General features: G+C 46.4%; 50 protein-coding genes (1 of these 50 running past the window's edge). 23 read left to right on the forward strand and 27 right to left on the reverse strand.

Annotation, left to right across the window (positions count from 1 at the left end; translation table 11 throughout):
• Positions 1–448: 448 nt before the first annotated feature.
• The 8 genes from hpsP to hisH all read right to left on the reverse strand — a co-directional run bounded on the left by hpsP (position 449) and on the right by hisH (position 8,132).
• A complete protein-coding gene (gene hpsP, locus Q5691_RS02340; protein ID WP_333343845.1) occupies positions 449–1,663 on the reverse strand; it encodes a hormogonium polysaccharide biosynthesis glycosyltransferase HpsP in 1,215 nt (404 codons plus the stop codon).
• A 47-nt stretch (positions 1,664–1,710) separates the two neighbouring features.
• Complete coding sequence (locus Q5691_RS02345; RefSeq protein ID WP_333343846.1) at positions 1,711–1,890, reverse strand: hypothetical protein; 180 nt, start codon at positions 1,888–1,890, stop codon at positions 1,711–1,713.
• Positions 1,887–2,234, reverse strand: a complete 348-nt coding sequence (locus Q5691_RS02350) for a hypothetical protein (RefSeq protein ID WP_333056849.1) — start codon at positions 2,232–2,234, stop codon at positions 1,887–1,889. Before Q5691_RS02350 ends, Q5691_RS02345 begins: the two co-directional genes overlap by 4 nt.
• Before the next feature lie 41 nt (positions 2,235–2,275).
• Positions 2,276–3,445, reverse strand: coding sequence for a hormogonium polysaccharide biosynthesis glycosyltransferase HpsO (gene hpsO / locus Q5691_RS02355; RefSeq protein WP_333274243.1), 1,170 nt, complete (start codon positions 3,443–3,445; stop codon positions 2,276–2,278).
• Between the two features lie 175 nt (positions 3,446–3,620).
• A complete protein-coding gene (hpsN, locus tag Q5691_RS02360) occupies positions 3,621–4,607 on the reverse strand; it encodes a hormogonium polysaccharide biosynthesis glycosyltransferase HpsN (protein ID WP_333056847.1) in 987 nt (328 codons plus the stop codon).
• A gap of 196 nt (positions 4,608–4,803) precedes the next feature.
• The gene (glmM, locus tag Q5691_RS02365) at positions 4,804–6,264 is read right to left on the reverse strand and encodes a phosphoglucosamine mutase (protein ID WP_333056904.1); all 1,461 of its coding nucleotides are present in this window, start codon (positions 6,262–6,264) and stop codon (positions 4,804–4,806) included.
• 526 nt (positions 6,265–6,790) lie between these two features.
• A complete protein-coding gene (gene rsmD, locus Q5691_RS02370; RefSeq protein ID WP_333233887.1) occupies positions 6,791–7,333 on the reverse strand; it encodes a 16S rRNA (guanine(966)-N(2))-methyltransferase RsmD in 543 nt (180 codons plus the stop codon).
• Between the two features lie 163 nt (positions 7,334–7,496).
• Positions 7,497–8,132, reverse strand: coding sequence for an imidazole glycerol phosphate synthase subunit HisH (hisH, locus tag Q5691_RS02375; RefSeq protein WP_333215344.1), 636 nt, complete (start codon positions 8,130–8,132; stop codon positions 7,497–7,499).
• On the opposite strand from hisH, the gene Q5691_RS02380 reads away from it, so the two are divergent.
• Positions 8,122–8,685 carry a pyroglutamyl-peptidase I family protein gene (locus Q5691_RS02380; RefSeq protein ID WP_445304869.1) on the forward strand — a complete coding sequence of 188 codons (564 nt, stop codon included), beginning with the start codon at positions 8,122–8,124 and terminating at the stop codon, positions 8,683–8,685. The genes hisH and Q5691_RS02380 overlap by 11 nt on opposite strands.
• A gap of 91 nt (positions 8,686–8,776) precedes the next feature.
• On the opposite strand, the gene Q5691_RS02385 is transcribed toward Q5691_RS02380, so the two are convergent.
• The 4 genes from Q5691_RS02385 to lgt form a co-directional block, all read right to left on the reverse strand.
• The gene (locus tag Q5691_RS02385; RefSeq protein WP_333084418.1) at positions 8,777–9,259 is read right to left on the reverse strand and encodes a flavin reductase family protein; all 483 of its coding nucleotides are present in this window, start codon (positions 9,257–9,259) and stop codon (positions 8,777–8,779) included.
• Positions 9,260–9,411: 152 nt separating this feature from the next.
• Positions 9,412–10,353: a dienelactone hydrolase family protein gene (locus Q5691_RS02390; RefSeq protein WP_333343847.1), complete on the reverse strand. Its 942-nt coding sequence runs from the start codon at positions 10,351–10,353 to the stop codon at positions 9,412–9,414.
• A gap of 65 nt (positions 10,354–10,418) precedes the next feature.
• The gene (gene cobM / locus Q5691_RS02395) at positions 10,419–11,198 is read right to left on the reverse strand and encodes a precorrin-4 C(11)-methyltransferase (RefSeq protein ID WP_333215348.1); all 780 of its coding nucleotides are present in this window, start codon (positions 11,196–11,198) and stop codon (positions 10,419–10,421) included.
• Positions 11,199–11,318: 120 nt separating this feature from the next.
• On the reverse strand, positions 11,319–12,212 hold the full coding sequence (gene lgt, locus Q5691_RS02400; protein ID WP_333215350.1) for a prolipoprotein diacylglyceryl transferase: 894 nt from the start codon (positions 12,210–12,212) through the stop codon (positions 11,319–11,321).
• A 300-nt stretch (positions 12,213–12,512) separates the two neighbouring features.
• Here lgt and rlmN point away from each other — a divergent pair, with 300 nt between their 5' ends.
• A complete protein-coding gene (gene rlmN / locus Q5691_RS02405; protein ID WP_333215352.1) occupies positions 12,513–13,622 on the forward strand; it encodes a 23S rRNA (adenine(2503)-C(2))-methyltransferase RlmN in 1,110 nt (369 codons plus the stop codon).
• A 194-nt stretch (positions 13,623–13,816) separates the two neighbouring features.
• Here the strand turns inward: rlmN and Q5691_RS02410 are convergent, their stop codons facing one another.
• The 3 genes from Q5691_RS02410 to Q5691_RS02420 all read right to left on the reverse strand — a co-directional run bounded on the left by Q5691_RS02410 (position 13,817) and on the right by Q5691_RS02420 (position 16,468).
• Complete coding sequence (locus Q5691_RS02410; RefSeq protein ID WP_333309554.1) at positions 13,817–14,926, reverse strand: class I SAM-dependent methyltransferase; 1,110 nt, start codon at positions 14,924–14,926, stop codon at positions 13,817–13,819.
• Positions 14,919–15,632 carry a phosphoribosylglycinamide formyltransferase gene (gene purN / locus Q5691_RS02415; RefSeq protein ID WP_333215356.1) on the reverse strand — a complete coding sequence of 238 codons (714 nt, stop codon included), beginning with the start codon at positions 15,630–15,632 and terminating at the stop codon, positions 14,919–14,921. Before purN ends, Q5691_RS02410 begins: the two co-directional genes overlap by 8 nt.
• Before the next feature lie 260 nt (positions 15,633–15,892).
• Entirely contained in the window at positions 15,893–16,468 is a 576-nt protein-coding gene (locus Q5691_RS02420; RefSeq protein ID WP_333215358.1) for a GNAT family protein, read from the reverse strand.
• 59 nt (positions 16,469–16,527) lie between these two features.
• Here Q5691_RS02420 and Q5691_RS02425 point away from each other — a divergent pair, with 59 nt between their 5' ends.
• The gene (locus Q5691_RS02425) at positions 16,528–17,418 is read left to right on the forward strand and encodes a sugar ABC transporter permease (RefSeq protein WP_333215359.1); all 891 of its coding nucleotides are present in this window, start codon (positions 16,528–16,530) and stop codon (positions 17,416–17,418) included.
• Positions 17,419–17,550: 132 nt separating this feature from the next.
• Here Q5691_RS02425 and Q5691_RS02430 read toward each other — a convergent pair whose 3' ends face one another.
• Positions 17,551–18,141: a DJ-1/PfpI family protein gene (locus tag Q5691_RS02430; RefSeq protein WP_333309545.1), complete on the reverse strand. Its 591-nt coding sequence runs from the start codon at positions 18,139–18,141 to the stop codon at positions 17,551–17,553.
• A gap of 78 nt (positions 18,142–18,219) precedes the next feature.
• On the opposite strand from Q5691_RS02430, the gene Q5691_RS02435 reads away from it, so the two are divergent.
• Positions 18,220–18,585: a hypothetical protein gene (locus Q5691_RS02435; RefSeq protein ID WP_333215363.1), complete on the forward strand. Its 366-nt coding sequence runs from the start codon at positions 18,220–18,222 to the stop codon at positions 18,583–18,585.
• Positions 18,586–18,934: 349 nt separating this feature from the next.
• Here Q5691_RS02435 and Q5691_RS02440 read toward each other — a convergent pair whose 3' ends face one another.
• The gene (locus Q5691_RS02440) at positions 18,935–19,081 is read right to left on the reverse strand and encodes a photosystem I protein PsaX (RefSeq protein WP_332954628.1); all 147 of its coding nucleotides are present in this window, start codon (positions 19,079–19,081) and stop codon (positions 18,935–18,937) included.
• A gap of 126 nt (positions 19,082–19,207) precedes the next feature.
• Positions 19,208–20,182, reverse strand: a complete 975-nt coding sequence (locus tag Q5691_RS02445) for a lipoyl synthase (protein WP_333215365.1) — start codon at positions 20,180–20,182, stop codon at positions 19,208–19,210.
• A gap of 198 nt (positions 20,183–20,380) precedes the next feature.
• On the opposite strand from Q5691_RS02445, the gene Q5691_RS02450 reads away from it, so the two are divergent.
• Positions 20,381–20,932 (forward strand): response regulator, encoded by a 552-nt coding sequence (locus Q5691_RS02450; RefSeq protein WP_333215366.1) that lies wholly within the window; start codon positions 20,381–20,383, stop codon positions 20,930–20,932.
• A gap of 286 nt (positions 20,933–21,218) precedes the next feature.
• Positions 21,219–22,310 carry a PfkB family carbohydrate kinase gene (locus Q5691_RS02455; protein WP_333215368.1) on the forward strand — a complete coding sequence of 364 codons (1,092 nt, stop codon included), beginning with the start codon at positions 21,219–21,221 and terminating at the stop codon, positions 22,308–22,310.
• A gap of 100 nt (positions 22,311–22,410) precedes the next feature.
• Here Q5691_RS02455 and Q5691_RS02460 read toward each other — a convergent pair whose 3' ends face one another.
• Positions 22,411–24,153 carry a CapA family protein gene (locus Q5691_RS02460; RefSeq protein ID WP_333215370.1) on the reverse strand — a complete coding sequence of 581 codons (1,743 nt, stop codon included), beginning with the start codon at positions 24,151–24,153 and terminating at the stop codon, positions 22,411–22,413.
• 915 nt (positions 24,154–25,068) lie between these two features.
• On the opposite strand from Q5691_RS02460, the gene Q5691_RS02465 reads away from it, so the two are divergent.
• The 5 genes from Q5691_RS02465 (at position 25,069) to Q5691_RS02485 (ending at position 30,546) form a co-directional block, all read left to right on the forward strand.
• Positions 25,069–26,268 carry a HEAT repeat domain-containing protein gene (locus Q5691_RS02465; RefSeq protein WP_333343848.1) on the forward strand — a complete coding sequence of 400 codons (1,200 nt, stop codon included), beginning with the start codon at positions 25,069–25,071 and terminating at the stop codon, positions 26,266–26,268.
• 105 nt (positions 26,269–26,373) lie between these two features.
• Positions 26,374–27,459 carry a glycosyltransferase family 4 protein gene (locus Q5691_RS02470; protein ID WP_333343849.1) on the forward strand — a complete coding sequence of 362 codons (1,086 nt, stop codon included), beginning with the start codon at positions 26,374–26,376 and terminating at the stop codon, positions 27,457–27,459.
• A gap of 136 nt (positions 27,460–27,595) precedes the next feature.
• Positions 27,596–28,357, forward strand: coding sequence for a type I methionyl aminopeptidase (map, locus tag Q5691_RS02475; RefSeq protein WP_333216499.1), 762 nt, complete (start codon positions 27,596–27,598; stop codon positions 28,355–28,357).
• Positions 28,358–28,668: 311 nt separating this feature from the next.
• On the forward strand, positions 28,669–29,598 hold the full coding sequence (locus Q5691_RS02480) for an LD-carboxypeptidase (protein WP_333309537.1): 930 nt from the start codon (positions 28,669–28,671) through the stop codon (positions 29,596–29,598).
• Positions 29,599–29,763: 165 nt separating this feature from the next.
• Positions 29,764–30,546 (forward strand): hypothetical protein, encoded by a 783-nt coding sequence (locus tag Q5691_RS02485; RefSeq protein WP_333216495.1) that lies wholly within the window; start codon positions 29,764–29,766, stop codon positions 30,544–30,546.
• Positions 30,547–30,657: 111 nt separating this feature from the next.
• Here the strand turns inward: Q5691_RS02485 and Q5691_RS02490 are convergent, their stop codons facing one another.
• Positions 30,658–31,161, reverse strand: coding sequence for a YetF domain-containing protein (locus Q5691_RS02490; RefSeq protein WP_333216494.1), 504 nt, complete (start codon positions 31,159–31,161; stop codon positions 30,658–30,660).
• 317 nt (positions 31,162–31,478) lie between these two features.
• On the opposite strand from Q5691_RS02490, the gene hemE reads away from it, so the two are divergent.
• The 5 genes from hemE (at position 31,479) to Q5691_RS02515 (ending at position 37,754) form a co-directional block, all read left to right on the forward strand.
• A complete protein-coding gene (gene hemE / locus Q5691_RS02495) occupies positions 31,479–32,543 on the forward strand; it encodes a uroporphyrinogen decarboxylase (RefSeq protein ID WP_333185260.1) in 1,065 nt (354 codons plus the stop codon).
• A gap of 623 nt (positions 32,544–33,166) precedes the next feature.
• The gene (locus tag Q5691_RS02500) at positions 33,167–34,132 is read left to right on the forward strand and encodes an NAD(P)-dependent oxidoreductase (protein WP_333216492.1); all 966 of its coding nucleotides are present in this window, start codon (positions 33,167–33,169) and stop codon (positions 34,130–34,132) included.
• A 430-nt stretch (positions 34,133–34,562) separates the two neighbouring features.
• A complete protein-coding gene (locus Q5691_RS02505) occupies positions 34,563–36,155 on the forward strand; it encodes a B12-binding domain-containing radical SAM protein (protein WP_333216490.1) in 1,593 nt (530 codons plus the stop codon).
• Between the two features lie 304 nt (positions 36,156–36,459).
• A complete protein-coding gene (locus tag Q5691_RS02510; RefSeq protein WP_333216366.1) occupies positions 36,460–37,356 on the forward strand; it encodes a M48 family metalloprotease in 897 nt (298 codons plus the stop codon).
• Positions 37,357–37,598: 242 nt separating this feature from the next.
• Positions 37,599–37,754 carry a hypothetical protein gene (locus Q5691_RS02515; protein ID WP_333309533.1) on the forward strand — a complete coding sequence of 52 codons (156 nt, stop codon included), beginning with the start codon at positions 37,599–37,601 and terminating at the stop codon, positions 37,752–37,754.
• A 135-nt stretch (positions 37,755–37,889) separates the two neighbouring features.
• On the opposite strand, the gene ftsH4 is transcribed toward Q5691_RS02515, so the two are convergent.
• From ftsH4 to Q5691_RS02530, 3 genes are all read right to left on the reverse strand, one after another.
• A complete protein-coding gene (gene ftsH4, locus Q5691_RS02520) occupies positions 37,890–39,764 on the reverse strand; it encodes an ATP-dependent zinc metalloprotease FtsH4 (RefSeq protein ID WP_333309530.1) in 1,875 nt (624 codons plus the stop codon).
• Positions 39,765–39,990: 226 nt separating this feature from the next.
• The gene (locus tag Q5691_RS02525; RefSeq protein WP_333343850.1) at positions 39,991–40,464 is read right to left on the reverse strand and encodes a TspO/MBR family protein; all 474 of its coding nucleotides are present in this window, start codon (positions 40,462–40,464) and stop codon (positions 39,991–39,993) included.
• 112 nt (positions 40,465–40,576) lie between these two features.
• A complete protein-coding gene (locus Q5691_RS02530) occupies positions 40,577–41,422 on the reverse strand; it encodes a M48 family metallopeptidase (protein ID WP_333216360.1) in 846 nt (281 codons plus the stop codon).
• A 248-nt stretch (positions 41,423–41,670) separates the two neighbouring features.
• Here Q5691_RS02530 and Q5691_RS02535 point away from each other — a divergent pair, with 248 nt between their 5' ends.
• Positions 41,671–43,035 carry an ATP-binding protein gene (locus tag Q5691_RS02535; protein ID WP_333343851.1) on the forward strand — a complete coding sequence of 455 codons (1,365 nt, stop codon included), beginning with the start codon at positions 41,671–41,673 and terminating at the stop codon, positions 43,033–43,035.
• Between the two features lie 173 nt (positions 43,036–43,208).
• Complete coding sequence (locus Q5691_RS02540; RefSeq protein WP_333216359.1) at positions 43,209–43,775, forward strand: hypothetical protein; 567 nt, start codon at positions 43,209–43,211, stop codon at positions 43,773–43,775.
• A 349-nt stretch (positions 43,776–44,124) separates the two neighbouring features.
• Here Q5691_RS02540 and Q5691_RS02545 read toward each other — a convergent pair whose 3' ends face one another.
• Together Q5691_RS02545 and Q5691_RS02550 are read right to left on the reverse strand one after the other, a co-directional pair.
• Positions 44,125–45,321: a GNAT family N-acetyltransferase gene (locus tag Q5691_RS02545; protein WP_333230689.1), complete on the reverse strand. Its 1,197-nt coding sequence runs from the start codon at positions 45,319–45,321 to the stop codon at positions 44,125–44,127.
• Between the two features lie 105 nt (positions 45,322–45,426).
• The gene (locus tag Q5691_RS02550; protein ID WP_333343852.1) at positions 45,427–46,206 is read right to left on the reverse strand and encodes a dihydrofolate reductase family protein; all 780 of its coding nucleotides are present in this window, start codon (positions 46,204–46,206) and stop codon (positions 45,427–45,429) included.
• A gap of 287 nt (positions 46,207–46,493) precedes the next feature.
• On the opposite strand from Q5691_RS02550, the gene Q5691_RS02555 reads away from it, so the two are divergent.
• The 4 genes from Q5691_RS02555 (at position 46,494) to mdh (ending at position 49,280) form a co-directional block, all read left to right on the forward strand.
• Positions 46,494–46,871: a photosystem I reaction center subunit IV gene (locus tag Q5691_RS02555; RefSeq protein ID WP_333216354.1), complete on the forward strand. Its 378-nt coding sequence runs from the start codon at positions 46,494–46,496 to the stop codon at positions 46,869–46,871.
• A gap of 2 nt (positions 46,872–46,873) precedes the next feature.
• The gene (locus tag Q5691_RS02560; RefSeq protein ID WP_333343853.1) at positions 46,874–47,806 is read left to right on the forward strand and encodes a DNA-formamidopyrimidine glycosylase; all 933 of its coding nucleotides are present in this window, start codon (positions 46,874–46,876) and stop codon (positions 47,804–47,806) included.
• A gap of 189 nt (positions 47,807–47,995) precedes the next feature.
• Positions 47,996–48,211: an NAD(P)H-quinone oxidoreductase subunit O gene (locus tag Q5691_RS02565; RefSeq protein ID WP_333216349.1), complete on the forward strand. Its 216-nt coding sequence runs from the start codon at positions 47,996–47,998 to the stop codon at positions 48,209–48,211.
• Positions 48,212–48,326: 115 nt separating this feature from the next.
• On the forward strand, positions 48,327–49,280 hold the full coding sequence (gene mdh / locus Q5691_RS02570; protein ID WP_333343854.1) for a malate dehydrogenase: 954 nt from the start codon (positions 48,327–48,329) through the stop codon (positions 49,278–49,280).
• 739 nt (positions 49,281–50,019) lie between these two features.
• Here mdh and Q5691_RS02575 read toward each other — a convergent pair.
• A complete protein-coding gene (locus Q5691_RS02575; protein ID WP_333311659.1) occupies positions 50,020–50,178 on the reverse strand; it encodes a hypothetical protein in 159 nt (52 codons plus the stop codon).
• Between the two features lie 319 nt (positions 50,179–50,497).
• Between Q5691_RS02575 and Q5691_RS02580 the strand changes: the two genes are divergently transcribed.
• The gene (locus Q5691_RS02580; protein ID WP_333216249.1) at positions 50,498–55,057 is read left to right on the forward strand and encodes a PAS domain S-box protein; all 4,560 of its coding nucleotides are present in this window, start codon (positions 50,498–50,500) and stop codon (positions 55,055–55,057) included.
• A 534-nt stretch (positions 55,058–55,591) separates the two neighbouring features.
• Here the strand turns inward: Q5691_RS02580 and Q5691_RS02585 are convergent.
• Positions 55,592–57,671, reverse strand: the 3' portion of a protein-coding gene (locus Q5691_RS02585; protein WP_333343855.1) for an EAL domain-containing protein. Its footprint extends 2,051 nt past the window's final position; only the last 2,080 of its 4,131 coding nucleotides appear in the window; its start codon lies beyond the right edge, outside the window; its stop codon occupies positions 55,592–55,594.

Genomic DNA, 57,671 nt, shown 5'->3' on the forward strand with positions numbered 1-57,671 from the left:
TTTAGTTACCTCAGTAGATATATTCTCTTTGTTTACTTATCTTAACATAGTTCGGTTTTTTTGCGCCGACCTACTTATTCGCTGTATGTTGGGAACAAAATCGCAAGCCGTATCAGATTTTAAACAAGCTGGAGAACTTTTCTCAAAGCAGGGAGACGGCAAGAATTACCAATTAGCACAAAGTTTTATTAATGATTGTCAAGAACCGATTGCAGAGGCTGCAATCTGCGATTATCGAAGGAACATAGATTCCTTCGGCAGACCCTGCGGTCGATCTGTTAATGTTCCGATTATAATTAGAAGAAAATCCGCGACTGCTACCTCAAACTCTGAGTCTACTGCTGTTAAAAGCAATAGCAGCGTTGAAAAAATCTCGCCTGCAAATTCTGATAGCAGCAGTACAAGAACTCGCAGCAAGAGAAGAAGTAAAAGGTAAGTGGCTGTTGCATTAGTTAAGAGATGACAAAATCTGCTGATAAGCATCGATGGTTTGCTGGGCGATCGCCTCCCAGTTATAATGCTTTTTGGCATACTCTTGGCCGTTCAATCCCCGCCGTTGGCGCTCCTGTGGATTCAGAAGTGCTAATTTGATTGAATTGGCGATCGCCCCTACTTCCAAAGGTTCTACCCAACCAGCTTCTGCTTGCTGTATGTCTTCCGCAATATGTATGCGATCGGAAATGGCGACAGGTACACCGGCGGCCATCGCTTCTGCTACAGCAATACCAAAGTTTTCGTAATAAGAAGGCAATACAAATAAGTCGGCTTTTGTCAACAGTTCAACTTTTAAATCACCGCTCACAAAGCCAGTTATTCTTGTGTATTTTGCTAAGCTTGAATTCTGAATTTGTACTTTAATTTGTGTTTCATAATCAGCATCTTGGGGATTTGAACCAGCTAAAATAAAGTGAAATTCTATGCCCGCTGCCAAAATACTTTCTAATGCTGGAATTAACAAATCAAGCCCTTTTTTAGGTTCAATTCGCGACATAAATAAGATGATTGGCACTTCTGATTCCCGCAATCTCTTAGGAAACAAACCTGCTGTCACCCCCAATGGAATCACCAAATCCCGTGGCACAGGCATCTTGCCTGTGCAGTCCAAATCCCGTGGCCCAGGCATCTTGCCTGTGCTACCCCAACCAAATCTTTCTGAGATTTTAGCCTCTTCTTTACTTGTGAAATGAATTGCGGCAGCGCCTGCTAAATTAGGGCCTTCTAAAAGCGTGGCATAAATCTGTTTCAAGCGCTTTTTTTTCTGCAAATCAGCGGGATCAAGCATACCGCAGGGACGCATAATATATGGCAACTTGTGATATCTAGCAATTGTGGCGGCAAAGGTAGTTACTGGTGAGAAAAGAGCGTGAATATGAGCCAGGTCAAATTGTCGCGCGTTTTCATTTAACCACTGCAATAACGAGAGTGAAAATTTATATCTGCGCCAGGGATAACAGCGGAAATAAATAATCTGATAACCGTTTTGTTGTATTGGTTGATTTAGAGGAACATCTAAAGGAAGTTGACCGATATCTCCGTTAGAATCTGTGGTGATAATGGTGACATCAATGTTTTTTGCTGCGAGGGCCGCAGAAAGTCCGAGTACCATTTGACTTGGCCCGCCGTATACCAAGGAAATTGAGGGGATAATTTGGAGAATCCGCATCAGGGATAGTTATTTAAATCCACATACCAACATCTCCCATTACAAATTTAATTATCTGCAAAAGGCTTCCCATCTAGCTGTTCAGCTTCCTCTCTCTTTGTTGCTGTAATTTGGGTATTGTGAGCCATTGCCTTGGAAAATTCATACATTTCACTGGCTTTGGCTTCCGCAGCTTTCACAATTTCCAGGATTTCCTGGAGTAGGCTTTCATCTGGTAATTGTTTCATGGCAATGCTTCTAATCTCTCCACTACTTTGTCAATCATAATTCTCGATTCGGGAGCCATCTTTAGCAAGGCTGCTAAATAATCTCCTGCTTTTTGAACATCTTCATCGGGCACACCAGCCATCAATACATTGCCCACAATGTGCTCTGCTTGTAAGCGAGTACCTGCTACGTTGAATTGAAAATTGGTGATGGAAGAAAAGTATTGCATCAGTATTTCATTCTGGGGAAAAAGAGACATGGCTCTTCTAAGTGCAAAAAGTCCCTGCGTTGCTTGGCGCTCGCTATCGTCTAATACCTGGTAGAGTTCGTTAATCAAAGAGCGTATGTCGGGAGGAATAGACATTTACTACAGTTTTTATTTAACACTTGCATTATAGCTAAAAGTTACAACAATTCTTTGTAGAATTCCAATAACTGCTCAGCTAAAGCTTGATTAGTATAATTGCTCATCGCTCTATGATAACCCCGATCGCCCAAATCGGCCGCCAAGTCCCGCCGCTCCATCAATTTCTGCAAACACTCTCGCAAAACCCCTGCATTTCCTTCTGGGAATAATAAGCCCGCATCGCCGATGACATGGGGAATTTCCCCGCAGTCGGAACCAATAACCGGAATGTGACAGGCCATCGCTTCAATTAAAACGTGACCGAATTGTTCTTTCCAGCCCACAGTGGTCAAAGTTTTGAATTTATAGCTGGTTTGCGAAGGCAATACCAAACAGTTCATTAAGTTAATGTAGGGGGGGATTTCTTCGTGGGAAACGCTTTCTACCCAAATTATTCTGTCGCTGATTCCCCATTCAATACATTTTTCGGCGAGGTGCGTCCGCAATTTTCCTTGTCCAACTAACAGCCACTTCCAAGAGCTTTTTTTCAACCCTGCCAAGGCTTCAGCTAAAGTCAACAATCCTTTTTCTTCGACAAATCGCCCTACAAATCCTACCACAAAATCGGTCGGTTTAATACCGAACCTGCGCGATAAATCAGCGTCTTTACCAGTGCGGCGAAACAAAGTTTCATCTACTCCGAGTTGTGGCATTACTTTTACCGCACCTTGATAGCCCCGCTGCCGCAAAATTTTAGCTCCATCTAGGTTGCCTGCAATAATTCCGTCGGTGTGCTGAAGATTGTAATTTTCTAAGACTGAAATCGGCCAATTCAATTGATAAGGCAAATTCCACCAAGTAAATAATATATTTTTGGCTTGCATTTTGAGCAGTTTGTTTAGTAGAATCAACTGAGCGCAAGCAATAGATTTTGAACCTTGTTCAACTTGAATTATCTGCGGTTTAATTTTCTGCAGAACTTCAATTAAATCTGTACCAAAAGTTAGCAAGCCTTGATTATTTTGACTAAAGTTGGAGACGGGGACTACTTTAAATGAGCCTTTTTGATAAAATTGCGTTTCTATAATTTTATTTTGTACGCCTCCCGGTTTCCAACGCTGCGGCACTACAACTGTTACTTCAATATCGGGTTCTAGGTTGGCTAATATCTTGAATTTTTCCCGATTAATGTCCACAATATAGGTGTGACTAGCCACGAGAATTCTCATTTATTGGGAAAGGCGAATGGAGAATAGGTAATTATTTCTACCAATTTTATATGAGGCTGCATAGAATCTGATCCCCCCTAACCCCCCTTAATAAGGGGGGGACAAGAGCTTGGTCAAAGTCAACCCCTACTCCCCTTATTAAGGGGGATTTAGGGGGCTCGAAATAGATGCAACTTCACATTAAATTGGTATTCTCGTTAATCTTGTCTTGATGGCTATAACTTTGTCCATCATTCCACAGAGATTGAATTAGTGTATTTATAGCACTGAGAAAACCCAGGATATAAAAAGCAAATCTAGTTATAATTTTAAGGGGCGAGGTGCTTTTATAACAAGGTGGATTTCCCAAAACGTGGCAGTCAAAGAGTTTGGCAAAAAATCGCAGGCATTGAAAGGCTGTTAAATTTTTCAATCCCATGAGGAAATGGTTGTGATAAAATGTGACTTGATACTCGATCGATCGCGTGCTGACATCGTGACAGCCCCCGATCTCTTCCCCCAAGTGAACTAAACAGGCATTGGGATCGTACCAAATTTTCATGCCAGTCGATCGCAATCTCAAACAAAAATCCGACTCCTCCCGCACCGCACTCCCTGCAAACCGCTCATCAAACCTCAGCCCCCATTCGGCAAAAACCTGCCGGCGAAATGACATATTACAGCCTCTAGCCGAGAGCACCTGCTGCGGTTTGACTGTATGCACCAAATCGATAAAATACCAGGCAATGCCCGCATCCATCGCTTCTGAGGGCAAATATTCGATCGCCAAATCGCCTCCAGAATTATCCAGTTTCATTCTGTCAAAAACCCTGCCCGCCACACATCCCACATCGGGTTTTTCTAAATAATTGTCAGCGTGAGCAGCCAAAAAACCATCTGGCAATTGTACATCATCATCAATAAATAAAATAATCTCTCCAACTGCGCGTCGCACTGCATAATTTCGAGCACCAGGCAAACTCGCCCAATCTACCCGAAACCAGCGAATTTTGCCAGCATTTGACAATTCCTCTAAATAAACTTGAGTTTCCAATTCGTGGGTGCGAGTTTGATCGATTACTAGCACTTCAAAATTTGGGTAATTTTGCCCAATCGCATCAGCCAATGTCTCTCGCAGAGGTTGCTCGCGGTTGTAGGTAGGTATAACAACAGAAATCATCATCAATCATCATCACACAATTGAGTGAAAATAAAGTTAAGGGTAGGCATCCTGCCTACCCCACTCGTTATTTTTGGAGAAGTTGATTAAAAATCGAAATTAATAGTTAGAAATTTTGATTTCTGAATTTTGAATTCAAAGATTTCAACTCAAAACTCAACACTCAAAATTCACAACTTTTAGCAAGTCCCCCTTTCCATCAGATAGCGATGTGTTGCTGAACGGCTAAAACTAAATTTTCAGTCCAGAAATTAGCCAATTCGGCGCTGGCAGCTTCCACCATAACTCGGATTAGCGGTTCAGTGCCAGAAGCGCGAACCAAAACCCGTCCCTGTTCGCCCATTGCTGTTGTAGCACGATCGATCGCCTTTTGCATTGCCTCGCACTCGTGCCATTTCAGGCGTTTTTCGCGATCGTCCACCCGAATATTTCGCAACAACTGCGGATAAGTTTGGAAACTGCCACTTACCAATTGTGCCAAAGATTCCCCGGACTGGCGCACCAGCGAAGCCAAATGCAAAGCCGTCAGCAAACCGTCGCCGCTGATACCGTAATGCGGACAAAGAATGTGTCCCGACTGTTCGCCGCCCAACATCGCACCAGTGCGCTGCATTTCAGCGTGAACGTACTGATCTCCGACGTTGGTTCTAGTTAGTTTGCCCCCCAATTCTTCCCAAGCTCGCTCGAAGCCGAGGTTAGCCATTACAGTAGAAATAATTAAATTGGATGGTAACTGTTGGGAGTCGCGCAACTGCCGGCCCCACAGATAAAGAATGTAATCGCCGTCAATCGTTCGACCTTTGTTGTCAACACCCAAAACTCGATCGGCATCGCCGTCAAAAGCAAAGCCCAAATCGGCATTGTGTTCCAAAACCGCCGCTTGCAAACTGTCGAGATGAGTAGAACCGCAGTTAACATTAATGCGAGATCCATCAGGAGAGTCGTGCAAACAGATCACATCCGCCCCCATTTGCGCGAACACCGCCGGCGCCAAACCCGCAGCGGCCCCCCAAGCCAAATCCAAAACTATCCGCATTCCCTCCAAATTCATCTGTTGCAGCGAATCACAGAGCGAAGTGGCATAATCTTTAACCAACTCAGACCGATGGTAGTGGTGTCCCCAACCCAAGCTAGAAATTGGAACCTTTGCCCCTCGGATTCCCGCTTCGATTTGTTCCTGCAACTGCTGCGACAGCTTCGATCCGTTTGAGCCGAAAAATTTAATGCCGTTGTCTTCTGGGGGATTGTGAGAAGCCGAAATCATCACTCCGCCGACCGACTCCGAAACGCTTGCCAGATAAGCAACGCAGGGAGTGGGACACAATCCCAAATTCCACACTTCCAAACCGGCGGCCGTCAAACCCGCTGACAGTGCCATTGCCAGCATATCGCTGGAATTCCTGCTGTCTTGTCCCAAAATCACAGGGCCCTGGTTGGGGGAATTTTGGCGTAGAACTTGTCCAGCCCAGAAGCCCACTTGCAGGGCTAGGGGTGCATTCAGCAATTCTCCAACTTTCCCGCGAATGCCGTCTGTGCCGAAGAGTTTGGTATTGGGCAGGGGGAGGCTATCTCCCAGCAGAATCGTATCGCGTTTGACTGGCTGTACCGAGTTAGCAGCCGGAAACTCGCTGCCACGAGGGCGCGAAGGTGTCTGAACCATATTCACTCCTTTAGGAATATTCACACTCACACTTTGGGTTCATGTTACAACTGAAAGTCTTTATTTTCAGCCTAAACTTCATTTATTTCGTCAATTGCTGAGGCAACTTGCTCTGACAACCTACGCACAAAGCTTAACTTCATCGGAAAAATTTGTATTGTATCCAAGGGAAAAACTTTTAGTCCTGGGGGCGCCCACGCCCGGAAACCCGGTTTCTTTCTGCCTCCAGGCGTGACCGCGAATTTCTCGATCTTATATCTTGCACCATTCTCAATAAGCTTTTATGAACAGGCTTTCCGGCCTGTTCCACAAGAAAATCGACTCTTTGTGCAACAGGCCGGAAAGCCTGTTCTTGAGAATGGTGCAAGATGTGAGTTGATGATACCCGCCACGTGATTTATCCGTGGAATCAATCCAAAATCTCAACTCGAAAATCCTCAACAAAGAGCATTTGTCTCGCGCAAGTCAATCTAAAATCTAAAATCTAAAATCTAAAATCGATTGACGCTGCTGCTGTTTGAGCCTGTCAGCCACTGCGGGTATAGAAGGTTAATGCTGTATTGCCGTATACTTTGTGGCGGCAAATTTCTAGGCCGGAAATCGCTTGTGTCGATCGCTCCGGGCTGTGTTCGATCGCGATTTCGCCGAGGAGTGCTAGCATTTCTTGGCTGGCGATCGCGTTTAACACCGGTTCGTACAAGTCGCTGGCGTAGGGCGGATCGAAGTAAATGCGATCGAACTGCTGCCCCGCTAGTGCCGCCAACTTCGCCGTCGCGTTTCCCCGCAATATTTGGAAGGTTTGGGATGAGTCTGCTACTTGCTCCCAGTTTTGGCGGATAATCGCACAAGCTTTCGCCGACTGTTCGATGCCAGTGACACTCGCGGCTTGCCGACACAAAGCTTCTGCACCCATCGAACCACTGCCGGTACAAATGTCAAGCCATCTGCAATCTGCGATCGTCCCTTGCCAAATATTAAATAAAGCTTCTCTGACTCGCGAAGGTGTAGGGCGAGTTGCGAGTCCCGGCAGGGTTTTTATTTGGCGATTGCCAGAGATTCTCAGACTCATACAATTTTAGATTTTAGATTTTAGATTTTAGATTTTAGATTGGGGATGACTGAATAAATATAAATTTGGTGCATACTTACAGTTGCATTCTTTATTGAAACTGCTATCATTTAAAACTATAAACACCCGGTTTATACCACAAACCGGGTTTTGCACAAATCGCCTAAACGGCAACTTTTGCCCTCACCTGACTGACAAAATTTGACAGCATTTGCAATCCCGTACTCGAAGACTTTTCCGGGTGAAATTGCACGGCCATCAGATTGTCTTTAGCTATAGCCGCCGTCACATTTTGACTGCCGTGAGTCACAATTGCCGATCGCACTTCCCCATCAACTGGATCGACATAATAAGAATGCACGAAATACACCCAAGGATCAGACGGTAAATTTCCCCACAGCGACAAATCCGGCTGAGTAAATTGCAATTGATTCCATCCCATGTGGGGAATGGTCAAACCCGGTTCCGAGCGAAATCGGCGCACTTTTCCCGCAATAACGCCCAATCCCGGTTCTACGCCTTCTTCGGAACTTTCAAACAGAATTTGCAAACCCAAACAAATGCCTAAAAAAGGTTTTCCCGATGCGATCGCCCTTTTTATCGGTTCTATCAAATTGCGCGATCGTAAATTCTGCATTGCCGGGTCAAACGAACCCACTCCCGGCAAAACCACCGCATCAGCCTGCTCGATCATAGCAGGAGAATCTGTAATTTTTGGCACTGCACCCACATTTTCCAAGCCTTTACAGACCGAGTGCAGATTGCCCATGTCATAGTCCACTACTGCAATGACAGACATTGACTTACTTGCCTTATATTATCAATATCAGTATTATTGCACAAATATGACGGCGAAAATCCTGCTCACCTCATTTGATACTTGGCTTCCCCATCAGAAATCTAATTCTTCGGACGACTTATTAGCTAAGATTTCCCAAATCAAATCTTTGCCTGATTCCCTGACTTTTTTGAGGAAACTGCCAGTAGATTTTCAGCTAGCACCTAATTTAGCGATCGCCCAAATCAACCAACTACAACCCGATACTATTATCTGCTGCGGTATGGCCGAAAGCAGGCAAAAGTTAACTATAGAATCTTGCGCTTGCTGCGATCGCGACATTCGGCAAACATCAGTTAATCTCGAACCGCTAGTCGCTGATTTAGCTGCAACAGAAATCAGTCACGAAGCCGGAAAATTTGTTTGCGAAGCCCTGTATTATGCAGTTTTAAAACACCTTGCAGATTCTCAACTTAGCACCAAATGTATTTTCGTACACGTACCAATTTTGACAGAAGAAAATGCCGACAAAATTGTCGCCGATTTTTTATTAATTTTAACTCGCCTCCCTTAACAACTAACAACTAACAACTGACAACTGCCAACTAACAACTAACAACTGACAACTGACAACTGACAACTGCCAGTTGCCAACTGCCAAGTCTTTAGCCTCCGTAATTCCAACCGGTGCTTTCTAGCAGCAACGGATTTCCTTCTCGGTGGACGCCGGCTGCCAAAACTTCTCCCACATAAACTGTGTGGTCTCCGTGTTCCACAGAACCGACAACTTTGCACTCGATGTAACCCAGAGAATCCGAGATAATCGGACAACCAGTTTCCGCGCCCGGATAAAATTCTACATCTTCAAATTTATTGCCAACGCGGCGCTGCTGCTTGAAGAATTTCTGGGCTAACTCTTTTTGCCCTGCTTCTAGGAAACTCAAAGCAAAGACACCGCTGGCTTTGATCATGCCGTGGGATTTGGAGTCTTGCTTAACGCAGTTGACAACTAAGGGAGGGGTAAAGGAAGATTGCATCACCCAGCTAGCGGTGAAACCGTTGACTTCCTCCCCGTCTTTGACACCGCAGATGTACAATCCGTGAGGGATTTTCCGCAAGATGGTCTTTTTAGCTTGTTCGTCTAGCACGGGCTTACCTGTTCGATCGATAATTCTACACCGCTCAGTTTACCAATGTCGGGTCCACAAACCCACCTGTCTTAAGGGCTATTCGCTAATATTCCCTTTTTAGATCCCAAACTTGACACCAGTTTTCAGTGAAAATTAACAACTCACAACTATTATGAAACTCCATACTTTGTAAACCAATCTTGCATCCGTTTCCAAGCATCCTTAGCTTCTTTTTCCCGGTAACTGGGGCGATAGTCGGCGTTAAAAGCGTGCGGCGCATCTGGATAAAGCACAATTTCCGAACCACTGCTGCCAGTTTTGAGAACTTCCTGCATTTTCTCAACTGTATCGTTGGGAATTGACTGGTCTTTGCCCCCGTAAAGCCCCAATACAGGCACTTTCAAAGTTGCTGCAATGTCGATCGGCTGTTTGGGAGTTAAAGCCGTAGAATCGCCAACCAAACGCCCGTACCAAGCCACTCCAGCTTTGACTTTCGGGTTATGGGAAGAGTACAGCCAAACAATTCTGCCACCCCAGCAAAATCCTGTAATTCCCAACTTATTAATATTGCCTTTTCCTGATTTTTGTGCCCACTCTACGGTTGCATCTAAATCAGACATAACTTGAGCGTCGGGAACTTTCGAGACAACTTTACTAATAATTTCTTGAACCTCGGTGAGTTTAGAAACATCACCTTGACGGGCAAACATTTCTGGGGCGATCGCTAAATAACCTAATTTAGCAAAACGGCGGCAAATATCTTGAATGTGGGCGTGAACTCCGAAAATTTCTTGAATTACTAAAATTACTGGAAAATTGCTGCCGCTGGCTGGCATTGCTCTGTAGGCTGGAATTGAGCCGTCTTTGACGGGAATTTTTACCTCACCTGCAACTAAACCAGCAGCATCGGTATTGATAACGGCACCTGCAATAGGATGAACTGCTAACGCAAATCCGGCGCTTAATGCGGTGACAGTAATAAATTGTCTGCGAGTTAAATCTTTCATCGGTAATGGGGAATGGGGAATGGGGAATGGGGAATGGGGAATGGGGAATGGGGCATTGGGCATTGGGCATTGGGCATTGGTAATTGGTAATTGGTAATTGGGCATTGGTAATTGGAACTAACCAATGACTAATGACTAATGACTAATGACTAATGACTACTGACTAATGACTACTGACGGAAAAGCCGATCGTGCTCTGGATGGTACAAGCGCGATCGCCCTGCTGCTGATTTTCCCAATGCCGGACTAATCACATACATTGTCGTTCTGATCAAATTATTTTCACGGGTAGCAACGGCCATTTTGTCAAGGGAAACCAGGACAATTTTTTCATCGGGCCAGCCCAACCGATAACAAATCGCTACAGGCAAATCCGATGGGTAATGTTCCATCAATTTAGCTTGAGCTTTTTCCACATGGCGGGCACTCAAGTACAGGCACAAACTCGCTTGATGAGCCGCTAAACTCGCCAATTCTTCGCGATCTGGTACTTCGGTTCTACCGCTAATTCTGGTCAAAATAATTGTCTGTACAATTCCCGGAACTGTCAACTCAATTTTAAGTTTAGCCGCCGCAAGTTGGAAAGCGCTAATTCCCGGAATTACCTCAAAAGCAATTCCCTCGGAGGCCAAAGCTTGCATTTGTTCACCCACAGCCCCGTATAAACAGGGATCGCCAGAATGCAGGCGGACGACGCTTTTTCCCTCGCGCACTCGTTGCACCATCAAAGGTACAATCTCTTCGAGGGTTTTATCGGCAGTTTGGATCACTTCAGCATCCGCGCGTACCCCCTGCAAAATTTGCTCTGGAACTAGCGAGTCAGCAAATAATATGACATCGGCTGCAGCCAGTAATTTTTGAGCCTTAACAGTCAACAAATCCGGGTCTCCTGGGCCTCCACCTACAATGTATACCCCTGGAATTAGGGATTCAATCTCTGTCAAACTCATTGCTGCTAAAAAATTTGCTAAATTTACGGACTCTTCCGGATGTACCTATTTTGGTTGGAAGTAATAGATGGTAGATGCACCCTGGTTTTGAACCCTAGAGACTAACCTCTCTGGGGTTTTTTATTGATCCTCTGGCAATTTCGGAGTGATATTTGCCCGATCGCTATTGGGGGAGACAACATCGGGTAAAGGTCGATCAAGCAAATAAAGCCAAGCTAACCCGCCCAACCCTAACACAATCCCAGTCAAGCTTACCATCTGTGCCGTCCGCAGCGGCCCGAACATCAAACTATCAGTTCGCAACCCTTCAATCCAGACTCTACCGGAACTGTAAGCTGCGATATAAACCAAAAATAAAGCACCAGTTTTTAAGCGAATTTTGCCCTGCAAATCGCGGAAAAATAAAGTTAGAAGCAACCCAAATACTGTCAAATTCCACAGGGATTCGTAGAGAAATGTGGGGTGGAAGTATTCAAAATTAGCATAGGCGGGCGGGCGGCTGTTTGGCGGAATATAGAGTTTCCAAGGCAAATCCGTAGGACTGCCAAAAGCTTCGGAGTTAAAAAAATTTCCCCAGCGTCCGATCGCCTGACCGAGAATTGCCGAAGGCGCGATTAAATCTGCCAATTGCCAAAAAGAAACTCGCTGGATTTTCGCAAAAATTAAAGCTGCGATCGTTCCACCCAAAATCGCCCCGTGAATTGCAATTCCGCCTTTCCAAATTGCAATAATATCTTCAGGCCTCTGGGCGTATTGCTGCCACTCAAAAGCCACGTAATAAATTCGAGCGCAGGGAATAGCGCCCAGAACCAGCCAAATTGCCAAATCACCCAATAATTCGGGATTTACGCGGCGTTTTTGGGCCAAGTATTGGGACAGACTGACCCCAATCAAGACGGCAGAAGCTATCAACAGCCCGTACCAGCGAATGGCTACGGGGCCAAGTTGAAAGATAATTGGGCCGGGCGATGTAAATTGAAACGCTAAGGGCAGAGCAAGAATATTTAGCACCATAAAAGTTGCATTAATTGTGATGGAAAACTGTTAAATTTGCACACCCTTTAACAAACTCCAGAGTTTATTTTAGGTGGCTGCGGTCATTTACACGCAATATTTGGGGAATTTTGCCAAAAAAGAAGGAAGAAGGAAGAAGGAATACCGTATGGGGAAAAGGCCATTAAGAACGTCCGAACCGTCGGGCGCGGTTGCTTGCTATACCTTGTGGCTTCTGCATAAGTGGCTTGAGGAGGATTAACGGCAGTTTTGGTCGAGAAGTTTTAATATGGAGGATGGCTTTAAATTTTCTGATGACCTATGTCTCCTACTTCCGTTTCTCAGGTGTACTCTTCTGGTAATTCCAGGGGTGCGAATCAGTCTCGCAAGACTGCTGCTTTGGCTGTTGAGTCGGGTAAAATTCCGCCCTTGCTGGGGGCGAGTTTAGCTGAGTTAACGGAGTGGGTGCAGCAGCAGGGACAACCGGCTTATCGGGGAAAGCAGTTGTACCAGTGGATTTATGAGAAAGGTGCGCGATCGATCTCTGACATTTCTGTATTCTCGAAACAGTGGCGCGAGACTGTTGCTAAAATTCCGATCGGGCGATCGACAATTCACTATCGATCGGTCGCACCAGACGCCACCGTAAAGTATCTCTTAAAATTGGCAGACGGTCAAATCATTGAAACAGTCGGCATTCCCACCGATAAACGGCTGACTGTGTGCGTCTCAGCCCAAGTTGGCTGCGCGATGGGCTGCGACTTTTGCGCTACCGGAAAAGGCGGTTTCAAGCGCAATTTAGAAGTAAACGAAATCGTCGATCAAGTCTTGACAGTACAGCAAGATTTCGGCCGCAGAGTCAGCCACATCGTATTTATGGGAATGGGCGAACCCCTGCTGAATTTCGATAACGTTGTAGCTGCTGTCAAGTGTTTGAATCAAGACGTAGGAATTGGACAGCGAAACATCACTATTTCCACAGTCGGGATTCGCAATCGCATCAGCCAACTAGCTGAACATCAACTGCAAGTTACCCTCGCCGTCAGCCTCCACGCTTCCAATCAAAGATTGCGCGAAGAGTTAATTCCTAGCGCCCGCCCTTATCCTTTGGGTGAGTTAATCGCAGAATGTCGGGAATATGTGCGATCGACTGGGCGCAGATTAAGTTTTGAATACGTACTTTTAGCAGGTGTGAATGACTTGCCAGAACACGCAGCCGAGTTGGCTAGTCAGTTGCGCGGCTTTCAGTGTCACGTCAATTTGATTCCTTATAATCCGATTCAGGAAGCTGAATATAAGCGACCGACTCCCAATCGAATTAACAGTTTCGTTGCGACTTTGAAGGAAAAGAAAATTGCAGTTAGCGTGCGCTATTCTCGCGGATTAGAAGCAGATGCAGCCTGCGGACAATTGCGGGCATCCGAGATTTAGGATTGGATTTTTAACCGCTAAAAATTGTCCTACGGTGCGTCAGAGTGCGTTATTTTATCGATGATTATAGCAATCCTAAATGAGTTGTAAATGTTTTACCCCACCCCAACCCTCCCCTTACTAAGGGGAGGGAGTAAGAAATTCACCAATGATTTAGGATTGGCTATATCTTCTGACACACTCTACTAATTTAGCTACAAGCGTTTAACAAGTATCCACCGCAACTCTAACGGCGGTGTTTGTTGCACAGAAAATAAATCGCGCCCGCTAGCCCAACTGACAAACCAAGGTGTCGGCGGCCACGCAGAGTCAGGCAAATGTTTCTGTTCGTATTCAATTACCGATTCATCAGAAATAATTTCTAACGGCAAACCCTCGATTGCTGCTTGCAATTCTTGCCTGGTAATCAGATAAGACCAACACAATTCAGACATTTGTTTTGCCATCTCATCGGGTTCGTACCCCTCTACAGCTAAGAAAGCACTGAATAATATAAACCCGCTGCTTAAAACAGCATCGGACATTTTGCCGAGGAAAAGACGAATTTGTTCGGGATAGCGGAAGTGAGAGAGAACTTCGGTAGCAATGGCTAATTTGTACCGATAAGTTTTCATCCTCAATAATGGGTCTAAAACGTCGCCTTGGGTGACATTTATCGGCAAGTTTTCGGCGGTTGCTGCTGCTGATAGCTTCTCGGCAAATATCGGTGTTAGTTCGATCGCATCCACGGAATGACCTAACCTTGCTAAAGGCAAACTATTGCGCCCCGGGCCCGCACCAACATCTAAAATAGGTGTTTTTCCCGGTTCGCCTAATTCGGCAGCAATGGCGATGACTTTGGCATCGGGATTGCTGCCGAATAAAGGTTCGGGGCGAATATCCGGCCAGCTATGATATTTTTGGGCCATTGATTCGATTTGAATCTGGGTATTCAGAGTAATGCCGCCAGCTAAACCGCTTTGGGAATTGGCGGGAAAGTATGAGACTATTAGATTAGCGTGGGGGGAATTTTTGAATCCTTCTGCTAAGGCGTTGGCGATTAATGTTCGCAAGTTTTCGGCTTGGGCAGCGTCTATGTTTTGTCCGAGAATGTTTAAGAAGTCAGAGAGTAATTTAAGATAGTCGTCTAGCATCGATGGCAAGCAAGGCAGATAGAATTCTCCCTTGATGCCGATGTTCTTTTTGAGCCTTTCTTTGAGAATTAATTTCAGGGGATTGGAGTCAGTCAGCGGCGGGCCTGTTTCGGGTGATTCGCTGACGGGCAATTGGGCAATAGATGCGGCACTGGTGAGGTTTTTAGTCACAATCTTTTTGATTAGATTCGGCAATAAGTGCGATCGCACCGAGCATAATCTTGTGCTCTTGCACCTGAATTCGAGCGTGCAGTGTTTCTGCTGTATCATCAGGCAATACCGGCACCGCAGCCTGCATTAAAATCGGCCCGCTGTCTACTTCTAAACGGGCGATATGCACCGTACATCCAGTGATTTTAACCTTGGCGGCTAGTGCTTGCTCGACGGCGCGAATTCCTGGAAAACTCGGCAGTAAGCTGGGGTGAATGTTTATAACGCGATCGGGAAAAGCATCAAACAAAACTTTGGTAACAATTCGCATCCAACCCGCCATCACGACCCATTCTACATCATAATCTTGGAAAGTTTTGACAATTTTTGTATCTAATTCTTCGCGACTTTTGCAGTCGCGGTGATTGAGAAGAATCGAGGGAATGCCGTATTTTTCGGCTCTGGCTGCTGCTTTGGCTTCGGGATTGTTGTAAATTAATACTGGGATTTGAGCGTTGAGTTGTTGGTTTTGGATGGCTTGGGCAATTACCTCGAAATTGCTGCCGCTTCCTGATGCCAAAACTCCTACTTTTAATGGAGTGTGAGCGGGAGCGATTCTCTTCGTTGGCGTAGCCCCCGTAGGGGCGGGCTTCGCTAACGCACTTTTGCCAATCTCAGGAGAAATGAGGCAGGCATTGGAATTAACAGATACTGGATTAGCGGTCATTCGATTTTAGATTTTAGATTTTAGATTTTGGAGGCGACCCCACGGATTAATTCGGGGCTTGAGGATTTTAGATTTTAGATTTTGGATTGATTCCACGGATAAATCACGTGGCGGGTACTATCAAGAAATTCGCTTGTCATCAAGATAAAAACTATTCACTCGTATTCTACTATAGAGGTAAATGGTGCTTGGTCGCACTCTACATGGAAATATTGGCTAAGTCCTAAGTATATTTGGTTATGTGACTTACTGATTCAACCCTATTCTACAATATTACCAAAAAACTCTTCCCTGAGAATCGAATAAAGTTTTAGATCCCAATATCTGCCTTTTACAAATAGCTGCTGTCGCAATATCCCTTCCAATTGCATCCCCACTTTTTCCATCACCCTAGCTGAAGCAATATTGTTAACTTCACATCGAGCCACAATTCGATTCAGCAACATCTCCCGAAAACCGAAGTCAATCACTGCATTGACAGCCTCGCTCATGTATCCTTCGCCCCAATATCTTCTAGAAAGTGCGTAGCCAATTTCCGCCCGGCTGTGCGTCATGCTCCATTCCACAAATCCGCAAGTGCCGATAAATTTTTTCTCGGCTTTGTGGACGATTCCCCAATCTACAAGCTCTCGTCTTTTGTACATTTTAGTAATGGATTTTAGAAAGTATTTAGTATCTTCGATAGATGTGTGAGTTGACCACATTGTGTATTCTGATACTTCCGGGTTGCAAGCATACTCAAACATATCGCTAGCATCGTTTAAAGTAATTTTTCTGAGCAGCAGCCTTTCAGTTTCTATAGTGGGTAAATGAGCTAATATATCGAGAAGATTCATTTTGACATTGACCTATATTGTGATACCATTTAAAACTAAAAGCTAAAATTTACAAGCCAATGGTTCGGATTAAATTTGGGCGTTTTAACTGGTTGGATAATGATACGATCGCAGCTTGGACTTTCTTGGCCCCAGCTTTGCTGTTTTTGGGTACTTTTTTGATTTGGCCGATCGCCTATTTATTTTACCTCAGCTTTACCAGCGGCAGCTTTACCCAGTCGGGAGTGCGTTGGATTGGCTTCAACAACTACTGGCGTCTAGTCACAAACCCGGATTTCTGGCAAATTCTCCAAAACACGCTCTATTTTACTACTGCAACAGTCATTCCCAGTTTAGTGATTCCATTGGGTTTGGCAGTTTTGCTAAATCGCTCGTTTGCTTGGCGAGGAGCTCTCCGCACCGCTTATTTTATTCCTTCGATTACCTCTCTAGTTGCAGTTGGCTTGGGTTGGCGGTGGTTGTTTCAAACCGAAGGCCCGGTGAATAATGCCCTAAGTGCGATCGGCTTAAATCCAATTCCTTGGCTGAGTAGCACAGTTTGGGCAATGCCAGTGATCATTCTGCTCAGTGTTTGGAAACAATTAGGCTTTAATATGGTAGTATTTTTAGCAGGATTACAAGCAATTCCGGTAAATCGTTACGAAGCCGCAGAATTGGATGGAGCTAATGCTTGGCAGCAATTTTTGTACATCACTTTACCCGGTTTGCGGCCGACTTTAGTATTTGCTACCGTCACTACTGCTATTTTTACCCTGCGGAGTTTCGAGCAAGTTTACGTCATCACCGGCGGCGGCCCTTTGAACTCTACTAATTTGCTAGTTTATTATATTTACGAGCAAGCTTTTTCGCAATTTGATTTTGGCTATGCAGCCGCTGCAGCAACTTTCCTGATGGCTATAGCTTTGATATTAGTCTATTTACAACTAAAAGTTTGGGGCGAAGATGCTTGATATCACGTCCGGTAGCATCCTTCGTGTATGGGCGGGGCGCGTTTACGAGATTGTTTGTTTTAGGCAATTATTATTGGTAAAACTCGCCCATACACGCAAATTATACAATTAACCATGTCCAATGCCCAATTACTAATTCCCAATTTTATACTCCATGTGCTCTGCTGTTTGTTCAGCTTGTCCTGTACCCAAAAGTTTCCCGACAACGTGCAAAGACATATCAATTCCCGCAGCAATTCCCCCAGAAGTGATGATTTTGCCGTTATCTACAAATCGCTGATTTTCGATAATAGTTGTGTTAGGAGCTAATTCTCTCAATAACTCCAATGCCTGATGGTGGGTAGTTGCTGCCAAACCTTCCAACAAGCCAGCTTTTGCTAAAAGCAGCGAACCCGTACAGACAGAAAGCACTAATTCTGCTGTTGGCGCACAATCTTTTATCCAATTAACAACTGCTGAATTATTGATTAACTTTCTCGTACCTTGCCCTCCCGGTACAATTAAAATATCCGGTGGCGGACAATCGAAAATGGTGCAGTCGGGATTTATGCTCAAACCGTTGCGGGCGTTGACAGCACCGGGATGTTGGGCTACGGTAGAGACGGCAAAAGGTTGATCGCCTTTACTTAATTCTGATGTCACCGAAAACACTTCAAAAGGGCCTGCAAAGTCCAGTACCTCGACATCATCGAACATTAAAATAGCTACATTCCTACTTGCCATAAGACATACTTCTGATAGAGACCAAAAATATCGGCGATTTGTTATCGTAGAACTGGTATTATTTAAATTATTAAAGCTATGCCGAAAAAAAATCGCCATCGCGCCCTAAAAATCAGTTTTTTGTGTCTTGCTTGTGCCTTAGCAATTGCTGTAGCACCAATTTTTACACCAGCTCAATCCACAAGTCAATTAGAATTTCGCATTACTCAATTAGAACGTCAAATTTCTGAACTCCGAGGACAAATCTACAGTTTGCAGAATCAAAGTTCTAGAGTTAACCGGCCTCAGTCTTCTTCCCCTTCAGGTTCTGGTCGCACAAATCCTAGAACGCTGTCGGGAGACCCGATGTTTGACAATTTAGCAACCTTGGCAATTGAAACTAAGCAAGATGTTATTAAAATTCAAGAACGCTTGTCAAAGCTAGAAGCGTCGAGAAATCGCTAGAGAAGGAAGAAGGAAGGCACGACACGGATTTGGACACGGATACACGGATTAATTATTGAGCAAAAGTCGGGATTCAGAAGTCACGAGTCAGAAGGAAGAGGGAATAGGGAAGAGGAAAGGTACGACACGGATACACGGATTAATTATTGAGCAAAAGTCGGGATTCAGGAGTCACGAGTCAGAAGGAAGAGGGAATAGGGAATAGGGAAAAAGTTAGTAGTCAGAAGCAAGAGGGATGAAGTCATATTCTCCCCAACTCAAAACTCAAAACTTTCTCCCTCTCCCCCTCTCCCATTCTCTGACGTTGAGGTCGAGAACAGCAGGGTCTGCTAAAAATTAAGTTGCAGAACTATTCAATGATATGGAAATAATAGGCTGCAACCAAAAAATTGATTGCTAACAGCAAGAGAAACCAGCCTGCGCGAAATGTGTAAGGGAATTTGCCCGTTTTCATCACGGAGTCGGATTTTAATTGGTTCTTCGCTATCTCTGCCATAGGTAAAGCTCCTAATTCATAATGTCACTGTATTTACAAATAGCAGAGAGCGTCGCACTTATGCACAATCCTCTAGAGTTATTTTTTGTAACAAGGAGTTTATACCGAGTGGAATTCAAATTAATTTCAATCGCTCTCTCCGGCGTGGTAGGAACTGCGGACGAGAGGCCCCGATCGCACGTGCTCAAACCCCATCTCCCGCGCGATCGACCCGAAACGGTCAAATTCGGCTGGCGTCCAGTATTTACGCACTGGGAGGTGCTCTAGAGATGGTCTCATGTATTGACCGAGGGTGAGCCGATCGCACTTGGCGTCCCGCAAATCAATCATCGCTTCGACTATCTCGGCTTCGGTTTCCCCGTGCCCCAACATCAAACCGGATTTGGTGGGAATAGTTGGGTCATATTGCTTAACAATACGCAGAACGTCGATCGAGCGATCGTACTTCGCCCCCCTCCGCACCGGCCCTTGCAACCGACGCACCGTCTCAATATTGTGGTTGTAACAAGCCGGCTTAGCCTCCACCACCGTGCGAATTCGCTGTCGCTGCAACTCATCGAGGCCGGAATTCTCCCCATCGGGGGCGGGCACGGGGGCACCGCCCCTACCCGTTCCCCCCCAAAAATCCGGCGTCAGTACCTCAATTTCAGTATCCGGGTTAAGAAGACGGATTTGGGCGATCGTCCTGGCAAACCAACCCGCACCCCCATCCGGCAAATCATCCCTCGCCACCGAAGTCAGCACCGCATAGCGCAAACCCAACAACTGCACAGCTTCGGCCACCTTTTGCGGTTCCTCCGGGTCGAGGGGCATCGGAGAATGACCTTTATCTACTTGACAAAAAGCACAAGCGCGGGTGCAAGTCGGCCCCATCAACAAAAAAGTCGCCGTTTTTTGCGCGTAGCACTCGCCCCGGTTGGGACATCTCCCCTCCTCACAAATCGTGTGAATTTGCCGCTGTTTGATAATTTTTTGCACTTGGGAAAGTTCGCTAGCTTTGCCAACGGGCCTACGCAACCACTCCGGCATCGCCTCGATTTCACCCCGCATTTGGGTGGCAATTGCTTTGACTGTAGGAGTTTGAGGAATTTGGGGCGACATATAATTAAGTGGCGAGCAAGTTAATTCCTTCGATCGTATCCGAAATCAAAGCCCCTGAACTTGTAGGAGTATCACCCGAAATCAGAATCGCACCAAGGTGCAACAAAACTAAACTCGCCCAGAATTATGGGTAGAATTCTGTTAGGGATATACTGAAGGTTGCAAATCATCACTCATTCATTACTGAAGGAGTCAGTCGTGGCTGGTCAAAAAATCTTGGTAATCGATGACAGTAAAGTCATCCGCCTCCGAGTCCGAGAGATGTTGCCTCAGGGTAACTTTGAAATTCTAGAAGCAAAAGACGGCGAAGAGGGACTCAAACTGATCCGTCAAGCCCGGCCAAATCTAATTATGTTAGATTTCCTACTGCCCAAAGTCAGCGGTTGGGAAGTGTATCAAAAAGTGCAAGCCCATCCTGAGCTTTCTAAGATACCTTTGGTGATCATGTCGGGCCGCGAAGAAGAGGTGATGGAAAAAATTCCGAAACCCTTTGAGAAGCATTTTTTTGCATTCATCGCCAAACCGTTTGAGAAAAAGCAGCTAACCGAGGCGATCAAATCGGCGATGGTACTGGCCAAAAAGAAACCAGTGCCGGAAGCCCCAGTCGCCGCCGCTGCACCCACTTCTGGAGGGGGCGCCGCCGAAATTCAGGCGATGACTGCCAAAATGGCGAAAATGCAAGCGGAAATTGATGCACTCAAAAAACAAATGACTCAGGTGATTACGATCATCAAGCAGAAATTGAAATAATTCTGCTGTTTTTTGAAGGCACTTATGTAGAAGGAAACTTCCACACCGTGAAACTTTCAGTTGAGTCTCAAAGGCTGCGATTTTATCCGCATTTTTTTGCCAAATTGTTTGAGCGAGTGCGATCGCCAATAGCCTGCAACTGGTTTATCAAAATCCCAGTGAGAAAATCAATTAAAAGTTAAAAATAAAACAAGGGAGGAAATTAATTATTAATTAATATTAGGATTTTTAATTCCCGCTCGTTCCACACTCAATTATCAACTCCTCAGTCTCATTTTTTTGGTTAATGACTAACGACTATTCCGATTTTTTGCCTCAACTGCGTGCCTCAACAGAGCAATTATTGAAAAGATTAGACTGCTTCGATCAAGCGCAGGTATTAGCGATCGGAGATTTGACCTTGGACGAGTTTCTTACCGGACAAGTAGAGCGAATTTCCCGCGAAGCACCTGTGTTGATTTTGCGCTACGAAAATACTCAGCAAGTACCCGGAGGTGGCGCAAATGCTGTCTATAATTTAGCCAAACTGGGAGGCAAAGTAAAAGTTGCTGGTTTGGTGGGAAAAGACGACCAGGGAAAGGCTTTGTGCGGTATTTTTGAGGCAGCGGGAATTGATACGGGTGGGATTTTAATCGATTCGCAGCGTCCAACTGTCACCAAAACTCGAATCTCCGGGCACGCGCGGCAGTCGGTGACTCAGCAAATTGTTCGAGTCGATCGCAAATCGGACGAGTTGCCGGATTTAGATTTGCAGTTGCAACTGGCAGACTACATCCGGCAGCAAATACCGACAGTAGATGCAGTGGTTTGTTCCGACTACGGCGACGGAGTTTGGACGAATTTGGCGATCGAATCTGCAGTGGTTCCCGGCAAAACAATTGTAGACGCTCAAATAAATTTGCAGCGATATTCTGGAGCAATGCTGTTTACTCCGAACTTGCCAGAAGCCGAGCAAGCCGTCGGATATGCTATCAAAAACCCTCAAACTTTAATGCAAGCAGGACGCGATTTATTGAACTTAACTCAAGCTCAAAAAATCCTGATTACTCGCGGCGAAGAAGGGATGACTTTGTTTGAAAGGGCGAACGGCGAAGAAATCAAAAATTCACCCCCTCCAACATCCATTTGTGAAAAGGGGGAATTTGCCATTCAAAGTTGGGACATTCCCCCTTTTAACAAGACTGATGTATTCGACGTAACTGGTGCTGGAGATACAGTTGTAGCAGCAATGACTTTAGCTTTGTGCGTCGGTGCATCGGGTTGGGAAGCGGCAGTTTTGGGCAATTTGGCGGCTAGTATTGTCGTGCGTCAATTCGGTACGGCAACGACGACTGCAGACGAAATGAAAGAAGCTTTGAAAGAAATGAGCAGTCAGTAGGCAGTAAGTAGGGGCGATGCCTGTGAGTGCCCGCTACCAACTGACTACTGACTAATGACTAATGACTAATGACTAATGACTACTGACTAACGACTAACGACTACTTACTTTTTTTCAAAATTTGCCCCTTGTCATCAATTGTCAAACCGCTATTGGGAAAATCGCTCTTTGTCAAACGGTTAATCAACCCCACAGTTCTAAATTTGTTATCAACAGCCGGAACACCTCGCCCGTCAAGTTGGACGGGGATAATCTTACCAGAAACAAAATCCCCTTGCGGAGTCATTTTCACATCTAAAATTAGAGATTGACCGAGTGCTCCTGCTGTAGACAAAGTGCGATAACCCAAAAAATTTCCCAGAGAGTAAGCAATCAATTTACCTTTATAAAGTTCCATTGCTCGCGGAACGTGCGGGCCATGGCCCAAAATCAAATCGGCTCCCGCATCAATCATCGTCCGCGAAAACAAAACCATATTTCCCCGGTTTTCTCCGTAAAAGAACTCAGTTTTATTTCTCACATTGATAGCTCCCGTTCCTTCAGCTCCAGCATGAACTGATATCACTACAATATCAGCCTTTTCCTTGGCTTTTTTGACAACTTCTGCTCCCGCTTTCAGTTCCAGCAAAGAATTGTGAACTTCGCCGTAGTTACTGAAACCGATAAATGCAAAATTCACGCCCTTGACATTTTGATACACAATTTGATCTCTTTTACCAACAGCCTTCATGCCGTTGCTGTCGATGTTTTTAATCGTGTCCTTAAATCCTTGCTCGTTAAAATCGTAAGAGTGATTGTTGGCAACATTTAAAATATCAAAACCAACATCTTTGAAAATTTTGGCATAACTCGGAGGCGTCCGAAAGGCAAACAGCATTCGTCCGCCGCCTGCTTTGGAACTGTAAGGATGATCGGTCATCGTGCTTTCAAAATTGCCAAACAGAATATCAGCTCCTTTGAGGTACGGTTTTACCGACTCTAATAACATCTCTTTTTTTGCCGGCAGTTTGTTGTAGGGATAATTTGTGCCGGGGATCATGTCGCCAACTGCTTTGATGCTGACAGTGGCGGGCACAATGGCAGGTTTTTTGGCAGCCGGAGATGGCGATTTTGGAGCGGGCAGGGGTTTGGCTGCGGGTGTCGAGCTCACTTCTTGTACCGCAGGCTTTGACGTTAGAGGGTTATTAGTAGCGGTGGTTGAGGATTTGTAAAGTTGAGAAGCCAGAACCAAGCCGGATATCGGCACGAGAATGAGACTCAGAGCAGCGAGTGACAGCCCAGATTTTTTAGTTTTAGTGCGGGCTAATGCTGGCTGCGGCGATGGCTTTTGCTGCCTTTGGTTTGGGGGTTTTGGAGTTGGGATTTGAGGGGGTTGGGGCGGAGATTTTTCTGGTGTTTGAGGGGGCGCCGTTGTGACGTTTTGAGTTTTTTCTAGCTTGGGCAAAGTCACAGGAATGGGAGAAGCGGCTACACTAGCTGCTACTGCTGCACTCGCAGCTACTGCTGCATTCACCGCAACTAATGGACTCACGGGTACGGAAGTCAAGCGTTTTTTTAATTCTACTGTCTGAGTCCAAGCGGGCAATTGCTCGCCGTCGCGCCGCCCGTAAACTGTCACTGAGTAAAGGTTATTTGGTTGCAGCCGCTGCAACCCTTTGACTGCGACTCGGAGACAGGCTTCTTCTGCGGGTAAATGTTCTGCTTCCAGCAGCAGATGCAGGGTGTCATTTTCCCGGCTGGCTTTAGCCGTGACGCCGAAGCTTTGGAGTGCTTGGCTGATCAGAAATGCGATCGCCCTGGCATCGCCTTCTTTTGCTAAATTTAAAATATCTTGTTGGCTCACAAACGCCTCTACTCTCACACTAAAAATTTAGCTCGATCTTATATCAAATTTGGCGGCACAGGATGAAATACCGATTGATTTAACTTAAGTAAGTGGGTACAAATAAACAAAACGTTGGCAGAGGACGCCTGCGTGAAAGGGTCTACTCGCTCTCACTATAGCTCCTAACTAAATCCGACCCTACTTTTACAAGATAGTATGATTTTTGGCGCTGGCTAGCTGAATACAATATTTCCTAACGGTTATCTTAGTCGATCGCCCAAACACTTCTATCCGGGATAATTGCCCCCTGCAAATTAACATCGGTCAAATCAGCGCTCTCTTTCTTACAGCATTTTTGGTAAATAAAACTGGTTTGTGAGCGTCGAGAGTGTGTCCTGGAATGTACGGAAAATATGCAGTTTAGCAGCGAAGAATTAACGAAAAAACTGGCTTTCTCGTTACCAGTGCCAATCCCCCTGTCCCACTTGAGCCCAAATTCACACAAAAACGATCGACCCGCAGGCTCGGAAGCTTGTTAAACTCTTGGTCATGTCACGCTATTGGTGAGAAATCGACGGCTAGCCACAATCGTCTGCTAACGCCCCCGCAGTGCTGGGCTGCGGGGCCTGCATTGCACACTGGACGTAGGTGAGATTAGCTGCAATCAACTTTCGGGATGCCGCTGCTAAAGTCGCGGCCGCCAATGTAGTTGTTCGTTTTAAACTAATTAAACTAATTATTTAAAGGAGTTGCACCTCAATGACACAATTGTGCTTATAATATCTGGCTCGGTGCCCTCTCAAACCAGGGTTTTTCGCTAGTCTGGTGGTATTTGTGAGTTAGTTAAGCCCATAGCAGCTAGGATCGAGCTAACTCAAGGTTAAACTAAAGCTCGTCATGCGGCGTTGCCTCTCAAAACCCGGATTGAGTCTTATGGCGCATTACCGCTCCTCTGTATGTTTGTTCACCTGCATTGCCTGTCTGGGCGCTGCGTTCAGTCCAAGTGCCGACGGAGGGCAACAGGTACTCAATGCCTCTGCGCGTGCTGTTTCCCAAGAAATTGCTCAGGCGAACTCTCCCCCAGACGATCGCCAGGATTCCAAGCCTCCAAAACCGTCTCCAGCGCCCGATAAAAACAAATCTCAGCCTTCCAAAACGTCCAAATCTAATTCTAAGATCCCGAAATCGGTATCCAATTTGATCGTCATTTTGTCTCGTCAGCGGGGGTTCTTAATGTTGGGTTTGGCAGCAGTTGTCGTCACGGCAGCGGCAGTATTTATCATGCTCAAATTAGTTAGTAGTGACGAGTCAAATTATTCTAAACGAAGACGGGGAAGATTTGAGCGCCACAACCCAAGAAACTCTCAATTTAGTAATAATCCCGATTCTCCTACAAACTCGCACGCAATTACACAGCACAAGGCTTCTTTTGGGCTATCCAAACCGCTGTCAGCCTTGCCCTACCCTTTGGATGTACCAAAAGACAACAGTATCGAGAACAGCGATCGACCTTTTCCGTTAAATATGGAATCCGGGGCACCAGAATCCCAGGATGCAGCAGTCGAGGGCGATCGAATTAATTCCGACACCTCGCCCTTGGAAACTCACAGCAACGGATACAGTAACACAGGTTTCAACATTCCCGAAACAACTAATCAAACCGATTCCCTAGCTAATAAGAAAGGTATTGCCCTTCCCGAAACGGATGGTAGACCTAAAGTCGATATTATTGAAGCACTGATTGAAGATTTGCAGCAGCTAAATCCGGCAAAGAGAGGCAAAGCAATTTGGGAACTAGGACAGCGGGGAGATTCCAGAGCAGTTGAGCCGTTGCTCGATTTGCTAGCAAATTCCGACTCCAAGCAGTACAGTTTAATTTTGGCAAGTCTCTCGGAAATTGGCATTCGCACCCTCAAACCCATGAATAATGCGTGGTCAATTTCGCTGCAAAATGAAAATCCCGAAGTGCGTAAAAATGCAATTCGCGACTTGACGCGGATTTACGAATTGGTGAATCAAATCAGTTACTTGTTGCACCGTGCGACGGACGATCCAGATCCAGAAGTTCAGGAAACTGCTCGCTGGGCAATCAATCAGTTGAATCGCATCCGTCCGCGTTCTGGGATGGATTAATAAACGTAGCAATTTTCAAATAATTTGAACTTGAGATGTGAAATGGGAAATTGATAATTTAGATTATGTTAAAATTAGTGAATGCTGATTAATGACTAATGACTAATGACTAATGACACTTTAAAACTATTGTTCCTGTCAACTTCGGTCGGTAAACTCGGTTCGGGGTTGGGTGGCGGAGTCGAACTTACAGTCCTTAACATCGCTAAAGAATTACAGAGGCGCGGTCATAAAATAGCAGTTGTAGCACCGATAGGTTCAATTTTAGAATCAATTCCAGTAATCGAAATAACGGGTGATTTGCAAGTAACCGCCCAAACACAAGATTACAATGATCCTATTGTGATGCCCGCCGATTCTGTGCTGGCGAATATGTGGGAATATGCTCGGCAAGTTCAGGCTGAATGGGATGTGATTGTTAATTTTGCCTACGATTGGCTGCCATTTTATTTGACACCATTTTTTAGGACTCCGATCGCACATTTGATCAGCATGGGCTCCCTTTCCGCCGCCCTCGATCGCATAGCCGGACAAACCGCCGTCCAGTTTCCTGGTACGATCGGAGTTCACACCGCTTCTCAAGCCAAAACATTCGCCTTTGCCGATGAATGTCAGTTGTTGGGAAATGGCATAGATTTATCCCTGTACAAATTTTGCGACCAACCGCAGTCTAAATTAGCTTGGCTAGGCCGCATCGCCCCGGAAAAAGGCTTAGAAGATGCAGTAGCAGCAGCGAAAATTACAGGCATTCCCCTGAAAATTATGGGCAAAATGCAAGATGAGGATTATTGGCAAAAAATTTGTGCAGATTACCCGGATGCTCCGGTAGAATATTTAGGGTTTCTGACAACAACTCAAATGCAAGAGCAAGTCCGTCAGTGCGGAGCATTGTTGATGACACCGCGCTGGGTGGAAGCTTTCGGAAATGTCGCGATCGAGGCTTTAGCGTGCGGTGTGCCTGTGATTGCTTACGAGCGCGGGGGGCCGGCGGAAATTGTTCGAGACGGGCTGACGGGCTTTTTAGTGGCTCCTGATAGCGTAAATGGCTTGGTAGGTGCGATCGCCCGCTTAGAACAAATTGACCGCAGCGCTTGCCGGCGACAAGTAGAGGTAGAATATTCTTTGGAAGCTTTGGGCGATCGTTGTGAACACTGGTTCAAATCTATCACTGCTAGTAGGGTTCGTCAGTAATAATACTGGCTCATTTTTAGAAAGATTTGCTGACTGATGCACCTTACAAGTTTATTAAACAGCAATTCAACTCTATTCTCAAATTGAGTTAAATAAACTCTTAATTGACTACACAAAAAAGGAAACAAAAAAAACTATGGCAACCGAACGTTTAGTGCTTTTATCCAGTAGAGAAATCGAAAAAATGCGCCAAGCCGGCCGTTTAGCGGCCGAACTTCTGCTACATCTCGAACCGATGGTTAAACCGGGAGTAAGCACTCTAGAAATTAACGATGAAGCCGAACGTTGGACTTTGGCACACGGAGCAAAAAGCGCTCCGCTAGGCTATAAAGGATTTCCAAAATCTCTGTGTGCTAGCGTCAATGAAGTAGTTTGTCACGGCATCCCCAATGCGAAACAAATTCTTAAAGAAGGTGACATTATTAATATTGATGTAACACCTTTAGTTGAGGGTTATCATGGCGATACTTCCAAAACTTTTTTTGTGGGCAAACCTTCCCCTGTAGCGAAAAAGTTAGTTGAAGTAACCGAGGAATGTTTAAGAAGAGGAATTGCGGAAGTCAAACCGGGTGCGCGTACCGGCGACATCGGTGCAGCAATTCAAGAATATGCTGAAGCACAGGGTTTTTCGGTAGTGCGAAATTTTGCGGGGCACGGGATTCACCGAGTCTTTCACACTGAACCGGAAATTTTGCATTACGGCAAGCGGGGCACAGGAAAAAAGCTCAGACAAGGCATGGTTTTTACGATCGAGCCGATGATTAATGAGGGTACTTGGGAAGTGGAAATTCTCGCCGATGGTTGGACTTCTATCACCAAAGATGGAAAGCTTTCGGCTCAATTTGAACACACTCTGGCTGTGACTGATTCTGGGGTGGAAATTCTGACTTTGCCGTAGTAATGATTAACAAACAATCTGAAAAACTCACTCCTAAATCAATAATCAACCATATCCCGTAGAGGCGGTTTCACCGATAATATCTAACGATTATCAACAATCTAGATAAACCCGCCCCGCCACAACCGATAACCCAAATCAACCTGAAATTTGCATCGAATCCGAAAATGTAGGTTTGTATTTATGGGTGGGTGGGGGCGGGTTTTCGAGATAGTCTGTTTTAGTCATAAATTGTCTGTAAAACCCGCCACTACAGAATTACGATCGATTCACCAAACACGATATAACTAATAACTAATAACTAATAACAAATGACTGACCTAAAATTTCTGCAACCAGGAGATTTGCTCAAAGTAATTGCCCCTAGTGGCACTTTGCGAGAATCAACCAACTTTGAAAAGGGTGTAGAAATTTGGAAATCTCACGGCTATCGAGTTGAATTAACACCGGGTTTTGACGATCGCTGGGGCTATTTGGCCGGTTCGGATGAAAACCGCGTCCGACAGCTCGCAGATGCCCTCAATGACCCGGATTGTCGCGGTATTCTCTGTGTTCGAGGCGGTTTCGGCAGCACTCGACTTTTGGAAAAAGGAAATGTGGGAAAGGCAGAAAATTCCCAATTCCCAACCCCCGATTCCCATTCGCCGAAATGGTTAATCGGCTTTTCCGACATTACTGCTTTGCTGTGGAATCAGGCTAAATTGGGTGTTTGGGGCGTTCACGGGCCGATGCTGACAACTTTGGCTGCGGAACCGGATTGGTCTGTCGATCGACTTTTTGACTGCATAGAAGGTCGTCCCTTACAATCTTTGCAAGGTAAAGGATGGGGCAGCGGACAAGCCACCGGGCCGCTGTTTCCGGCGAATCTGACGGTTGCTTCTCATTTGCTCGGAACCCCGTATCAACCGGATTTGACCGGGGTTATTCTCGCATTTGAGGATGTTTCCGAAGCTCCTTACAGGGTCGATCGAATGTTGACTTTGTGGCGGATGGCGGGGGCTTTCGCTGGGGTGCGGGGCATTGCTTTGGGGCGCTTCAGTCGCTGCGAGATTGATCCAAGTATTCCTAGTTTTAGCATTGAAGAAGTTTTGCGCGATCGGCTGGGGGATTTGAATATTCCGATTGTTTCGGATTTGCCCTTCGGGCACGAGGGAGTTAACGCTGCTTTACCGATGGGAATTATGGCGAGTCTCGACGCTGAATCGGGATTGCTGATTTGTGGCGATCGATCGCAACTTTAGATTAGGGCTCAACGTCTATAACTTTAACATGAGATTTTGCACCCGGTAAATAGCCTGGTTTCGTGAGGTTGACACGGTTGGCAGAAATTACATTTAAAATGGATTGTGTATGCAAATGTCGGCGCCAAGAAAGCAAAAAGATTTTAAATTTTTCCAGAGGTTGATATGAAAACACACAACTTGTTAAACAGTATTGCTGCCGCTGTGCTAGTTACGGGATTGGCACTTACCGGAATTTCCTCAAGTGCGGTTGGCGAACAGATAGGTAATAACGATCGCATAGACGGAGTAATTCGCCGCACTTCCCCGATTTACCGTTTCCGGAATATGTGGGTTCCGGGCTCTCCGACGGAAGAATTGCGTGGTCAAGAATACACATTTAGCGCGAGGGAAGGCGACAACATTGAAGTGTTTTTAGATACAGATAGAAGTCGCGGTTTTACTCCCGTCATGGTGCTATTTTACGGGAACAACAAACAAGTCGCTTTTACGCAAGACCGTTCGTTTAATTATCAAATTCCCCGTAGTGGCGATTACAAACTGTTAGTGTTAGCAAAAGATGCTGCCAGGGGCGGTAACTACACGCTGGAAGTTGCGGGAATTGATGGGGGCGGCAGACAATCTCGCAATTCGCGGGACGATTGGTACACGAGACGAGATAACGATCGATATGACGGTCAATATGACAGAGCACAGCTTCTGCAAGATGATTTTGGCTTGCGGTCTGTTGATTGTCGCGAGAGACGTTCTATGGTGAGAGTCAGATTTGACGATGGAAATCAAGACTCGACTTACTGCGCTGTCCCGAATAGAAGGTATCCGGCGGGAGATTATTACTACAATTCGCGGACTAGAGATTTAGACTCGGCGCGGCGGAATGATAGTAGATTCGATGCGGGCCCAGATCAATGTCGGGTAGTGGTGGGCGGAGTTTGCGTAACGAGATAGTTTCGATTTAATTAACCGTATGGTGCGTCGCCCAATACAACCTACTATTAAGCTCGAAAATGGAGCAGCGACGCACCATACAAGATGAGTCTCTACAGATTTAAATATCGACTAAGTTACATCTTTGAGAGCCGATCGCGAATTGTTCGGAGATTTTTTGACAACGCTCATACTGCCGTCGGTTTCCAGCACTACAGCTTCGATTTCTTCGATCGACGCGCTGCCCGTCCCCCGAATCGCCGCCCGAATTTCCTCTTCACTCACGCGCTGCTGCCGCATCGCCACAGGCAGAAATTGGCCTTGGTTGAGTAGCATAGTAGGTTCGGCTTTGATGAGATTTTTTACCCACTTTACCCGCACCGCAAGCCAAGTGACGATGAATTGCAGCCCGATGAGTAAGCCGAGTCCGAAAACGCCCTCGACCAAGGAAACGTCTTTTGACATGATGACAGTCGCCAACGTCGAACCAAGCGCGATGGTAACGATGAAATCGAAGGCATTCCACTTCGACAGAGTTCGCTTGCCCGATGCCAGCAGCAAAAAAATCAGCACGACGTAAGCGGAAACGCCGATCGTCAAAATCCGAATCAATTCAACCCAATTGTCAAAAAACATATTTTTATTTCGCCGTCCTGATTTTGGGGGCGCTTTGCCGCTGCGCCAGTGCTAGATGCTTTGTCTGCTTGAGGTCGCGGTCGCGGATTCTGTTAGTTTGCAATGTCATTGTAGCAAAAGGGTGGATGTGAAAATTTCCTATTAGCAATAGTTTCAGCTATTAAGAATTTCTTGAGCGTGCCAGAAGGTTGCTATCGAACTCAGCCACTTTCCTCATCTTCCTCCCCGCCGACAGATGAATTTTTTGTCAAAAAGGACGATCGCACAGTGGTAAGCTACCAAAGGCATTGAAATATCTAAGGTAGAGAAAAGTTAAAATGTCGGCATTAAATGAAGTTCCCTTGTTGTTGCGGGCAGCCCGCGGCGAAACCCTAGACCGCCCGCCCGTGTGGATGATGCGCCAAGCCGGTCGCTACATGAAGGCTTATCGAGATTTGCGAGAAAAGTATCCCTCGTTTCGCGAACGTTCCGAAATTCCCGAAGTTGCCATCGAAGTTTCCCTTCAGCCGTGGCGCGCGTTTCAACCCGACGGCGTAATTCTGTTTTCCGATATTGTCACCCCCATGCCGGGTTTGGGTATTGACATGGACATCGCCGAAGGCAAAGGCCCGATTATCCACGCACCCATCCGCACTCAGCAGCAAATCGACAACCTGCAACCGCTGAACCCGGAAGAAAGCTTGCCGTTTATCAAAACAATCCTGAAATCCCTGCGCGAAGAAGTCGGCAATAAATCCACCGTGCTCGGTTTTGTGGGCGCGCCGTGGACGCTGGCGGCCTATGCGGTTGAGGGCAAAGGTTCTAAGGATTATGCGATCATCAAAAACATGGCATTTTCCGATCCAACTTTACTGCATCAGTTGCTGTCGAAATTCGCAGATGCGATCGCAGTTTACGTGCGCTATCAAATCGACTGCGGCGCGCAAGTAGTGCAAATGTTCGACTCCTGGGCCGGCCAACTCTCCCCGCAGGACTACGACACCTTCGCTCTACCTTACCAGAAACAAGTATTCGAGCAAGTCAAAAAAACCCATCCTGACACACCGCTAATTCTGTTAGTCACCGGTAGTGCGGGCCTCCTCGAACGCATGACAACATCCGGCGCCGATATCATCAGCGTCGATTGGACAGTGGATATGGCCGACGCGCGCAAGCGTTTGGGCCCGAATATGAACGTTCAAGGAAATCTCGATCCGGGCGTGTTGTTTGGTTCTCAACCGTTTATTCGCGATCGAATTCTTGATACAATTCGCAAAGCCGGCCCGCGCGGACACATCCTCAATTTGGGACACGGCGTATTACCGGGAACTCCCGAAGATAACGTTCGTTTCTTCTTTGAAACCGCAAAACAAGCCGACAAGTTGCTTGCAGTTGCTGCTTAATTTGATTTCGATTGTAGAATCCGATCAAATCCGGTTAATTGCACCTGATATTTGTAGGGACACTCCAAGAACTCATGGGTGTCAACTTAACGTAAAACCGACCGTCTCTCTTGTTGGTATCAAAGTGTAGAGCCCCCCTAACCCCCCTTATTAAGGGGGGGACAGGAATCTTCTCAAAGTCCCCCTTCTTAAGGAGGATTTAGGGGGATCGAGACTGCGTTAAAAGCGAGAGTTATCAAGCTTTCAGTCTTAAGTTGACACAAATAGGCAATGCCCTCTCCCTACCCTGGAAAAAGATTGTAGAATCCGATCAATTTCGGTTAATTGCAGTTAATATTTGTAGGGACACTCCAAGAGCCCATTGGTGTCAACTTAACGTAAAATCAACCGTCTCTCTTGTTTGTATCAAAGTCTAGATCCCCCCTAACCCCCCTTAATAAGGGGGGGACATGAAGCACTCTAAGTCAACCCCTACTCCCCTTCTTAAGGGGGATTTAGGGGGATCTGGACTCGAATAAAAGGGATATTCCTCATCGACTTGAGGTTTAAGTTGACACTAATAGGTAATACCGTCTCCCTAGCGTCGAAAAAGCGTCAAATCCTCCCTCTTCCCCTGCGGCAAAATGAACACCAAAAAAATTTTTGTGACGGGTGCAAGTGGCTGTATCGGTCACTACATGGCCGAAACTTTGATTCAAGAAACAAACCACGAACTTTACTTATTAGTTCGCAACCCAGAAAAATTAAAATTTGACTGGAAGGCCCGCCCCGGCATCCATATATTACAAGGCGATATGCGAGATATCGAGCAACACGCCGAACTTTTGCAAACAATTAATGTCGCAATTTTAGCTGCCACTGCTTGGGGAGGAACTCAAGAAGTGTTTGACGTTAACGTAACGAAAACTCTCCAGCTAATTCAACTACTTTCGCCACAGACTTGCCAACAAGTAATTTATTTTTCAACGGCCAGTATTCTCGGTCGAGACAACAATTTGCTGAAAGAAGCCGGAGAACTGGGGACAGATTATATTAGCTCAAAATACAACTGCATGGTGCATTTGTCAGCTTTGACAAATGTGCCTCCCATTACGGCACTTTACCCGACATTAGTACTGGGAGGAGACGCCGAAAAACCAGTCTCTCACTTGTCATCTGGCCTGCCCCTTGTGGCAAAATGGATTGGTTTGATTCGCTGGTTTAAGGCAGATGGCAGTTTTCACTTCATCCACGGCGCAGATATTGCTAAAGTAGTTAATTATTTAGTTCAACATCCGCCTGCTTCCGAGGAAACGCGACATTTTGTGCTAGGAAATCCCCCGATTACAGCTAACGAAGTGGTAGAACAAGCTTGCCAGTATTTGAATAAAAACATATTCTTTCGGATTACTCTGTCACCTTGGCTGGCCGATTTCTTTATTTGGCTGTTCCGAATTCAAGTGGCTGCTTGGGATAGATTTTGCATCAGCTACCGCCATTTTACCTATCAAAATCTTGTGAATCCCGAAAGCATAGGAATGCCGAGTTACTGCGGCACAGTTGCCGATATGTTAAGAACTAGCGGGATTCCCGGCAAAGATTCAAATTAGGGGATAAGGAAGTTCGGCAGCGGATTTTATAACGGATGTAACGGATTTAAAGGATTTAACGGATGAATGTTGAGGAAAAAGGAAGAGGAAATGTGCATTAAACAACTAATGTAGGGTTCTTATGGCGCACCAAAGCAGTAATTTACTGTTTCCAGTTTTTTTTCCTTAATTCCATGCTTTTTAAATGCGATTATCGTCAATTAACGGTCAAATACGATAAGATATCAGCATTTGCAAACTTTAACAGGGAACTGCAAGCTAAAAATTGCGCTCAATTTGTGGGTTTTAGGGGGTGTCACCCCTCGCCAGATATTCGATCGAGTGCAAGATCGTAATTTTAGCCTTAACATGAAGTCTTGAGAGTCGATCGAACTCTCACGCCCCGCCAGCCCGATCGCAAGTTGTTTACTGATGTGAGGTTTAACATATAATGCGAGTTCTTCTAGTTTACCCGCTGTTTCCGAAAACATTTTGGTCTTACGAGAAAATCCTAGAATTAGTTGATCGTAAAGTGCTGCTGCCACCGCTGGGTTTGGTAACAGTAGCAGCTATTTTACCCCAAGAATGGGAATTTAAGTTAGTCGATCGCAACATCAGACAAATCACCGAAGCAGAATGGGAATGGGCAGAGCTCGTTATTCTCTCCGCAATGATTGTCCAAAAAGAAGATTTGCTAGACATCATTCGCGAAGCAAAACGGCGCGGTAAATCCGTAGCTTGCGGCGGCCCCTACCCCACCTCTGTACCCGAAGAACCTCAAGCAGCGGGCATAGATTACCTGATTCTCGACGAAGGCGAAATCACCTTGCCGATGTTCGTCGAAGCAATCGGGCGTGGCGAAAAAAGCGGAATTTATCGATCGGACGGCGTAAAACCCGATGTTACCACAACCCCCGTTCCCCGCTTCGACTTGCTGGAATTAGACGCCTACGACTCGATGTCGATTCAATTTTCGCGCGGCTGTCCTTTCCAGTGCGAATTCTGCGATATCATCGTCCTCTACGGCCGCAAACCTCGCACCAAAAACCCCCAACAATTGATAGCAGAATTAGACTATCTCTACAACTTGGGCTGGCGGCGCGGCGTGTTCATGGTAGACGACAACTTTATCGGCAACAAACGCAGCGTCAAACTGTTGCTAAAAGACTTAAAAGTCTGGCAAGAAGAACACAAATTCCCCTTTACTTTCAACACAGAAGCATCCATCGACTTAGCCCAAGACCAAGAATTGATGGAGATGATGGTAGCTTGCAATTTCAATGCAGTGTTTTTAGGGATTGAAACCCCTGATGAAGAAAGCCTGCAAATGACCAAGAAATTCCAAAATACCCGCAATTCCCTGATCGAATCAGTAGAGTTAATTGCGAAAACTGGTTTGCGAGTAATGGCCGGATTCATCATCGGATTCGACGGCGAAAAACCCGGTGCCGGTCAGCGGATTGTCCAGTTTGCCGAAGCAGCAGCTATTCCGAGTACAACGTTTGGAATGCTGCAAGCTTTGCCGCACACTGCATTGTCCCACAGACTAGCAAAAGAAGGGCGGTTGCGCGACAAATCTGGCAACCTCAACCAGACTACCTTGATGAACTTTATCCCGACGCGGCCTCTCGAAGATATTGCCCGCGAATATGTCGAGGCTTTCTGCGAAGTGTACGATGCTGAGAAATATTTAGACCGAACTTATCGCCATTTCTTAATGTTGGGTGCACCCACAGCAAATATACCTGCAAGAATTCCCAGTTGGATCGACTTGCGAGCACTGCTAACGGTGGTTTGGCGGCAGGGAGTCAAGCGCAAAACTCGGTGGAAGTTCTGGCATCATTTGTTCAGTATTCTCAAGCGCAATCCTGCGGTTTGGGATCATTATCTGACTGTGTGCGCTCACAACGAGCATTTCCTGGAATACCGCCAGATTGTGCGGGATGAAATTGAAGCTCAATTGGCTGAGTTTTTGGCTAATGAGTCTCAAACTGTATATCAAGAACCTGTTTCTGTTGAGGAAAAGGAAGTGCAAGCGGTTTAGGGTTGGAGAATTCAACCGCAGATAAACGCAGACAAACGCAGATGAATGTAAGATTGTCTGCGTTTATTTTGTTTTTAATCTCGTTTCCAGGTTCTGACTGGAAATGTCATATCCTGCGGCTCTACCGCCTCTTGAGAGCATGCGAGAGAGCCTCCCGATGCCTTCCCAGTTTCTGACTCAAAAGGTGAAATACTACTATTGGCGACACCAATTATTTCGGCAGATAGAGGCGCGATCGCTCGCAAATATGAAAATCTAATTACAAGCTCAAAAATATCAAAATAGCGATCGCCCTCAACCCGCCATGTTAGGAACAAATCAACTCAGAACAGCCGCTCTCTTAGGACTCCTAAGCGGCCTTCTCGTTTTAGGAAGTTATTATTTAATCGGGAACGAGCAAGGACTTTACATCGGTTTAGCGCTAGCCGGCTTCTCAAGTTTTAGCTCTTGGTACTATTCCGACACGGCAGCGTTAATGGCTTACCGCGCTCAGCCGATCGCCCGCAGCGAAGCTCCCGAAATCTACGATATAGTAGCATCGCTGAGCGAAAAAGCCCAAATTCCGGTGCCTAAAATATTTCTAGTTCCCACTCAATCTCCCAACGCTTTCGCCACAGGAAGAGACCCAGAACACGCGACAATAGCAGTTACTCAAGGAATCATAACTCTACTTTCCCGCGAAGAATTGGAAGGCGTTTTAGCGCACGAACTCACGCACATCCGCAACCGCGACACCCTCACTCAAGCAGTTGCAGGGACAATTGCCGGTGCGATTACATTTGTCGGGCGAATTCTGACTTTTGGAGCGCTTTACGGCCCGGTAACGCGGGATAGCAGACAAGGCGCGAATCCGTTTGGTTTGCTGTTTTTAATCATTTTAGCACCGCTATCAGCAACCGTAATTCAATTGGCGATTTCTCGAACCAGGGAATTTGCAGCCGATAGCGGTGCGGTAGAAATTACCAATAATCCCATCGGTTTAGCCAACGCCTTGCAAAAATTAGAGAAAATGGGTCATGAAATTCCGATGCACGGCAATCCTGCGATGTCGCCCCTGCTGATTGTGAATCCTTTTTCGACTAAAGGTTTGCAGTCACTTTTCCGCACTCACCCGCCGACAGAGGATCGCATTCAACGCCTTTTGGAAATCGCGCAGCAGCAGCAAGGTACTCCAGTTATGGCCTACGTGCCCGGAATTTGATCTATCGAAAATGCAGCAGCAATATTTAGAAACCCGGTTGTTTGAAGCAGCCGGGTTTCTGTTTGTTTGTAATGCTCGCTGTGGTACGATGGAAAAACGAATAAGAAGAAATTTGAGTATCAGGGAGAGCGCCCTGTAATTGCTCTCCCTTCATACGATTACTGGCGATCGCACAAACGCGGGTTTTTCGCTTGGCTCTTGTCTGTTTCAGTCGGCTCATCTTTCTGCAAGGCTATCAGGATTTGAAAGCAAAGCTTGAAACAGAAACAGTAACCCGCCTGCTGTTGGATAACACCAAGCGGCAACGCCAAGCACCGCAAATTCAATTACTTTCAGCTATTACGAATAAGTTAAGGCGAGAATTAGAAAAGGGGTGTCATCAAAGCACAAAAGATTAAGATCTCACTACAAAAGGAATGCTACGGGACACCTGGTGCGAAGGCTTATGCTTGAAAGTTTAGGATTTAAGACATATTGTAAAACGCAGATGATTTGGAATCATCTGCGTTCATCGGCTGTTTAATTAAACCCTATTAAACTGAAGCCGCAACCTTATCTAAAGGCCGCACTTGACGGAGGAATTCGCGAAGTGCATCACCTTCCACCACCTCAGTTTCCAACAGTTTCTGCGTAATTGTTTCCAACAATTCCCGATTGGCTTTCAGAATATCCAAAGCTTGCTGATGTGCAGTTTCGACAATTTCCTTCACTTCTTGGTCGATCGCCTCAGCAGTCTGAGCACTTACCGCACGGCGGGCATTTCCCATACCGTCATTGAGGAACATTGCTTGTTGACCTCGATCGTAAGCTAGAGGCCCCAAAACCTTACTCATCCCGTAAGTTGTCACCATCCGTTCAGCTAAATCAGTCGCCCTTTGCAAGTCGTTGGAAGCGCCAGTAGTAATGCTACCAAACACCACTTCCTCAGCCGATCGCCCTCCAAGCAGTGTAGCAATCTGACCGCGCAATTCCGATTCATCCAACAAGAAACGGTCTTCTGTCGGTACTTGCAACGTGTAACCCAATGCTGCCATACCGCGCGGGACGATCGATATTTTGGCCACTTCGCCGCCGCCGGTCAGTGCAGCACCAACCATCGCGTGTCCGACTTCGTGGTAAGCCACAATCTTTTTCTCTTTTTCATTGAGCACCCGGCTTTTCTTTTCCAAACCAGCTACAACGCGCTCAAACGCCTCAAAAAAGTCTTCCTGCGCCACAGTTAGTCGCTTGTTACGAGCGGCTAACAAAGCAGCTTCATTGACCAAATTTGCCAAATCTGCGCCCGAAAAACCGGGGGTACGAGTGGCGACGGCCTTCAAGTCAATATCCGGGCCCAACTTCACTTTTTGAGAGTGAATGTTCAAAATTTCTTCGCGGCCAGATAAATCGGGGCGATCGACTAAAACTTGGCGATCGAAACGACCAGGGCGCAACAAAGCAGCATCCAAGCTTTCCGGGCGGTTAGTTGCAGCCAGCACAATTACCGTAGTATTGCCCGCCGCAAAACCGTCCATTTCAGTTAATAATTGATTGAGAGTTTGTTCGCGTTCATCATTCCCACCGAAGCTAGCGTTACTGCTACGAGATTTGCCGATCGCGTCCAATTCATCAATGAAAATAATACAAGGAGCCTGTTTCTTAGCCTGCTCAAATAAATCTCTAACTCTTGCAGAACCAACACCTACAAACAGTTCCACAAACTCCGAACCAGAGATGCTAAAAAACGGCACGCCAGCTTCACCAGCTACTGCTTTTGCTAACAGCGTTTTGCCAGTTCCCGGAGGCCCGACTAACAGCACCCCTTTCGGAATTCTCGCACCAATTGCCGTAAATCTGTCAGGAGTTTTCAGGAATTCAACAACTTCGACTAATTCAGTTTTAGCCTCTTCTACTCCAGCCACATCAGCAAAAGTAATTTTTGCCGATTCGCCTTCTACATAGACCTTAGCTTTGCTTTTGCCCAGCGAGAGCGCGCCCTGCGGCCCGCCGCCCTGTCTGTTCATGAAAAATTGAAAAATCGCCACAAAAATCAGCGGCGGAACTACCCAGCTTAAAACACTGCCGATCCAGCCATTTTTGGAAGGAGGAGTTGCCGCAAATTCAACGCCTTTTTCTTGTAAAAGTTTAGGTAATTCCAGGTCAAAAATCGGCGTAGTTGACAGCACTTGACCGGGTTTGTCGCCTTCACCTTTGAGTTGGTAGCGAATTTCATTTTGACCTACCGAAGCTCGGACTACATCTTGTTCTTGTACTTGATGGACGAACAAGCTGTAAGGTACTTGCGGAATTTGAGGGCCGAACAAATTCGGTAAAAAGATGTTTGCCAGCAAAAACAAACTTGAGAGCAATAACAAAATATTGCTAATTTGGCGAAAACGAGGTGGTTGGGGCTGGTCTTTAATGGCCATTGATAACTGTCATCCTTTGATTTAAAGCAGTTTTATTCATCTATTTTCTCATCAAATACCCACACACTGTTAAGCGGATTTCCTCACTTTATCGGGTGGGTTAACCCGCTAGCACCGCTGTGCCATTATTAACAATGTTTTTTTTAACGAACCGCGAAGACGCTAAGGACACGAAGGAAGAGAAGAGCTTTCTAGTATGTAGGGTGCGCCGAAGAACAGGGAATATTTATGCAGCTTCCGGGTTTAACTGAATCATTTCCCAAGTGGTATAAGTGCCGATCGCACCCCAAATCGCGTAAGGCAAAAGTAACAAAGCGGCGGTTTGAGAAATCGGCAAAACAGCCAACGTCAGCACAACTCCCAAAATCTCGCCAGCCCCTCCCAAAATCGTCCCTACTTTGAGACTTTTGGCTCTGAGAGTAGCAGGAATATAAGCAACTGTGACAATTTCTAAAATCAAGTACAAAGCCATCAGCAGCCAAGTTTTGAGACTACCGGGTTCCTGTTCCCACACGAAAGTAGCGCTGCCGGCCCCGCAAGCAAAAATCACCGTCCAAATTAACGGAATAGCAGGCTCAAAAAACATCCAATCCGGTCTTTCAAGTTTGACTGCCCAGTTAATATCGCGCAGTTTAAAAAACAGAGTACCGAACGCGACAAAAAAAGTCACGCCGCCGATAATCATCCAAGATTCAATCATGGTTTTCAACTTTCCAATTGCTCGATCGCTCATTAAGTCGATCGTGCCAACTCCCAGCCGAACTTAGATCCGCCTTTAGTAATAACTTTTGTAAAGCCCAATGCAATTATCGCTAACCGCCCGACACATTCTTAGCAAACTCATCGCGTCCAGACTCCAAATTAGCTGGAACGCCGTTAGGGTAATTTTGCGCGATTAAAGCTTGCAACTTTTGCACTCGGTTTTCAGGGTTTGGGTGAGAACTCAAAAACTCCGGCGGCGCTTCGCCCTTCCTAGCGGCACCGAGGATTTGCATCACCTCAACAATACCTCTAGGATCGTAACCAGCTTCGGTCATAAACCGAAAACCGAGCTGATCGCTCTCAAGTTCATCTGATCTACCGTACCGTAAACCGACCACTTGATTGACAGCTTGAGCAATTAATGCAGCCTGCTGGCCCCCACCGCGATCGTCGCTAGTAGCCACCCCAACCGCCGTTACCAAAGACCTGCCGAACTGCTGTTTTGCCAAGTGTTCCGCAGCGTGTCGGCCCACCACGTGACCGGCCTCGTGCCCCAGTACAGCAGCCAACTGAGCCTCGGAATTCAGACGCCGCAGCAGCCCCGCAGTAATGAAAACTTGTCCCCCCGGTAAAGCAAAAGCATTGACAGTTTCGGCGTCTCGCAGCAGGTGGAATTCAAACGGATAACCCGCTTGTTTAGCGGCCGAACCGTTGACAACTCGTTCTCCTACTCGATCGACATACTGCTGAATACTCTGGTTGGGATAAAGCCCCCCGTGCTGGGCGGCCATTTTATCTCGCGCCTGCAATCCCAAAACTATCTCTTGGCGGGGAGAAAGCTGCACCCGCTGTCTCTCTCCTGTTACCGGATTTTGTACGTCGTTTGTAAAATAGGTGATTGCCCCAAAAAATGCCATTAATAGCCCGATCGCGGCTCGAAATAAAAATTTATTCACAGGCTTTTACCTAAAAACTTTCGCGAGTAGATTACCAGGCTGACAGCTAACTCGACATCTGTCTGAAGTATTAATAATGGAATATTGTTATAGTTTTTTTGGATCATTGGCTAAGAAGGCTTTTTTTAAACGAACCGCGTAAGCGCTAGGACACGAAGGAAGAGAAGAAGAGAAGAAGGTTATAGTTATTAAATCGGTTAAATCTGTTGAATAGATTACACAATCAGTTGCCGAACTTCCTTCGCAATATGTTCCAAGCTACTCGCCGCCGCCTCGCTATTTGGTACACAGCCGTTACTGCTGTATTGTTACTTGTATTCGCCACTGGTTTCTATTTCTACGTCCGCACAACTTTGATCGATCGCATTGATGACACCCTCCATCACGTTGTCGAAGTAATAGAGCGAACTCTGGTTATCGAACCGCTAAAATTCCCTAGTACCACAGATAAAAATAAATTGCAAGTTAATATTCAAGCCAGTTTTCGAGATAGCACCGATGCAGTAGAAGATGACCACATTGATTTAGAATGGTTCAGTCCTACGGGCGAATTGCTGTGGTCTACTTTATCGGAACCACTGAATATTCCCATTCACGCTAACCGCACCGGCGAAACAGTTTGGATAATTAATAATGAGTTGCAGTCGGCTCAAAACTATTCTCTCAGACAAGTAACGCAGCGAGTACAAATCGGCCGCCAAGTTCTGGGATATTTGCGAGTCAGCCATCCTTGGTTTGAAGTGACAAAACCCATCCGCCAATTAATTCTAGATTTGATTTTGGGCGCGAGTTTAACTCTAATTTGCGTTGCAGCTATTGGCTGGCTGCTGTCGGGATTGGCTATGAAACCTGTGCGGGAGTCTTACGGGCGTCTCAAACAGTTTACCGCTGATGCTTCTCACGAACTCAGAAATCCGATCGCCACTATTCAAACTAACGTCCAAGTAGCTTTGGCGGAACCGGATATCGAACCGCAGCAACATCAACAGCTACAAGTTATCGAACGCCTCACCCGCCGCTTGGGGCGCTTGGTTGACGATTTGTTATTTTTAGCCAGACAAGATAGCGGCATCGTGCAGCAGGAGTGGATTGAAGTTCCTCTTGATGCTTTGCTGATGGAGGTAATTGAAGAACAACAGGCGATCGCCACTACCCAAAATCTCTCTCTTTCTTTGGAAATTGTCGATCTGCCCAACGCTGACGACAACTTTACACTGTTGGGAGACTGGGATCAACTAGCCCGACTTTTTACCAATATCGTCAGCAACGCCGTGCAGTACACGCCCTCTGGAGGTCAAATTCAAGTAGAATTGGATGTGGCAGCTAAAAACAAAAGAAATTCGCCGATGTTAAATCCAGCGCTGCAAATAAAAGTAACAGACACCGGCATCGGAATTTCCACAGAAGCCCTGCCGCATTTATTCGATCGATTCTACCGCGCAGATCCCGCCCGCACCCACCGCAGCGCCGCCGGTTCCGGTTTAGGATTAGCCATCGCCAAAGCAATTGTCGAAAATCACCGCGGCCAAATCCGCATAGACAGCCAAGTCGATCGAGGTACCGCCGTTACCGTCACCCTCCCCGCCCACAAATCAGAACAATTCCGCCTTTAAAACTTCCCCTCTTCCTCTCTTCCTCTGCGCCCTCTGCGGTTTAAAAAAAATCTACCCCTCAAACCCTTATTCTTCCTACCTCGCGCCCAAACCCAGCTATTAAAATTCATTTACGCCATGGATTAACATAAACGTTGTTGGAAAACCTCGATCGAACTTGTGAGGAGTTATTTATGTTTCGCCACAATCTACCGTTTAAAAAAATCAGCTTGCTAGCAGCCACCTGCGGAGGTTTACTCGTTAGTCTCGCAACACTTTCCCAAGCCGGCGGCCCCCCGCCCCAACAAGGAAAACCCGTTTCCCAACCCGCAGAGACTCCCGCAGCCACTGAAGAACCCGTCAGCGAACCAACTCCGGCTGCAAGTCCGGGCCTCAGCGGGATGCCCTCTACACCAACAGACGCGCCTCCCCGCTTCCCCCTGCCCAGTGCGCGAGTTACGCCTGCTGAAGGCGGGATAGTAATTAAACTGGTGAATACCACCAATGCTGTCATCAATTATCAAATCGTAGGCGTTACCCAGCCGCGCACTCTGGGCGAACAATCGGAAATTTTGCTTCAAACCCTCCCAGTACCAATCACCCTCACTTACCAGCGCCCAGACGGCGGATTGGTGCTGGTTCGCCCCCAAGCAACCGCGATGCCGGGAATGTTGCAAGTCAGTTTCGGCGCGACAACTGAGGTAGCCGCTGATACAAAATCTCTGGAAATTCAGGAAGATGGGAGAGTATTTGTAAATTAGGTTAATTGGTTGACGGTTGACGGTTGACGGTTGACGGTTGACGGTTGACGGTTGACTGTTACCATTCGTGTCAACTTAAGACTAAAATCCCTAATAAATATCGTTTATAGTTGAGTTTCGACCCCCCCTAACCCCCCTTATTAAGGGGGAGACAATAGTATTCTTACGTCTCCTCTAACTCGTATTTATAAAGGGGAAAGAACATTCAATTTCCCCCTTTATAAGGGGAATTTAGGGGGATAGAAACTTCGATACAAACGAGAGATTATACACAGGGTTTTAGTATTATGTTGACACCGATGGTCTGTTACTAATTCCCAATTTCCAATTCCAAATTCCCAGTCAACTGTCACTCGCCGAGTAACAAAGGAGGTAACTTAGTAAAAGGTAAATCCTCGTTGACAGCATCAATTTCTTCCTGTTCTCTTTCGTTGATTTGACCGATATAAGACTTGAGAATTTGCGCCAGACGGTTGTTATAAAATCGGTGCAAACTATAATTGGGCGTAGCTGGAAAGCCGCGCCGTTTTTTGTGCCGCCCGCCCGCACCGGGATCGAAGCTTTGGATGCCCCGATCGATCGCCCATTCGATCGGCGTATAGTAACAAGCATCGAAGTGCAAGCAGTCTATTTCCTGTAAACTGCCCCAATAACGCCCGTACAGCCGATCGCCCTTATACAAACAAAAAGACATACCCATCGGCTGTCTGTCATCTTCCTTGTCGTAGGCGGCTACAAATAAAACTCGATCGCGATAATTGTGGTGCAACTGTTCAAAAAATCGCTTAGTCAAATACTTGCTTCCCCACCAACCAAATTTGTCGCAAGTATTCTCATAAAAAGCATACATTTGAGCAAACATGGCTTGGGGAATTTCATCGCCAGTCAGCGTTTTTACCAACAAACCAGCTTGGTCAACTGCTTTGCGTTCGCGTTTGATATTGCGGCGCTGGTTAGCATTAAATGCGCCTAAATAATTGTCAAAATTTTGATAGCCTTGATTTTGCCAAATATAACTGTGGTGCAGCCAAGCGCTGAAACCGTGGCGTTCCATTCTTTCGCGCCATTCGGGATCGACGTAAAGGAAATTGCAACCGGAGATATTGTGCCGATCACAAAAATGGTCGATCGCGCTTACCATTACTCCAGTTAATTCGTCTTCATCTTCTCCCTCGGCAATCAAAAACCGATAGCCTTCAGCCGGAGTAAACGGCGTCATTCCCATCAATTTGGGATAATATTGAACACCCAAACGTTGAGCTAAATCGGCCCACTGATTATCGAATACAAATTCGCCGTAACTGTGACTTTTGACATAAAGTGGCGCGCAAGCAATCAACTGTTTGTCTCGCCAGACTGTTAAGTGATGCGGTAACCAACCGGTTTTACCTGTCGCACTGCCCGATACTTCGAGATTGTTAAGCCAATCCCATTCGAGAAAAGGAGTTTTTAGTGGCATCGCCAAGGCATCCCACGACGCTTGCGGGATTTCGCCTATTTTGCTAATCCAGGCTACAGAATATTCAGGTTTTGGCTGTTTCAGCATAGGGAGATTTGAGCGTAGAGCGATCGAACTTCATTTAAGTTAATATAATTTCCCCTGTTCGACATTTGTTACCAGGCTCTGCCGGAAAGCAGTTAAAATGCGGGACTATCGATCGACCCGATAATGCAAAAATACCTCTTGTCCCACCTGTTTAACCGCCAAAAGCTCCAATTTCGGCGCTAAATCGGCCAAAAAACCCTCTCCCTCAACAGCCGTCGGTGCATCCGCCCCGCCCAAAATTAACGGGCACACCGTCAGCCAAAGTTCGTCTACCAAGCCTGCAGCTAGCACAGAGGCTACCAGTTTCCCCCCGCCCAGAATCGCCAAACGTTTGATACCGATAGTTTCTAGCTGTTGAAACGCATCAATCCAATCAATCTCTCCACCTACGGTTTTTGCATAGATAATTCGCTCGAATTGAGATGTTGCACCATTCTCAATAAGCCTTTTATCAACAGGCAAGATGCCTGTTCCACAAGCAAGTTCATCTCTTGTGCAACAGGCATCTTGCCCGTTCTTGAGAGGAGACGGCAATGCCGTTTCCCTGCTGTCAGGCCCCGTCAGCAGCCACCGAGGCACCGGTTGCTGGAAAAATCGCAAGTTTGGGTCAAATTGGGACGATCGCGAACATACAATTTGCACCGGTTGTGGCGGCTTCCCTTGGAGTTCCCTCTGTTTGACCAATTCCGGCGAAATCACTCTCATCGTCGTCCCATAAGCCTGTAACGTGCCGTTGCCGAACAAAACCGCGTCACTTGCTGCTACTTGCTGTTCGAGGTGGGCTTTGTCGTTGGCAGAACCGAATCTCGCGGGCGATCGTACTGCATCTGCAATTTTACCGTCGGCACTGATCGCGAGTATTACTGTGGCGTGAGGTTCAGTCATGACTTATCAGAATTTCCCAGAACATTTAACTGTAGCAATTCACAACTATTTGTAAAGTTTGTTTTCAACTCGCTCCCACGGGTTTTATTTGACGGATAATGTCTGTTTATTTATTTTGCAACCCCAGCGATCGCCCTAGCAAAGTATTTACTTTTCTTTACAAACAGCAGATCAAAAAACGGCGCGACAGGTAAAAATTTCCTTGCAGACTTCAAATGCGTCGCGCGATCGACTAGAGTAAAAAAAATGGCTTTATCCGTTTATTCATCGCAAAGGAAACAAAGCTCATGGTTCAACGCGGTTCTACAGTTCGGATTCTCCGCAAAGAATCCTACTGGTATCAAGAAGTGGGCACCGTTGCTACGGTAGACCAAAGCGGCATTAAATACCCAGTTATCGTTCGCTTTGACAAAGTAAATTATGCCGGCGTCAACACCAACAACTTCGCCCAAAGCGAATTAGTGGAAGTAGCAGCCCCCAAAGCGAAAGCAAAATCAACCGCAGCTCCCGGCGGCAAACAAACCACGCTCGACGAGAAAACTCGGCAAACCGGCCAGGGTAGCCCCTCGCAGCAGCCGAAAACTACCGCGGACAGCAAACCGGGCTCCGAAACGCCGGGCACGGTCCAAGGTTCGCCTCAAGGTCAAGGAACAGAACAACGCTAATTGTGCCAGAACTGCCAGAAGTTGAAACTATTTGCCGGGGTTTGAATCAAGCAACCCTCGATCAAGAAATGTTGGGCGGGGACGTGCTGTTAAACAGCACGATCGCCCGCTCAATCTCTGCGACCGATTTTTTGACACAACTCAAAGGAAAGTCGATCGCCCGCTGGTACAGACGCGGCAAATACCTCCTGGCAGAACTATCTCAATTCCCAGAAGGAGAAAGAGAGAAAGGGAAAGGGGGAGAATTTAGAGCTCAAACTCCAAGCTCTTCCCCTCTTCCTTCTTCCTTCCTCCTTCCGTCAAAAGCCGGCTGGTTGGGCGTTCACCTCCGGATGACCGGGCAACTGCTGTGGGTGAACAGATCCGAACCTCTGCAAAAACACACGCGAGTACGGCTATTTTTTGAAGGAAACCAAGAATTGCGGTTTGTAGACCAGCGCACCTTCGGGCAAATGTGGTACGTGCCCGCAGAAACTGAGGTTTCGAGCACTGTCATCGGTCTGAAACTCTTAGGCCCCGAACCATTTTCAGACGAGTTTACAACAGAATATTTGACCCGCAAGCTACATCGGCGGGCGCGACCCATAAAAACAGCTTTGCTAGACCAGGCACTGATAGCTGGTTTGGGCAATATTTACGCAGACGAAACTTTGTTTTTGTCGGGAGTGATGCCCACAACTCTGTGCGCGGATTTGACCGCAGAGCAAATAGGGCGCATCCATACAGCTATTATTCAAGTTTTACAGAAGGCGATCGCATCCGGGGGCACCACTTTTAGCAATTTTCTCAACGTCCAAGGTGTCAACGGCAACTACGGCGGCGTCGCTTGGGTGTACAATCGTGCCGGTCAACCCTGCCGCACTTGCTCGGCAACCATCGAACGTATAAAATTAGCAGGGCGATCGACTCATTTTTGCCCCATTTGTCAGACATAGGAAGCAGTCAATGGATTTTAGGCTTTAGATTTTAGATTTTAGATGTACCCCACGAATCGCACTCCTTTATTCCTTAAGTCCGCTTGGAGTGGACTTTGTTTGTTTAGTAGCGATTTCAATCGCCGAGTGACTTTGCAGCCAAATCTAGATTAAAATTTGTATAGTTTTTTAAACTAAACAAAGCAAGTTATGGCAATCAAGAAAGGCAGTATAGTTCGCGCTGTACGCGAAAAATTGGAAAACAGTCTAGAAGCCCAAGCCAGCGACCAGCGCTTTTCCTCCTATATATTTGAAACAAAGGGCGAAGTGATGGATGTTCGCGGCGACTATGCCTTCGTCAAATTTGGCAAAGTTCCCACCCCGAATATTTGGCTGCGGGTAGACCAACTCGAAGATTTTAAGTAACTCACCACAACTAAACCTCACTGTTCTTAATGTAGCGAAGGGTGCACACCGCGCACCTTTCCCAATTAAGTTGATTGCTAAAATCTAAAATCTAAAATCTAAAATCTAAAACCCAATGAATTCTCCATCAAACCGCGTATCAATTATTGGTGCAGGCAAAGTCGGCAGTACGTTAGCCCAGCGAATTGCTGAGAAAAATCTGGCAGATGTAGTATTGCTAGATATTGTGGAGGGTTGGCCGCAGGGCGTTGCTTTGGATTTGATGGAAGCCAGGGGAGTGGAACGCCACGATCGCCAAATTGTCGGTACAAATAATTATACAGATACGGCAAACTCAAATATCATCGTAATTGCCGCCGGAGTGCCGCGCAAACCCGGTATCAATCGGGAAGATTTAATTAAAATCAATGCTCGAATTGTCACCCAAGCCACAAAACAGGCGATCGAGCATTCTCCCGAAGCAATCTTAATCACAGTCACAAATCCCCTAGATATCATGACTTATTTAGCTTGGGAAGCTGCAGATTTGCCCAAACACCGAGTCATGGGGATGGGGGGAGTTCTCGACTCCGCCCGCTTTCAAACTTTTATTGCCATGGAATTGGGCGTTTCAATTGCTGAGGTCAATGCCACTGTCATCGGTTCTCATGGCGATTTGATGGTTCCTTTGCCCCGCTATTCTACTGTCAACGGTATTCCCATCAATCAACTTATGGATGCTGGGGCGATAGATCGACTCGTACAGCGGACTCGCCACGGCGGCGCAGAAATTGTAGAATTGATGAAGACTGGTAGTGCTTATTTTGCACCCGCATCTTCTGTCTGTTTGATGGTAGAATCTATCTTATTTAATCAGTCGCGACTCTTGCCTTGCTGCGTTTATTTGCACGGCGAATACGGTGTGCAAGATATCTTTTTAGGAGTGCCCTGCCGCTTGGGAACTCAGGGAGTCGAACAATTAGTGGAACTCGAACTCAGCGATACTGAAAGAGCATCCTTTATCGAGTCGGGCAAATTGGTTGCCCAAAATATTGAGGAAGCGAAGGCAATACTGAAAACTGCTTCTTAAGCTGTCGAGTATTTAAATTACATATTGTCTGTTCCCCGTTTCCCGTTTCCTGTTCCTTTTCACCAAATTCTCACACCCTATTGAAATGCACAACAGCTTAAGCTTGTAGCAATTCGTCAATCGCAGCAGCCGATCGCTCGTCGCTTCAATATAATAATTTATACTGAGTATGACAGTGCGATCGCTCTTTCGTAAGTTGGCTTCGAGGATTTAAACCTCGCTTTGATAAATATTTTAATCATGCTTGTTATGCTGTATTTCACAAGCAGAAAATTGGCAGCAAAAAACCGATAAATAAACCCAAGATTGTACCATAAAAAATGTGGTAATAGAGCAAAAAATTGCAAAAGCAAGTATTTTTTTTCGCGACAATGGCATCGAAATTTATCTAAAAATTTAAGCAATAATCTTCCATGTTTTCTTTACTAAACCAACCAGCAGTTGGTTTTGGGTTATCTCTCAATCACCATAGTAGAGCCTTTCTCAGTAACATGAGGTGCACGCTTGATAAGCGGGCATAGGGCATAGGCATCCGTCGGCATAGGCATCCGTCGGCATAGGGTATACCTCACCAAGATTGAGAACTGCTATATGCCAGAACCACACGGTTGCACTTTAGAGGTAGAAATGCGAGTTTATACGAAATTTATCCTTTTGGCGGTAATAATAAAAAGGTGACAATCGCAACCGAAGGCGAGCCGAAAAAATGTCAAAATTATTCAGAGACACTGGGAGCATCTCATATTTGTAAAAACACTTCTTCCGGCTTCTTCCTTCTTCCTCTTTCCCCGCAGCAAGAGAGCCTCAAAACTCCAATTTCTACCTTGCCTGCTTTCATTGAGATGCTCCCGATACGCTCCTCCCGATCGCGCAATGGAACCGGGTTTATTGTTTCCACTTTCGGAGTTTCCCTGAGTTAATTACGTTAATAAACCGGGTTTATGTGTAAGTTTTGTTAGCATTATTATCAATAATTGAAAATTAATCAAGTAGCAAATTATGCCACCTTTTCAGTAAATATACGGGAGCTAAGATGGTCTATTGACCTCTAAATCTCGAAAAAATACGGAAATGCAGTGTGAGTAACTGCTAAGTGCTAGCAGAAGGAGGAGAATAGGTTCTTTGCCTTTTTGAGTTACCAGGCTCAACTTGCAGAGCGCTATTGAGATGCCATCAACCTCGATACCAAAACGCAAAATAACTAAATAAAAAGCATTATGTTTCATGAATACCTGTATCACGAAGTCTGCAACCTGCGCGAGAAACTAGCTCACCTAGAAAGACAAACGCAGTCTCAAACCTGGTTCAAAAAGCTGCAAGCGCTGATGGGAGTTATTAGCAAAATTCGTGAATCCCTAGACTTAGAAACAATATTCAAAATCACAGCCACCGAAGTTCGGCAACTCCTAAATGCCGATCGAGTCGCCGTCTACCGCTTTCTTCCCGAATCGGAATGGAATGAGGGCGAAGTAGTGTCCGAAGACGTACTGCCCCAATACAGCCCATCTTTGGGAACCAGAGTCCGCGACTACTGCTTCGGCGAACAATTTGCCACCAACTATGCCAAAGGATACGTTCAAGCAGTCACGGACATTTACAAAGCCCGGTTAAGTCCTTGTCACCTCAAAATCCTCAAGCGATTTCAAATCCGAGCCAACTTAGTCGTACCCCTACTGCAAGGGCAACACCTGTGGGGATTACTGTGCATTCACTCCTGCGGTCAACCCCGCCAGTGGCAAGAAGACGAAATCGAATTTGCCAGACAAGTAGGCGACCATTTAGCAGTTGCCATCTACCAAGCCGAACTGCACTTGCAAACCCAGAGGCAAATAGCAGAAATTGAATCCACGCAGCAGAAACTCCGCGACAGCGAGCAAAAATATCACCAAATTCTCGATTCGATCGGCGATATGGTATTAGTCAAAGGCCCCAAATCCAAAATTGTTTGGGCCAATCAAGCATTCCGCGACTATTACGGCATGACTGAAGAAGAACTTCAAGACATCGTAGACGCACCTTTCGCAGATCCCGACAATACTCTCCAGTACATCAAAGATGACGCCTTCGTATTTGAAACCGGACAGACTTTGCAAATTTCCGAAGAACCGGTGACGCGCTACGACGGAGAAGTGCGGCTGTTCAGCACCGTCAAAACACCGATCCGCAGCGAAAACGGCGAAATCGTCATGACTGTCGGCGTCTCCCGCGATATGACGGAACGCAAAAAAGCAGAAGAAGCCGTCAAAGCCAGCGAAAGCAAATACCGCAGCCTGGTAGAAACCTCCCAAGACATGATTTGGTCGGTCGATGCCATCGGGCGCTACACCTTCGTCAACCCAGCAGTTAAGTACATCTACGGTTACGAACCAGAAGAAATGATCGGTCGGCCGTTCTCCGACTTTGTGACACCAGAACAAAGCCAGAAAGATTTAGAAGTTTTCGCCCGGTTGTTTGCCGGAGAATCACTTTTCCAGTACGAAACCACCCAAATCGCCAAAGACGGCAGCATGAAACATTTAATGTTTAACGCCCTTGCCCTCTACGACGAAACCGGAAACTTCCTAGGCACCACTGGTACAGCCGCCGACATTACCGATCGCAAGCGAGCAGAAGCAGCCTTACAACACGCCAACGCAGAACTAGAGCGTAGAGTAGAAGCACGCACGGCAGAACTGCGACAGACTTTTGCCGCACTCACTGCCAGCGAAACCAAGTTTCGGACGATCGCGGCCACCATCCCCGGAGCTCTGTTCCAATTTTGCAGCAGCCAGGGAGTGTGGAGAGTTGACTACATGAGCGATCGCATCTTCGATATTACCGGCGTCACAGCAGCAGAAATGATGGGAGACATTACCTGCTTCATTTCCCGCGTCCACCCCGAAGACTTGGAAAGCCACCTCGCTTCCGTCAACGAAGCCGTAGTAAACCTCTCTCCCTGGCACTATGAAGGGCGGTTAGTCAAGCCCGACGGTGAGATTCGCTGGTGGCAGGGCGACTCCATGCCCACCCGCAACGAAAATGGCGAGATAGTATTTTGCGGTGTCCTGCTCGACATCACCGATCGCAAAGTTGCCGAAACCGCCATCCGCAATAGCCAGCGACAGCTCAAAGAAGCCCAGAGACTCGCCCATGTCGGCAATTGGGAACTCGACGCAGCCACCGAAACCCTCACTTGGTCGGAAGAACTTTTCCGTATCTTCGGGCTCGAACCGGCCCCCATCGCGCCCAACCTAGCCGAACAGGTAGCTCTGATTCATCCAGAAGATTTGGAATTGTGGCAAACTCAAGTGCAGCAGGGACTCTCAACAGGCATCCCTTTTGACTTTGACTTTCGCCTTTACCGTCCCGACGGCATCTTGCGACACGTGAACGCCGTGGGCAGAGCCGAAACCGATGTGAACGGCAATGTGGTAAAACTGTTCGGTACGGTAATCGATATTACCGATCGCAAAGTGGCCGAAGCAGCACTGCGGCAAGCAGCAGTCGAGTTAGAAGACAGAGTGAGCGATCGCACGGCCGAACTTTCCCAAGCAGTCACCCAATTAGAACAAGAAATTGGTGATCGAAAAGAAGCAGAAGCCGCCCTACAAGTTTCCGAACAAAACCTGCGAACCATATTTAACAATGTCTACGATGCTATCTTCATTCATGATTTAGAAGGAAATATTCTCGATGTCAATAATCGAATGTTAGAAATGTACGGAGTGAGCCAGGAAGAAGCAACAAAATTATCACTTAAAAACGACTATTCAAGCGCCGACAATCCCATTGAACAAATGGGAGAACTTTGGGAAAGAGTATTAGCAGGCGAAACAGGTCGCGTGGAATGGAAAGTGAGGCGCCCCCACGACGGTTCAACTTTTGATGCAGAAATTGCCCTGTCAAGAATTCATCTCAACGGCAATCTGAGCATCATTGCTAACGTCCGAGATATTAGCGATCGCAAACAGGCAGAAGCAGAACTCCAACACGCCCAACAGTTTATGGAGTCCGTACTCAAAACCATACCCGTAGGAGTGGTTGCCAAGGATGCTCAAGAACTGCGGTTTGTTCTGTGGAACCCAGTAGCTGAACATTTACTCGGTTTCAGTGCAGCAGAAGTGATCGGCAAAAATGATTACGACTTTTTCCCAACAGAACAAGCTGATTTTTTCACCGCAAAAGACCGGGAAGTGCTCAACAGCGGGCAAATTGTAGAAATCGCCGAAGAAGAGATTGAAACGCGACAAGGAGAAACGCGGATATTTCATACCAAGAAAACAGCAATACTCGATGCTGATGGCAAACCGCAATATCTATTAGCTGTCACCGAAGACATTACCGATCGCAAGCGGGGAGAAATTGCCTTGAGGCGATCGGAAGCCCGACTCAGACAGCAGGCAGATCGAGAAAAATTGCTCAACAGTCTCACCGCTCAAATTCGCAATTCCCTCGATTTCGACAGCATCATTGCTGTCGCCGTCCAAGAAATTCGCGCTTTCCTGCAGATCGATCGCTGCAATTTTGCCTGGTATCGTGGCGACGGGGAGGATGCTTTCTGGGAAATTATTAAAGAATCTCGCCTCCCCGAACTTCCCGATTTAATAGGTTGCTATCAAGCTTCCGACTTAGGTTCTATGGGAGAAAAACTCTTGCATATGGAAATGCTGCTGGTGGATGATGTCGAAACAGTGGCAGATCATGTTTGGAGAAAATCTCTTAACTCTCTGGGCTACCGATCTGTGTTGGCAATTCCGATACAGGCACTTTCGGGAGTAGTGAGCGTTGTTACCTGCGCCCACTCCGCTGCTGTGCGACCCTGGAGTGAGGGCGAAGTAGAATTATTACAAGCAGTTACAGTTCAATTGGCGATCGCCCTCAACCAAGCCGATCTTTACGCCCAAACTCGCAATAAAGCTCGCGAATTAGAGAAAACTTTGCAGAAATTAACCAGCACTCAATCGCAGTTAATTCAAAATGAAAAAATGTCAAGTCTCGGTCAACTTGTGGCAGGAGTCGCCCACGAAATCAACAACCCAGTTAACTTTATTTACGGCAATCTCAGCCACGCCAACGACTATACCCAAGACTTGCTACACCTGATCGAACTTTACCAAAACCACTATCCCGATCCAGTCCCGGAAATTCAAGAGGAAGTAGAGAAAATTGAACTTGAATTTCTAATGGAAGACTTGCCCAAGTTACTTTCTTCAATGAAAGTCGGTGCAGATAGAATTCAACAAATTGTTGCTTCTCTCCGCACATTTTCCCGCATGGACGAAGCAGAAATGAAAGCCGTCAACATCCACGAGGGCATAGATAGCACCCTGATGATTTTGCAGCACCGCCTCAAAGCTAAACACAATCATCCCGAAATTGAGGTGATTAAAGAATACGCTCAATTGCCCTTAGTAGAATGTTATGCCGGACAGTTAAATCAAGTATTTATGAACATCTTGAGCAATGCTTTGGATGCTTTGGAAGAACGGGATCAGCGCCGTTCTGCTGAGGAAATGCGGCAAAAGCCCAGCAACATCCGCATCCGCACTGAAATATCGCCAGCGGGCAAAGTAATCATTCGGATTGCTGACAACGGGCCGGGAATACCGGAGACTGTCGGCACTCGGCTTTTTGACCCGTTTTTTACCACTAAACCTGTCGGTAAAGGCACTGGGATGGGCTTGTCAATTAGCTATCAAATTGTTACAGACAGACACAACGGGTCGCTCAAATGCACTTCTTCGCCGGGACAGGGTACAGAATTGGCGATCGAGATTCCCCTCAAAGCTAATTGTTAATAGGGAATTGGTAAGTTGTAATTGGCAATTGGCAATTGCGAAAGCCTTACTGTGCCTAAGTTGTGTAATTTTAAACCAAATAAAATCCGGTAGCATAGTCGGGCGTAAAATCTACTCAATACTCAACAATCACGGACCCTACAAGCGGAATTTAACTCACTCATCTGCGTTAATCTGTGTTAATCTGTCCTCATCTGCGGTTTAAAAAAGAGAATGTATTAACCGCCGATGACAAGGGATTAACGCGGATTCACGCAGATGAAGAATTCCGATACTAACAGATTTGATATCATTTCCGGTTACACTCCTTATGATGTTGACGGTTGACGGTTGACTGTTCACGGAGTCAACAGTCAACCGTCAACAGTGAACTCGAATTTACTATTGCGATGCTAACGGATTTGATATGATATCATCACGTAAAATCTAATTTTGATGCACCATTTATTCCCTGGTGCATCTGTTTTGAGATTAGGAGTTTGTAGCAAAAATGTCTTCACGGGGTGAGGCACCCTTTACCAATCTGTACCTCAATCAGTCCATAATTGCTATATTACCCAGACTTATCAAGATTTCTGTCACGGCAGAACTTTCCAAAGGTTTAGAAAACCAATATCCCTGAGCTAATTCGCAGTCTAGTTCTCGAAGCTGTGCTAACTGTTCGGCTGTCTCTACACCTTCGGCGATCGCATTTAATCCCAAATTGTGAGCCAAAGTTACGATCGCCCGCACAATCTGCAAAGGCTGACCCCCATCGTCACCATTTTCGACAGCCCCCAAGCGGCTCACAAAAGATCGATCGATCTTCAGTGTATCCAGGGGAAAACGGTGCAAGTAACTTAAAGACGAATAGCCAGTACCGAAATCGTCGATCGACAATCGAATATTTCTACTTTTTAATTGGGATAGCACAATATTGGCTTTCTTGACATTTTCCACGATCGCACTTTCAGTAATCTCCAATTTTAAACAGCTCGGATCGCAGCCAGTTTCTGCTAAAATTTCATCGATTTCCTCGATTAAATTCGGCATACCTAACTGTTTAGGAGAGAGATTGACGCTCATTGTTAATTGCGAAGGAGCAATAATTGGTAATTTAAAATTCGGAATTAGTACCTGGGCAGTTGTACTGAACGTAGCCGAAGAGTTGGTAATTGGGAATTGGGAATTGGTAATAGATGAGTGGAAATCGCTAATCGGGAATTGGTAACTCGGAATTGGTAATTTTTTACTGATTCTTTCTTCCCTGTGACCAATACTGGGGGTACACTCAGTAAAAGTTCCGTGTTCCTCATGCCCTGTATCTGTTACATCACTTAACTCCCCTACATTACCCGTTGCCATCTTCCCTGTTGTTACCCTGAGCGAAATCGAAGCGCCTTCTTCCTTCTTGTTACCCTCAAGGACTTGCCCTGAGTGCAGCCGAAGCGAGTCGAAGGGCATTGTTCCAACTTCCATTGGACTTCTTCCCTGTTGCTCGGTTAACATTTCTTGCCAAATCCGCAATTGCTGACAAGCTTCCCGCAACACCCAGGCTCCCAGGGGCACGATCAAACCTGTTTCTTCAGCTACAGGGATAAAAGTAGACGGCGGAACTAGACCCCGAACCGGGTGGTGCCAGCGCACCAAGGCCTCAAAACCTTCGAGCGCACCGCTGGCGATCGAAACAATCGGTTGGTAGTGCACAATAAAGTGCGAACATTGATCCTTGCTCTCTCCTAATTCCTCCTTGCCCAAAATAGCCAAACGCAGATCAGTTTCTAACTGCAACAGCGACATAGTTTGGTCGTGCATTGCCAAATTAAACACTTCGTGGCGGGCCTTACCCAAAGCTTTAGCGCGGTACATAGCGATGTCAGCATCGCGTAGGAATTCTTCCGGGTGAGTGTACGAATTTAATTCGCCACTGGCGGTGGCTTCGCCTCGACTGAAAACAATGCCAATGCTAGCGGTGGTAAATACTTCGTGCCCTTCGAGATGAAACGGCTTCGTCAGTTCTTTTTGTATCTTTTTAGCTGCGAGGGTGGCGTCGCTGAGGCTCTGAATGTGATCTAGTAGGATGGTGAATTCGTCTCCCCCCAGTCGGGCGACGGTATCCGAAACCCGGACGCAGGTTTGCAGTCGCTGGGCGAGGGCGATTAGCAGTTTGTCTCCTAAAACGTGTCCTAAAGAATCATTAACTACTTTGAAGCGGTCTAAATCTAGGAAAAGTAAACCAAATTTGTAATCGGGGGACTGATTGGATCGGCGGATGGCTTGTCCTAGCCTGTCGATGAACAAAACCCGGTTGGGCAAACCCGTCAGCGCATCGTGAAAAGCGCCGTGCAGCAGTTGCCGTTCTACTCGCTTGCGCTCGGTGACATCTCGGATAATAATCTGGCCGGCCGTCGAGCCTTGATAAATAGCGGGGATGCCGGCCATTTCAACGTCTATTATTTGTCCGTCGAGCCGCATCAGTTTTTGTTCGGCAAGGTCGAGTGGCTGATTTTCTATCTCGACTAGCCGAATGCGTTCTGTGGCTATTTGCACATAGTTTGGATGGACGAAATGCAATATGGGAAAGCCAATCAGCGCTTCGGGAGAACTCGCACCGAGGAGTTTCGCGCCGGCAGCA

Source organism: Microcoleus sp. w1-18aA5, from assembly GCF_036701705.1.
GTDB lineage: Bacteria > Cyanobacteriota > Cyanobacteriia > Cyanobacteriales > Microcoleaceae > Microcoleus.

Excerpts from the sequence above, each read along its gene's own strand:
- hpsP (WP_333343845.1), bottom strand. The coding sequence starts at position 1,663 with ATGCGGATTCTCCAAATTATCCCCTCAATTTCCTTGGTATACGGCGGG.
- Q5691_RS02345 (WP_333343846.1), bottom strand. The coding sequence starts at position 1,890 with ATGAAACAATTACCAGATGAAAGCCTACTCCAGGAAATCCTGGAAATT.
- Q5691_RS02350 (WP_333056849.1), bottom strand. The coding sequence starts at position 2,234 with ATGTCTATTCCTCCCGACATACGCTCTTTGATTAACGAACTCTACCAG.
- hpsO (WP_333274243.1), bottom strand. The coding sequence starts at position 3,445 with ATGAGAATTCTCGTGGCTAGTCACACCTATATTGTGGACATTAATCGG.
- hpsN (WP_333056847.1), bottom strand. The coding sequence starts at position 4,607 with ATGATGATTTCTGTTGTTATACCTACCTACAACCGCGAGCAACCTCTG.
- glmM (WP_333056904.1), bottom strand. The coding sequence starts at position 6,264 with ATGGTTCAGACACCTTCGCGCCCTCGTGGCAGCGAGTTTCCGGCTGCT.
- rsmD (WP_333233887.1), bottom strand. The coding sequence starts at position 7,333 with ATGAGTCTGAGAATCTCTGGCAATCGCCAAATAAAAACCCTGCCGGGA.
- Q5691_RS02380 (WP_445304869.1), top strand. The coding sequence starts at position 8,122 with ATGACAGACATTGACTTACTTGCCTTATATTATCAATATCAGTATTAT.
- hisH (WP_333215344.1), bottom strand. The coding sequence starts at position 8,132 with ATGTCTGTCATTGCAGTAGTGGACTATGACATGGGCAATCTGCACTCG.
- Q5691_RS02390 (WP_333343847.1), bottom strand. The coding sequence starts at position 10,353 with ATGCCCAATTACCAATTACCAATTACCAATGCCCAATGCCCAATGCCC.
- cobM (WP_333215348.1), bottom strand. The coding sequence starts at position 11,198 with ATGAGTTTGACAGAGATTGAATCCCTAATTCCAGGGGTATACATTGTA.
- lgt (WP_333215350.1), bottom strand. The coding sequence starts at position 12,212 with ATGGTGCTAAATATTCTTGCTCTGCCCTTAGCGTTTCAATTTACATCG.
- rlmN (WP_333215352.1), top strand. The coding sequence starts at position 12,513 with ATGTCTCCTACTTCCGTTTCTCAGGTGTACTCTTCTGGTAATTCCAGG.
- purN (WP_333215356.1), bottom strand. The coding sequence starts at position 15,632 with ATGACCGCTAATCCAGTATCTGTTAATTCCAATGCCTGCCTCATTTCT.
- Q5691_RS02420 (WP_333215358.1), bottom strand. The coding sequence starts at position 16,468 with ATGAATCTTCTCGATATATTAGCTCATTTACCCACTATAGAAACTGAA.
- Q5691_RS02425 (WP_333215359.1), top strand. The coding sequence starts at position 16,528 with ATGGTTCGGATTAAATTTGGGCGTTTTAACTGGTTGGATAATGATACG.
- Q5691_RS02430 (WP_333309545.1), bottom strand. The coding sequence starts at position 18,141 with ATGGCAAGTAGGAATGTAGCTATTTTAATGTTCGATGATGTCGAGGTA.
- Q5691_RS02435 (WP_333215363.1), top strand. The coding sequence starts at position 18,220 with ATGCCGAAAAAAAATCGCCATCGCGCCCTAAAAATCAGTTTTTTGTGT.
- Q5691_RS02440 (WP_332954628.1), bottom strand. The coding sequence starts at position 19,081 with ATGGCAGAGATAGCGAAGAACCAATTAAAATCCGACTCCGTGATGAAA.
- Q5691_RS02445 (WP_333215365.1), bottom strand. The coding sequence starts at position 20,182 with ATGTCGCCCCAAATTCCTCAAACTCCTACAGTCAAAGCAATTGCCACC.
- Q5691_RS02455 (WP_333215368.1), top strand. The coding sequence starts at position 21,219 with ATGACTAACGACTATTCCGATTTTTTGCCTCAACTGCGTGCCTCAACA.
- Q5691_RS02465 (WP_333343848.1), top strand. The coding sequence starts at position 25,069 with ATGGCGCATTACCGCTCCTCTGTATGTTTGTTCACCTGCATTGCCTGT.
- Q5691_RS02470 (WP_333343849.1), top strand. The coding sequence starts at position 26,374 with ATGACTAATGACACTTTAAAACTATTGTTCCTGTCAACTTCGGTCGGT.
- map (WP_333216499.1), top strand. The coding sequence starts at position 27,596 with ATGGCAACCGAACGTTTAGTGCTTTTATCCAGTAGAGAAATCGAAAAA.
- Q5691_RS02480 (WP_333309537.1), top strand. The coding sequence starts at position 28,669 with ATGACTGACCTAAAATTTCTGCAACCAGGAGATTTGCTCAAAGTAATT.
- Q5691_RS02485 (WP_333216495.1), top strand. The coding sequence starts at position 29,764 with ATGAAAACACACAACTTGTTAAACAGTATTGCTGCCGCTGTGCTAGTT.
- Q5691_RS02490 (WP_333216494.1), bottom strand. The coding sequence starts at position 31,161 with ATGTTTTTTGACAATTGGGTTGAATTGATTCGGATTTTGACGATCGGC.
- hemE (WP_333185260.1), top strand. The coding sequence starts at position 31,479 with ATGTCGGCATTAAATGAAGTTCCCTTGTTGTTGCGGGCAGCCCGCGGC.
- Q5691_RS02500 (WP_333216492.1), top strand. The coding sequence starts at position 33,167 with ATGAACACCAAAAAAATTTTTGTGACGGGTGCAAGTGGCTGTATCGGT.
- Q5691_RS02505 (WP_333216490.1), top strand. The coding sequence starts at position 34,563 with ATGCGAGTTCTTCTAGTTTACCCGCTGTTTCCGAAAACATTTTGGTCT.
- Q5691_RS02510 (WP_333216366.1), top strand. The coding sequence starts at position 36,460 with ATGTTAGGAACAAATCAACTCAGAACAGCCGCTCTCTTAGGACTCCTA.
- ftsH4 (WP_333309530.1), bottom strand. The coding sequence starts at position 39,764 with ATGGCCATTAAAGACCAGCCCCAACCACCTCGTTTTCGCCAAATTAGC.
- Q5691_RS02525 (WP_333343850.1), bottom strand. The coding sequence starts at position 40,464 with ATGATTGAATCTTGGATGATTATCGGCGGCGTGACTTTTTTTGTCGCG.
- Q5691_RS02535 (WP_333343851.1), top strand. The coding sequence starts at position 41,671 with ATGTTCCAAGCTACTCGCCGCCGCCTCGCTATTTGGTACACAGCCGTT.
- Q5691_RS02540 (WP_333216359.1), top strand. The coding sequence starts at position 43,209 with ATGTTTCGCCACAATCTACCGTTTAAAAAAATCAGCTTGCTAGCAGCC.
- Q5691_RS02545 (WP_333230689.1), bottom strand. The coding sequence starts at position 45,321 with ATGCTGAAACAGCCAAAACCTGAATATTCTGTAGCCTGGATTAGCAAA.
- Q5691_RS02550 (WP_333343852.1), bottom strand. The coding sequence starts at position 46,206 with ATGACTGAACCTCACGCCACAGTAATACTCGCGATCAGTGCCGACGGT.
- Q5691_RS02555 (WP_333216354.1), top strand. The coding sequence starts at position 46,494 with ATGGTTCAACGCGGTTCTACAGTTCGGATTCTCCGCAAAGAATCCTAC.
- Q5691_RS02565 (WP_333216349.1), top strand. The coding sequence starts at position 47,996 with ATGGCAATCAAGAAAGGCAGTATAGTTCGCGCTGTACGCGAAAAATTG.
- mdh (WP_333343854.1), top strand. The coding sequence starts at position 48,327 with ATGAATTCTCCATCAAACCGCGTATCAATTATTGGTGCAGGCAAAGTC.
- Q5691_RS02580 (WP_333216249.1), top strand. The coding sequence starts at position 50,498 with ATGTTTCATGAATACCTGTATCACGAAGTCTGCAACCTGCGCGAGAAA.